We start from the raw sequence: 57,671 nt of genomic DNA on the forward strand, positions 1-57,671 counted from the left end.
ATCGGGCCGCCCTGACTGCCCACCGGCAGACGTGCTTTCCACACTTCTTTACCGGTTGAAGAATCAAAGGCGCGCAGGTAGTAATCCTGTGTACCGGCGATGAACACCAGGCCACCCTGCGTTGCCAGCGTACCGCCCAATGTTGGCATACCAATTGGCATTTTCATGCGCATCTTGATGCCGAACGGACCGGTATCCTGCACCGTACCAACCGGCACCTGCCAGACGATTTTCTGGGTTTTCATGTCAATCGCCGACAGCGTACCAAACGGCGGCTTCTGACAAGGGATGCCCAGCGGTGACATAAAGCGGTTTTTGTTCACTGCATATGGCGTGCCTTTCAGCGGAACGGCACCCATACCGGTGTTGATCGCTTCGCCGCCATTACTGCCACGCGCCGTTTTATCGGTATCCGCCGGGATCATCTGAACCCACAGACCCAGACGCATGTCATTGACGAACAACAGGTGATTGTTCGGATCGGTCGACATACTGCCCCAGTTCATACCGCCCAGTGAACCCGGGAAGCTCAGAGACTTATCAGTGTCCGGCACGGTGAACAGGCCGTCATAGCGCATGGATTTAAAACCAATGCGGCAGGCCAGCTGATCAAACGGCGTTGCACCCCACATGTCAGACTCTTTCAGCGTCTGGTTGCCAATCTGCGGCATACCGGTCGAGTGAGGCTGCGTTTTGGTGTACTGCTCGTTCGGGATATGACCCTGCGGCATTGGCAGTTCTTCGACTTTGGTCAGCGGCTTGCCGGTCATACGGTCAAGCACGAAGATCATACCGGTTTTGCCGCCAATCACGACCGCTGGCGTGGTGCTGCCATCTTTTTGCGGGAAGTCGATCAGCCCTGGCTGCATCGGCAGGTCAAAGTCCCACAGATCGTTATGCACGGTCTGATAGACCCACTTCTCTTTACCGGTGGTGGCATCCAGTGCCAGCACTGAAGCACCGTATTTGTGATCCAGTTCGGTACGGTTCGCTCCCCACAGGTCCACTGACGAACTGCCCATCGGAATGAACACGGTGTTCATTGACGGGTCATAAGACATCGGTGCCCAGGAGTTCGGCGTACTGCGGGTGTAATCTTTACCCGGCATCAGAATCGCATTCGGGTCGACATTGCCCGGGTCAAACGCCCAGCGCATCTTACCGGTGATAACGTCAAAGCCACGCAACACGCCGCCAGGCATATCGGTCTGCACGTTATCCGCGACACGACCACCCACCACGACGGTGGTGCCGGCCAGCGTTGGCGCGGAAGTCAGCTGATATTGCGGATCCGGAGCCTTACCCATGCCTGCTTTAAGATCTACGATGCCGTGATCGCCAAAGTTTTCACAGAACTCACCGTTGTCAGCGTTGATCGCAATCAGACGCGCATCGATGGTGTTCATCAGAATACGGCGCTGACAGCTATCACCGGCTGGCAGCACAGCCGCCGTGACCGGAATAGAACCCGGCTTGTCCGGCTGTTGCACAGGTTTGGTTGCATCAAAGTAAGCCAGACCACGGCAGCGCGGCCAGACTTCAGCCTGAGCGTTAATTTCACGTTTCCAGATCTGCTTACCTGTATTAGCTTCAACGGCGATAACGTTGTTGTGCGGCGTACAGAGGTAAAGTGTGTTGCCAATCTGCAACGGCGTCTGCTGATCTTCTGCGCCGTTACCGGTCGGGCTGACAGGCGTATCACCGGTGCGGAAAGTCCAGGCGACCTGCAGATCTTTCACGTTGTCGCGGGTGATCTGATCCAGCGCCACAAAGCGGCTGCCCTGCGGAGTATTACCGTAGTTATCCCAGTCTTTCTGCTGTTTCGCTTTATCAACCGGGATCAGTGGCAGCTCTTCGCCAGTCGCTGCAACGGTAGGATGTGGCTGGAACATCTGCACCAGCGTCACCACCATGCCTGCCGCCAGCAGCGCAGAGAAGGCGTAGGAAGGTTTTGCCAGTGAGTGCTTACCTTCGTGCTTACGCAGCGAAGGCCAGATCAGGAAGGCCAGCATCGTCAGTCCGGCTGGCACCATCAGGCGCGATACCAGTGGCCAGAAATCCAGACCCGCGTCAAACAGCGACCAGATCAGGGTGCCGATAAAAACCAGCAGGAACAGAACCACTGCCGATGATTTGCGACGGAAGAACTGAATTGCAGAGAGGACAGTGACAATACCCGCAATTAAAAAGTACGCGCTGCCGCCCAGGGCAACCAGTTTACCGCCGCCAATTGCAAAAAACAGACCGGTGGCAAGCAGCACCAGTCCGAGTAGCACGGATGCTATTCCCAGCCCCTTTCCGGAACGGGAGGATGTTTCAGCCATAACACTTACTCTCCTGAATAAACAGAGCGCCCGGACAGGTGCGATCCGGACTCCGGCGCGATAAAAGGTGCGCGCAGAGCATCGCTCGGTTTCAAATCGAATATAAACAGACCCGCGTCCGTGAGAATCGTTGGGCCGGAAGAGCACAGATGTGGCAAACCCCTCCCACGACGCGGCAGGATTGTACCACCTGGTACGTTATAGAGTGAACATATCCAACCGGTTTGTTACGGCGCAATAGCATTTTTGCTACAAAAAGGGCCAGGCGTCGTTATGGATTCTCAGACAGATTAAGCGTAGCTGAAAGCGGCGTCAGTGACCTGGCGGCTGGAAAAGTACGCGCTTGCGGGAAATCAGGCCGTGTCCGTTACGGCAAAAATAGTCCACCGCGCCGCAGGCTTTGAGTACCTCAAGCGGCTGGTAACACTCGGGACAGCAGGGTTGCGCGGGATAATGCGCACCACAGGCATGGCAGATAAATTCACCGTCGCTGAGCGACAGCGGTTGCTGACATTTTTCACACATCACACTCATGTTCCTCTCCCTGCCCTGATGAATTCAGAGCAAAAAAAAGAGGGCCAGATGGCCCTCATTTTATTAACGCTTATTCTTTTTCATATGCGCCAGCAGACGCTTACGTTTACGCTGCTGCGTTGGCGTCAGCAGGTTACGTTTGCCTTCATAAGGGTTATCACCCTCTTTAAACTGAATACGGATTGGCGTTCCCATCACGTTGAGTGATTTGCGGAAATAGTTCATCAGGTAGCGTTTGTAAGAATCGGGCAGATCCTTAACCTGGTTACCGTGGATCACCACGATAGGTGGGTTATAACCACCGGCATGCGCGTATTTAAGCTTAACGCGACGACTGCGCACCAGCGGTGGCTGGTGATCGTCTGCGGCCATATTCATGATGCGGGTCAGCAGCGAGGTGTTTACGCGCTTCGTCGAACAGTCATAGGCTTCAGTGATCGATTCAAACAGGTTACCGACGCCGCTGCCGTGCAGCGCAGAGATAAAGTGGATGCGGGCGAAATCGATAAAGCCCAGACGGTAGTCCAGCGTCTCTTTCACTTCATCACGCACTTCCTGCGACAGGCCATCCCACTTGTTAACCACAATCACCAGCGAACGACCACTGTTGAGAATGAAGCCAAGCAGCGAGAGATCCTGATCGGAAATACCGGCGTGAGCATCAATCACCAGCATCACTACGTTGGCATCTTCAATCGCCTGCAGCGTCTTGATTACCGAGAATTTTTCGACGGTGTCAGAGATTTTGGCACGCTTACGCACACCGGCGGTGTCGATCAGAACGTATTCACGTCCATCACGTTCCATCGGAATGTAGATGCTGTCGCGGGTAGTGCCCGGCATATCGTAGACCACGACGCGGTCTTCACCGAGAATGCGGTTGGTCAGCGTTGACTTACCTACGTTAGGACGGCCAACGATCGCCAGTTTGATTGGCAGGCCCGTCGGGTCGAAGTTTTCTTCTTCCTCTGCGGCTTCCTGCTCAGCAATCTCGTCAGCTTCAAGCGCAGCCCAGTACGCCTGGTTTTCTTCTTCTTCAGTGAGCTCGACCGACTCAACTTTTTCCATCCACGGCAGCAGTGCCTCTTCGATCAGGCTGCTCACACCACGACCATGCGATGCCGCAATGGCGTGGATCTCGCCCAGACCCAGTGAATAGAAGTCGACCACCGCCTGATCCGGATCCATTCCGTCAGTTTTATTAGCCACCAGGAAGGTTGCTTTCTGACGGGAACGGAGATGCTTAGCGATTTGCAAATCGGCGGCCATCAGGCCCGCACGTGCATCGACCATAAACAGCACAACATCGGCTTCTTCAATCGCCAGCAGTGACTGCTCGGCCATCCGCGTTTCGACACCCTCTTCGGAGCCGTCGATACCACCGGTATCAATAACAATAAATTCGCGCCCTTCCACTTCGGCGCGACCATATTTGCGATCGCGAGTCAGTCCAGGAAAATCCGCTACCAGCGCATCACGTGTGCGTGTTAAACGGTTGAATAGCGTAGATTTTCCCACATTGGGACGCCCAACCAGCGCGACCACAGGTACCATAACAAAATGCCTCAATAAATAATTAATCGCCCGAATGGCGTGATTATAACGGCTCTGGCCGTTAAGTTCAGGCTTAAGGCGCAAAGAATACCATGCCTGACTAAAAACGAAACGGCCCCTGATTAAATCAGGAGCCGTCGGAACGGAGGATTTCACCTGCCAGACGTTTACCCGTTAACGGGTAATCGCATAAACCTCACCATCTTTCGACTGGATCAGCAGCTTATCGCTGGCGACCACCGGCTCGGTCTGGAAGCCTGAGCTATCCAGTTCCTGCTGCGCGACGAAACGACCATCAGTGGTGTTCAGCCAGTGCAGATAACCTTCGCTGTCGCCAACCACCAGATAGCCGTTGTAGAGCACCGGTGACGTCAGGTTGCGGTGCAGCAGATCGCTCTGACGCCAGATGGCAACACCACCGTCAACGTTCAGCGCAATCACACGGTCGTCCTGATCGACCAGATAGATATGGCCGGCATCAACAATCAGATCTTTCACACCGCCGATTTCGCGTTTCCACAAAATCTGACCAGAACGCAGGTCAAGTGCTGACAGATTACCGTTGTAGGCCAGTGCATAGACCACGCCGTTGACGATAACCGGTGTGGTATCGACGTCGTTAAGACGATCGATCTCAGTGGCACCGCTGACCTGAGAAATACGCTGCTGCCAGATCAGCTGTCCCTGGTTCATCACCACGGCACTGACACGGCCGTTGTCGCCACCGACAATGGCGCCGCCAAAGGCGACAGCCGGAGCAGATTCACCGCGCAGTGACAACGCTGGCATATCCAGGTTGACGCTCCACTTCACCGCACCGCTGCTCTGATCCAGGCCCTGCAACATGCCGTTGCTGGTATGAATCAGTACCAGACCATCGCTGACCACCGGACGTGACAGTGCTTCACCGGCGACTTTCGTCTGCCAGGCCAGGCTACCATCACTGCTGTTCAGGGCATAAACCTGGCCGCGTTCGCTGCCAACATAAATGCGATTGCTATCCGCCGTCAGGCCGCCAGATAACAGGGCTGAGATGTTTTTCGAGAAGAAGCCGGTTTTCTCAGAGAGATCGACTTTCCATTTTTCTTTACCGTCTGCGGCATCCAGCGCTTTGACAATGCCAAAGCGGTCGGCAGCATAAACCGTATTATCCTGCCAGGCAGGATGCAGATTTGAGTAGAAATCACCGACGCCATCACCCACCGAGGTGCTCCACACTTTCTGTGGCGTGAACTGATTTTCCACCTTCGGCAACGGGGCCATTTTTACTACATCTTCTTCGCCGCTAAACAGCGAACAACCGCTGAGCAAAGTGACTGAAATCAGTCCCGGCAGCAGGTATTTACGTAATTCCATGCGCTCTCTCTTGACTGGCTTAGCTTAAGTTATTCATCTTCATCTGCATCATTTGCTTCAATGCCGGAGAGGCGTCAGATTCAACCCCTTTACTCCAGGCATCGCGCGCGCCCTGCTTGTCGCCTTTGGTCAGCAGCGCTTCGCCGCGAATATCGGCCACAATGGCTGTCCAGCCATCACCCTTCACACCGTCAAGGGTTTTAAGCGCCGCATCCGCTTGATTCTGTTGCAGTTGAATGCGTGCCAGACGCAGGTTAATCACCGCCTGCAGATTGGCATCTTTGGTATCTTTCAGTCCGTTTTGCAGCAGCGTCGCCGCCTTATCGAGCTGGCCAGCATCAACATACTGCTTCGCCAGATCCATCGCAGCCAGCGCACCGTAGGTATTGCTGTTTTCACTGGCAAAACGGTTTACCGCTTCCAGCGTCTCCGGTTTACCCGCCTGCATGGCGCTGGTGAGCTGCTGATACTGCGCAGAAACTGACTTCGCCGTATCATCCTGATGACTGCTCCAGTAACGCCAGCCACCCAGCGCAGCAATGCCGATCACTACGCCAATAGCTAACGCTTTGCCATTGTTGGCAAAAAAGTTGCGCAGCGCGTCGGTCTGCTCGTTCTCATTGCTATACACTTCCACGCAATCCCTCTCCTTTCTATGGTTGGTGCTGTGTCACGCTTACTGTAACAGCGTGCGCAATACAGCAGCAGCCTCTGCCTGATCCAGCGTTTGCTGCTCGCCACGGCGCAGATCTTTAATCACGACCTGACCGGCTTTGACTTCATCCTCGCCTAACACCAGGGCAACGCGAGCGCCCCATTTGTCAGCACGGGCAAATTGCTTCTTGAAGTTGCCGCCGCCAAAGTTGGTCATCAGCCTCAGTTCTGGCGCTTCGTCACGCAATTTCTCAGCCAGCTGCATTGCAGCCGACTGCACGCCCTGACCTGAAGCGATAACATAGACATCCACATTGCTCGTCGGTTCAAATTCAGGATTAACCGCCTGAACCAGCAGCACCAGACGCTCCATGCCCATGGCAAAGCCTACGGCTGGTGTTGCACGACCACCGAGCTGCTCAACCAGGCCATCGTAGCGACCGCCGCCACATACCGTGCCCTGAGAACCCAGGCTATCGGTGACCCACTCAATCACGGTGCGATTGTAGTAATCCAGACCGCGCACCAGACGCTGATTGACGGTATAGCTAATTCCGGCGTCATCCAGCAGGGCACACAGGCCGCTGAAATGTTCGCGTGATTCGTCATCCAGATAGTCGCCAAGCTGTGGCGCATCATTCAGCAGCTGCTGAACATCGGGATTTTTACTGTCGAGAACGCGCATCGGGTTGCTGTACATGCGGCGTTTGCAATCCTCATCCAGCACCTCTTTGTGCTGCTCAAGAAAGGCAACCAGCGCGTCGCGGTAGTGAGCACGCGCTTCCAGCGAACCGATAGAGTTAAGTTCCAGGCGAACGTGCTCAGAGATACCCAGGGCTTTCCACCAACGGGCATTCAGCATGATCAGCTCAGCATCGATATCCGGTCCCTGCAGACCAAACACTTCCACGCCAATCTGATAGAACTGACGATAGCGGCCTTTCTGCGGACGCTCATAGCGGAACATCGGTCCCATGTACCACAGGCGCTGTTCCTGGTTGTAGAGTAAACCGTGTTCGATACCGGCGCGCACGCAGCCTGCCGTGCCTTCCGGACGCAGCGTCAGGCTTTCACCGTTGCGGTCTTCGAAGGTATACATCTCTTTTTCAACCACGTCGGTGACTTCACCGATGGCGCGTTTAAACAGTGGGGTTTGCTCTACCAGCGGTAAGCGAATTTCGCTGTAACCGTAGCTCGCCAGCGTCTGCTTGAGAACGCCTTCAATCCGTTGCCAGAGGGCAGTATCGGCAGGCAGGTAGTCGTTCATCCCGCGAATCGCCTGAATATTCTTCGCCACGTTAGAATCTCTTAATGCAAAAAAACCTGTCCGGCATCATACCTTATGAGGATGAAACCGCACAGGTTCAGTCAAAAAAGTCACGCGCGCAGACCGCGCACGCCATTATTTTTCCAGATGCTGCACATCAATACGACGGCTGGCATCCAGCATCGACGCTTTGGCACGAATGCGCGCTTCCAGCTGATCGATCATGTCGTTATTATCGAGACGATCGCGCTGACGCACACCATCTTCGTAGAAACCACTCTTCTTACTGCCGCCGGTTACGCCCAGCGTAGAGAGGGTCGCTTCACCCGGTCCGTTAACCACACAACCGATAATGGAGACATCCATCGGGGTGATCAGATCTTCCAGACGCTGCTCCAGCGCGTTGACCGTACCGATAACGTCAAACTCCTGACGTGAACAGGTAGGACAGGCGATGAAGTTAATTCCACGGGAGCGAATGCGCAGTGATTTCAGGATATCGAAACCGACTTTGACTTCTTCAACCGGATCGGCCGCCAGCGAGATACGCAGCGTATCGCCGATCCCTTCTGAAAGCAGCAGACCCAGCCCAATTGCAGATTTCACTGCGCCTGCACGCGCGCCGCCCGCTTCGGTGATGCCGAGGTGCAGAGGCTGTTCGATCTGTTTCGCCAGCAGGCGATAAGATTCAACGGCGAGGAAGACGTCAGAGGCTTTTACGCTGACTTTGAATTGATCGAAGTTAAGACGGTCGAGATGATCGACATGGCGCATGGCAGATTCCAGCAACGCCTGAGGCGTCGGCTCGCCATACTTTTCCTGCAGATCTTTTTCAAGCGAACCGGCGTTCACGCCAATTCGAATCGGAATATTGTTGTCGCGTGCGCAGTCAACCACCATGCGGATGCGCTCATTGTTCCCGATATTACCGGGATTGATGCGCAGGCAGTCGACGCCATACTCGGCGACTTTAAGGGCGATGCGGTAGTCAAAATGAATATCTGCAACCAGCGGCACGTTCACCTGCTGTTTGATCAGTCTGAATGCTTCTGCGGCATCCATGGTAGGCACTGAGATACGCACGATGTCGACACCGACGCGCTCAAGAGCTCTGATCTGATTTACCGTCGCTTCCACGTCAGTGGTGCGGGTGTTGGTCATCGACTGAACAGCGATTGGCGCGCCGTCACCGACCGGCACCTTGCCGACGTAAATACGTTTGGATTTACGGCGGATAATGGGTGCTTCGTTATGCATATTATTTCTTCTCCACAATTGCCCGGTACACGATACGCTGTTATTGCGCACCCAATGTCAGGCGAGCAACCTGGTTATTACGGATAAAACGACTTAAATCAACGGGCTGATTCTGATATTGCACCTGAACAGCGGAAGGCGCGCCAATTTTCAGACGATAAGGAGGCGTTCCTGCGAGGCTGAGTTTACCACCACTGCGCTGAATGCCGCTGAACAGTTTTTTGCCGGTCGCGTCACTCACTTCCAGCCAGCAGTCGGCGTTGAAGGTCATCACTACCGCGTTAGGGTCAGCCGCAGGTTCACTGACCGCGGCGGCTCCCACTGGCATCTGAGGTGCTGTGCTGGTAGCAGAATTCGTGGCTGCAGGTGCAGCCGCGGAGTTGTCCACTGGCGCCTGGCTTGGCGAAACCACGGCATTGCTGGTGTTATCCGGCTGCGTGGTAGTCGCGTTATTGCTGGCGCTGGCGGCCGGAGCCGCACTCGCTGGTGTGCTGGCCGCGTTGTTACCGCTGGCCGGGGTATTGCTTTCGTCAGGCGCGGCAGGTGCCGCGCTGTCACCGCTGGATTCACCCAGCGGAATCGACTGTCCGTTATCACCGCCGCTGTTGCTGCTCTGATCGGTCATCGGCACCAGATCATCCTGCGACGCTTTATGATTCTGCCACCACCAGGCACCGGTCAGACCCACCACCACAAACACCACCAGCCAGGTGAAAATCATCAGCCAGCCGTCGCGTTTCTTGCGGCGTTTGCCCAGAGAGAAACTTTGCATCGGTTCGATCTTTGAAGAACGAATCGGTGTCTGTTTCGCCATCATCGGCAGCAGTTCCTCTTCAGGAATGTGCACCAGACGCGCGTAAGAGCGAATATATCCGCGCAGGAACGTGGTCGCTAAATCGGCGGGCGATTTGTCTTCCTCGATATCACGCACGGTAGAGAGTTTCAAACACAGGCGCTCAGCGACGTTCTGCTGCGTCAGCCCCATCTGCTCACGGGCCAGACGCAGGCGTTCACCTGTTGATTGTAATGCAGAGTTTTCTTGAGTGGCTTCAGTATTCATTAGCTAAATAACGCTGGTACTGTATCGATTGCGGAAAACGTCGCGCTAACCGGTCGCCATAACGTGAAACGTCAGCGGCATTTCCCTGTAGCGCGGCGAAACGTAAGTGTAACGCCAGACTTCGTGCCGTTTCGGGCAGCTGTTGCTGGTAAACGTCGAGCAAAACCTGCGCCTTCGCCAGATGGTTATCTGCCATCTGCTTTTCAGCTTCCGACAGCAGCGAGTCAGCTTTGCGACTGTCGGCCTCAATGGCCTGACGTAACGTCCTGCCAGCAGAAGCCACATCGCCAGCCTGCAGATAACAAAATCCTGCCAGTTCAAGCGCGTCATTGCGTGCATCAAACTGCTGTGCTGCGCCTGCCCGACTAAACTGTTGATGCGCTTCGTCATACTGCCTTAAAGCGCAGAGAAACGCACCGTAATTGTTAGCAACAAAACCATTATCCGGGGCCTGCTGCTGTGCCAGTATAAACCGTGCCTGCGCCGCTGTCTGATTACCCTGCTTCTGCGCCAGTCGTGCCAGCGCAAGCGAGACCCGGTAATCCTCTGGCGCGGCGGCCTGTGCCCGCAGAAAGTTTCGCTCAGCCGCGGCATAGTCGCCACCTGCCAGATAGTGCATCCCTAACTGCAGACGCACCTCTTCAGCGCCAGGTTCATGTGCCTGGCTGACACACCCGCTTACAACAAACAGCGCCAGTAAAATTGCAGGTAATCCGTTACGCATAATCGTTTCCATCCGGTTGACGTTGACAGGTTGCAGCCTGCCACGCGTCATCACGTCAGGAAACGATCTGTGTCAGCCTTCTAGAGAGGCTTCACAGATATGGTTTCACCTGCCATTTTAAGGCGCATCGTCCGCTTGGTACGGTCAATGACTTCTCCGGCTAACTGACCACAGGCGGCATCAATGTCATCGCCACGGGTTTTACGCACGATGGTGGTAAAACCATAGTCCATCAGGACTTTGGAGAAACGATCGATGCGGCTGTTGGAGCTGCGGCCATACGGCGCGCCCGGGAAGGGGTTCCACGGAATCAGGTTGATTTTACACGGAGTTTCTTTCAGCAATGCGGCAAGTTCATGCGCATCATCGGTGCTGTCATTAACGTGATCCAGCAAGACGTACTCAATCGTCACACGTCCCTGGTTGGCGTTGGATTTCGCAATATAACGTTTTACCGCCGCCAGGAAGGTTTCGATATTGTACTTTTTGTTGATCGGCACGATGTCATCACGCAGCTTGTCGTTTGCTGCATGCAGGGAGATCGCCAGCGCGACATCGATCATATCGCCCAGTTTATCCAGCGCAGGCACGACACCTGAAGTGGACAGGGTCACGCGACGTTTCGACAGACCAAAACCGAAATCATCCAGCATGATTTCCATCGCCGGGACCACGTTATTGAGGTTGAGCAGTGGCTCGCCCATGCCCATCATCACCACGTTGGTGATCGGACGCTGGCCGGTGATTTTCGCTGCGCCGACAATTTTCGCCGCACGCCACACCTGACCAATAATTTCTGACACCCGCAGGTTACGGTTAAAGCCCTGCTGTGCGGTCGAACAGAATTTACACTCCAGCGCACAACCCACCTGTGAAGAAACACAGAGCGTGGCGCGGTCCCCTTCCGGGATATAGACCGTTTCCACCAGCTGGTCGCCCACGCGAATAGCCCATTTAATGGTGCCGTCGGTGGAGCGCATCTCTTCTGCCACTTCTGGCGCGCGGATCTCCGTCAGCTCCATCAGCCGGTTACGCAGCTTTTTGTTGATGTCGGTCATCTGCTCGAAGTCATCGCAGCAGTAGTGATAAATCCACTTCATGACCTGATCGGCGCGGAACGGCTTTTCGCCCAGCGACAGGAAAAATTCGCGCATCTGCTGACGGTTGAGATCCAGCAGGTTGATTTTCTGGCTTTTAGGGGAAACGACAATGGGGGATGCGGACGCGGACGTCTCAATCTGTTCGGACATAATATTCTCTGGCCTCGTTGTTACACGTTATGGCGCTGTTCAGGGATAGGTGAAAAAATTGCGCCTTCATTAAGCGATGTCAATGAAGGCGCAATATTGTACAACATCTGCGGCCTGATAACAGGCGGGAGTGACCTCCCCTACGCAGATTTTTGTAAAGCCGCTGTAACGTTTATCGCCGGGCGATTAACGGGTACGAGGGCAGATTTCGTTTTCGCCGAAGAAATAAGCGATTTCGCGGGCAGCGGATTCAGCAGAATCTGAACCGTGGGTCGCGTTTTCAGTGAAGCTGTCAGCGTAGTCAGCACGCAGTGTGCCAGCCAGGGCGTTTGCCGGGTTAGTGGCACCCATCAGGTCACGGTGACGCTGAACGGCATTTTCACCTTCCAGCACGGAAACAACAACCGGGCCAGAGGTCATGAATTCAACCAGACCATCGAAGAATGGCTTGCCCTGGTGCTCAGCGTAAAAACCTTCAGCCTGCTCTTTGCTCAGCTGCAGCATTTTTGCGCCAACGATTTTGAAGCCAGCGCTTTCAAAACGGTTGTAGATAGCACCAATCACATTTTTAGCGACGGCGTTTGGCTTGATGATAGAAAAAGTACGTTCGATTGCCATGATGACCTCTGTCTTGACGTTCTGAAGAAACCGGTGGCGTCCGCCCCGGTTAAGAAACGGCGCCGATTATAGGGGCTGAGTCCGGCATTGCCTACCAGAGATCCCTGATTTGTTGAAAATTCTTGATCTGAGTCGAAGCAGACGCGCCACGGTTATGATTTAGCGCGGAAAAGCATCAACCCCGACTGAAAGTGACCGAGACAAGCTGCCCCTCTTCATCCATCACCACCAGCTGATACTCGCCTGGATGATCAAGGCGGAGCGACAGGCTGTCCGCTGCATTTTGCGTCATCAGCGGCTCACCATTAAGGAACCACCAGCGCTGCGCGCCCTGCCCTCCCTGCACCGCGACCGGAATCGTCAGCGTGCTATTGCCCGGCAGCGGCTTAACGATTTGCCCTTCAATGACGCCGGTGACGATTAGCGGTGCGCTACTGCCCTGCTGTAATGGCGGACAACGGGCATCAATGGGTGGTAAGCGCTGTGCCCGCCGCTCCTGAGGCGGCAGCCAGGCCTCCAGCGGCAGCGGCCAGACCAGCCGTTCGTGACGGGTAGCGCCGGGGCAATCTGCTGCAACGCGAAGTCCCTGCGCATTCTGCCAGTATCCCAGGCGTAATCCGCTGAGGCTCTCCTGACCCGGCGCCAGCAGGGTTGGCGGCAGCGTGTCCGAGGCGACCCAGCTTTGCCGACGCTGGCGACAGTTTTCATCTCCGGCGGGCAGCGGCTGACCACCAGGCCAGCAGATAGTTGCTACCGTCACCGAGGCGGGACGCGGATCGACCGGCACGTCACGCCTGCCGAGGCGGCTCATCAGCACGCTGTTAATCTGATTCATAATCGGCACGGCAGAGGCGAAACCAAACTGCCCGGCAACCGGCGTCGCATCGGGTCGTCCGACCCACACGCCAATCAGGTAACGGGGATTGATGCCCACCGACCAGGCGTCGCGATAGCCGTAACTGGTGCCGGTCTTCCAGGCCAGCGGCACTACGTCGGGCACGCTGCCATTACCGGCAGGCTGCGCTTCGCCAGCCAGGATACGCCGGATGATCCACGCCGATTCCTTTGATAGCAGCGGCCGCTGCTGCAACGGTTGATCGGGCGTCCAGCGCAGCTGAGCGGCATTGCCGTGACGGGCAAAGGCACTATAAGCCGCCACGATCTCATCCATGCGCGCGCCCGTGCCGCCAAGAATCAGTGAAAGATTAGGCTCCGCGCCGGGCGGGAATCGTAAGTTCAGACCCACATTGCGCAGACGCGCCGCAACGTTTTTTGGTCCCAGCGCCTCCAGCACCTGCACGGCAGGGAGATTCAGGGATCGCACCAGCGCGTCGCTGGCGCTGACCGGCCCGTGAAAGCCGGTGTCAAAGTTGCCTGGCCGGTAATCGCCAAAGCGACGCGGCACATCCTGCAGCAGCGATTCGGCATGAATCAGCCCCTCGTCCAGCGCCATGCCGTAAATAAAGGGTTTTAACACCGAGCCGGGCGAGCGCACGCTGGCGATCATATCCACATGCCCAAAACGGCTGTCATCGGTAAAATCAGCCGAGCCGACGTAGCCGCGAACCGCCATAGTGGTGTGATCCACCACCAGCATCGCCAGTGAAGTGCGCGGCGGAAGCTGGCTTTTAACGTTCAGCGCCAGGCTTTCCAGGTCGCGCTGCAGCGAAGGATCGAGCGTGGAGACAATCTTGTCGCTGGCGCTGATCGACAGCAGACGCCGGGCCAGCAGCGGTGCCATCTGCGGCATCTGTCGTGGTGGCAGCCACACCGGCTCCTGACGGATCTCCGCCACCTGTCCAGCGGACCAGATGCGGTACTCAGCCAGCCGATCCAGCACTTTATTGCGTGCGGCTTCTGCCCGCTCCGGCCAGCGATCGGGCCGCAGTCTGCTGGGTGCCTGCGGCAAAACGGCCAGCAGCGCGGCCTCGCCCGGCGTCAGCTGCGACGGGGCTTTTCCCAGCCAGCTCCAGCTTGCCGCGCCCACTCCTTCCAGCGTGCCGCCGAAGGGCGCACGGTTAAGGTAGAGCGTCAGGATGTCACGTTTGGAAAGATGCCACTCCAGCTGCAACGCGCGCCACGCCTGAATCAGCTTGCCGCGCAGCGTGCGGGGTTGCGGGTCGATAAGGCGAGCCACCTGCATGGTCAGCGTGCTGCCGCCGGAAATGACGCTCTGATGGCGCAAATCCTGCCAGGCAGCCCGGACCAGCGCCAGTGGGTTGATGCCGGGGTGATACCAGAACCAGCGATCTTCGTAGGTCAGCAGCGCCTGCAGATAAGCCGGAGCCACCTCCTCTGGCGTGACGGGATAGCGCCAGATGCCCTTGCTGTCAGCAAAGCGCCACAGCGGCGTTCCATCGATGGCCACAATCACCCGCGCAGGCTGTACCTGTTTAAGCGGCAGCGGGAACAGACGATCCAGACCCCACGTCGCCAGCCATAAAGCCAGAAAAAAAAGCGGCAGCGCGAGCCACCGCTTTTTAATGGTGCTGATCTTTGCCACGCCCTGCGTCACTTACTGGATATGCAGCTGCGGCGGCGTACTGCCGGTAGCGCGCCACTCCGGCACATACATCGACTCCACCTGCGGCGGCGGCATCAGATAGCGACCCGGCGTCACCGCCCGCGCCAGGTAGACCAGCGTGGCGGGACGATAAGTATCTATCGCCAGCGCTGCGACAAAGCGATCGTCACGGAACTCAATGTGCTTAATGTCAGCCTGCTGCATGTCACTCATGCTCTCCTTCAGCGCATCCGCACTGTCGCCGAGGCTGGCGCTGCTGTCAGCCAGATTCTGGTTTTCCAGCTCCAGACCGGCAGGCAGCAGATCCACCACCAGCGCATCGCTGATACTGCGTTTAGACGAAACGGTCAGACGCACAACCAGCAACTCACCGCTGCGCAGATTATTGAGATCGGCAGCTTTGCCATCCAGGGTGAAGTATTCACGTTTAATCCCCAGTACATTGCTCTCCGGCTGAGGTGCGGTAAGCGGATAACCCGTGACATCCAGACGACCATACAGCGGCGCACTGCCCGGATTACTGATGGTTAAGCCCTGCAACAGTCGCTCAGCCCCCAGCCCTTTATTCAGCGGTGCATCGCTCTGCAGAGGCTGGGAATTGCCCGACAGCAGCGCCTGCCAGCTTCCGCCCTGCGCACGCTGCAGGGTATGAGCCGCCAGATAAAGCGCGTTATTTTCCTGGGTCGAGAACCAGCGTTTGCCATTGACCTCTTTGGACAGCGACAGCAGCAGACTATTCTGCAGATCAGGCTGCAGCTTATTCTCTGCTAACAGGGCAATCATCATTCCCTCATCGCGCACCGTGCTGCCATAGTCGCCGTACCACTCTTTGTCCGAACGCGTCAGCGTGGCACCCTGCATGATCGCAAGCGATGCGCGCTGCCCGTCACCCATCAGCTTCAGCGCAACACCCAGCTGCATCAGCGCCAGGCCAGAGTGAGCTTTCTCTCGTTTTTCATACAATGCACGCAGCGCACCCAGCGGCGCGCGTTGCTGACGCGCCAGCACCAGTCCGGCGTAAGCCTGCACGCTGAACTGCAGCGCGGCATTGTCGTCACTGCCGCCGCCGCTGATCTGCGAGGGATCCTGCAGGTAGCGCAGCAGTCGTGCATTAGCGCGATCAACCACATTATCCGGCAGCGCATAGCCCGCCTCGCTGGCGCGCAGCAGGAAGTCCGTCACGTACGGCGTCAGCCAGAACTCCTCTTCGCTCTGTTTATCCCACAGTCCAAAGCTGCCGTTGGCCCGTTGCATGCCTGCCAGACGGGCAATGCCGGTATCGACGGCTGCCCGACGCGCTTCATCGCTGCTGGTTTTAATGCCCATCGCGGTCAGCTCGGCATGGCTGGTGTAGAGCGAAGGCCAGAGCCCGCTGGTAGTCTGTTCCAGACAGCCGTAAGGATAGGCATAAAGCGCACTGATATAGCTGGCGATGTTCAGCGGCGGACGATTGCTGAGTGTCAGCTGTCCACTCAGCGTCTGCGCATCCAGGCCCGTCAGCGCGGCGGCCGCGACCTGCCAGGGCTGATCGGGATTGATGACAGCATCAAAGTTCAGCGTCAGGGCCGGATAAGGTGGCCGGACGCCGATTTTCCACCGCTGTTTGCTGGGCTTCACCTGCTCACCCGGCAGGTTGAGACCGGAAATCTGCACCGCGATCTCGCCATCACCAAAACCGGTTTTCGCCGTGACCGGAATCTGCAGTGTGGTGCGAGCGCCTTTGGCCAGCGTCACGCTCTGGCTGGCCGCACCTGCCAGATCCACTAAACCACTGCGGGTCACATCCACTTTCAGGGTTTGCGTCAGGTCGGTGAGGTTAGTGAGATCCAGCGCCAGGGAAGCCGAGTCACCGCTGGCGAGGAAGCGCGGGGTAGCCAGTTCGCTGATGAGCGGCGCCGCGACCACCAGTTTGCGTTCGGCCGCGCCGAAGCTATCGTCGCTCCAGGCCTGCGTCATCAGCCGCAGTTCGCCGTTAAACGCCGGGATCGGCAGCGTAATCGTTCCGTTGCCCTCTTTATCCAGCGTCACCGCCTGTAACTGCTGCGCCACGATATTAACGTGCGTTACCGGCTTTTTACCGCCGCGCGTCGTCGATTCATCCTCGCCGTCACCACCAAAACGCAGTGCCGCCAGCCGGCCTCCGCCTTCGATCAGCTGACCAAAGACATCATACTGATCGACGTTGTAGCGTTTACGGCCAAAGAAAGCCTGCCACGGATCGGGCGTTTTAAAATCTGTTACGCTCAGTACGCCGCTATCTACGGCTGACAACAGCACATTCACTTTTTCAGGCAACGGACCGCCGTCACGACTGGCGTGAACCTTGACCGTCAGGAGTTGCTCAGGACGGATTTTATCGGGTACATCCAGCGTCAGGTTTAAGCGGCGCGCCTCTGTCGCCATCGGCAGATGCAACAGCCCCACCGCGCGTTTTGGCGTTGCGCCACTGACCTTATCACCGTCACGTACCACGATAGCGCTGAAGTAGAGATCGTGACGCCGCCAGCTCTCAGCCACAGGGACATCCACCGTTGTGCCGCCCTTTGGTACGGTCAGCGGTTGCCACCAGAGCGTGCCGCTGCTCGACTCCACCATCAGGTAGCCTTTACCGGCAGCCGGTGACTCAACCTGCAGATGCACGGTATCGCCCGGCTGGTAAGCCGCTTTGTCCAGCTTCAGCCTGACCTGATCCGGACGCAATGCGCCCGTGCCATTGGTATTGTCCTGCCAGTCATAACCGGCCTGGAACCTCACGCTGCTGACGATTTTTTCGCCGTCCTGCACTTCAAGCCGGTAGTGGCCCCACTCGACCGGGAAGCTGACTTTGGTGCTGCCATCTGCCGGGACAGAGATGGCGCGTTCATCCTCCTGCAGATCCTTGTCGCCATACTGTGACTGCCAGCCTTCGCTGTCCGAGAAGCTCCAGTAATAATCACGGCGTTCACGGATCAGGCGCACATCCAGCTTGTCTGCCGCCAGTTTTTTGCCCTGACTGTTGGCATAGACAATGTCGAATTCGGCCAGGCTCTCTTCCGGCACGGTAAGCTCATCGTGATAGCTGTCACTGCGGTAGTCATAAACGGCTTTATTACCGAACAGCGGCCGGATACCCGGCAGGGCTTCAGCGGGCCAGATGGCCTGGGTAGCGCGACGGGTGACCGGACGTCCGCCGGTCTCCAGCAGGCTGGCCTGCAGAATCAGGTTGAGCGGGGAGTGCAGCTGATCCCACTGACTCTCTACCGACAGCTGCGCTTTACCGCTGGCATCAAGCTTAAGATCCACCTCATCCAGCGTGCGCTTCAATCCCTCTTCGGTGATGTCACCAAACTGGTAGCCCGGCAGTGCAGCCACGGCTTCGCGTGCCGGTCGCAGATAGAGTTGCCCCTGAAGCGTGTTACCCGCCGCGGGTGCACCATAGAGGTAGCGCCCCTCAATGCCGAACTCAACGCTGGCATCAGCAGGCTGCGGCTGAGAGCCATTTTTCAGGGTTAACGCCATGCGTTCCGGCAGAAAATCCTCGACGTGAAACTTCCATTCGCGCTTGAGGTTATCGCCGGTATTGAGTCGCAGCATCCAGTCGCCGGTCATGGCGGACTCGGGCAGCGCCAGTCGCTGCTGGTAGAGTCCCGCGTCAGGCTGCCAGACAAAGGTCCGCATCACCTGACCATCGGGCTGCACCAGCTCCGCTTTTATTGGCTGGGCGGGCAACGGATGTCCATCGGCATCGCGAAGCAGCGCATTCACGATGACGATTTCGCCCGGACGGTAGATATCGCGCGGCCCAAAGACAAACAGCTGTTTGTCATAACCCTGCGGTCCGGCAACCGGAAACTCAGCGAGATCCAGCGCCGGACGCGTCAGGTCGATCATCGAGGTCTGTTCACCCTGCAAGGCCAGCAGGATCCTGCCTTTTTCATCCGCTTTAAGGCGCAGATGACCGGTGTTGTCACTGGTCCCGCTCTGCAGCACCTGCCCTTTCGCATCCAGCAACCTGACGCTGACGCCGGAAAGCGGCTGGCCGTTTGCCAGGCTCTGGGCGAACAGTTCAAACTGGGTCGGGAAGCGATGCAGAGAGAGGCCAATGTCGCTCAGAGTGAAAAGCGTGGCGGGCTGGCTGTAGCGATAAGTTCCGGCCTGTTTCATTACCGCCAGATAGACGCCTGGTTCCTGAAGCGCAGTTATTTCACTCATCGGCAGCTGCAGTTTTTCGCGGGTGTTACGCGCCGGGTTAAGCTCAAAGCGCCCGGAATAGACCAGCTGGCTGCTTTTCAGCAGATCCTGCGACTGCCAGCTGGAGAGGTTATTGCCGTAATTCCACTGGGATAGAAACTCTGCCAGGCCTGCATTCTTAATGCGGAAGAAATCGACATCGACCTGGTTAACATTCAGCGCCAGCACCGGCAGTCCCTGCGTGATACGCAGCGGCAGCAGCGATCCGCGACTGGCAAAACCAACCATCGGCTGGATATCACTGGTGGCAATTTTCTGGCTGTAATTGTCGGCGAGCGTCTCACCGCTGGCCGCGCGCAGTCCTGCATCGACTGTGACGGTGAAGTGACGCGAGGGTTCAGGATGGCGGAAGCGCAACGTTTTGCGATTAGCGGATAGCTCCCAGCCGCCATCCACCCGGCCCTGTTTATCGTCGGTCAGCCTGACTTTTTGCGCGATATCCTGTTTATCATCCAGCGGCTGACTGAAGGTTAAGACCAGCGCAGCGGCACCGTCGATCTGCAGTTCCGAGAGATCGATAATCGTCAGCGGTTTGCTGACCTGTGAGTTTGCGGGTGCCTCTGCCGCCTGGAGAGGCAAAACAGGTAACAGGGTCGCTGAGAGCAGCGAGCCACCGATCAGCATACTGAGCAGCAGCCGGGTAGTGCGTTTCTTCATGGTAGTTCCTTCACCGGGACGCAGGGAGTGTCGTTTGATTACGCTGCGCAATTTCATATCAATGCTCGCATTTAATCAACGCTTCTCTTGAGATGGTGCGCACATTCCCTGACACTGGTATGACAGATTGCTGAGATGAGGTTGTTATGACGACGCCACTGTTTGTGTCCGCCGACTGGTTACAAGAGCACTACAACGATGAGCGGCTTCAGGTGCTGGATGCACGTTTGTTGCCACCCGGGATGGAAGCGGTTCGCGATGTCCAGGCTGAATATCTGGCGGGTCATTTACCCGACGCCCCTTACTTTGATATTGAAGCGCTTTCCGATCACACCAGTCCCTATCCGCATATGCTGCCGCGTGCCGAGACTTTTGCAGTCGCGATGCGCGAGCTGGGCGTCAGCAGTGATAAGCATCTGGTGGTGTATGACGAGGGCAATCTTTTTTCCGCGCCGCGCGCCTGGTGGATGCTGAAGACCTTTGGTGTGGCTCAGGTGTCGATTCTGGCGGGCGGTTTGCAGGGCTGGAAAGAGGCCGGTTTTGCGCTGGCAACCGGCGAAGTCAGTCTGCCGGAAGGTGAGTTTGAGGCCCACGCGGATGAGAGCCGGGTGAAACGCCTGACGGACGTGCTGCTGATCAGCCATGAAGGCGGCGCACAGATTGTCGATGCACGTGCCGCTAATCGCTTTAACGGCGAAGTAGACGAGCCGCGTCCCGGATTACATCGCGGACATATTCCCAACAGTCTTAACGTGCCGTGGAATACGCTGGTTGAGCAGGGAAAACTCAAGCCGGAAGCAGAACTGCGCAGGCTGTTTGCCGATGCGGGCGTCGATATTACCCAGCCGGTGGTCGCCAGCTGTGGCTCAGGCGTGACGGCGGTGGTGTTGATTCTGGCGCTGACCGCGCTGGGCGCACGGGATGCCACGCTGTATGACGGGTCCTGGGGTGAATGGGGCAGTCGCGACGACTTACCGATTGCGAAATAAAAAACAGGCGGCCTAAGAGCCGCCTGTTTTTTTAAGTGCGTCAGATAATCCGCTCACTGCCCTTGAAGTCGCGCAGGAAACTGCCCCAGCGACGTTCGTAGAATGGCGTGATGTGGGCGGTAAAGAAGTGGCTGATGCCGCGATCGTTCAGCGTCACTTCACAGATATCCACCGGCGCATCGTCCGGCAGCGTATCCGTTGCCACACTGCCCGCCGCCTGAATAATTGCCTCGATGTTGCTGTCCGCTTCAATGCCAATCAGTAGATTGGGCGCTTCGTCGGCCCGCTCACGAATGCTGGCGATAAAGGCGCGACGCACCTGCTTATGCTTAGCGAACAGCTGAGTCAGCGAGTCGATCATCTGCGCAGGCGGTTCAGCTATCTCTGAAAGTAGTAGTGAGTGTCCGCCTTCGAGCACGGTTTGCTGACTGAGCGCACTGCCCTCTTCGGCCAGCAGATGGGTGATCTCAGCCGCAGTAAACTCTTTGCCGGAAGGCAGTTTGGGATTGAGAAACAGCGTCTCGCCGCGCGTAATCTCAAACAGCGTCCGTACCGGCAGACGCAGCCAGGATTGCTCACCGCTCACCGCTTCACTCATCGCCTCTTCCGAGGTGAAAAAAGGAATGATGCTGCTGCCATCCTCTTTTTCCCAGTGCTGCAGATCAACGGGCGTGCTGGCATCAAGCTGTTGCGAGGTGCTTTCGCCTGGAACAAAGACGTCAGATTCCAGCAGCAGTTGGAAAAACTCGGGCCGATGGGCAGGCTCAGTGGCCGCCAGCTTCAGCACCTCTTCAAGACGGTTCATAGTTTCCCTCTGAACGGTTTCCCTCTGAACAGCGGCAGCATCAGCCACCGCTGAGATCGGCTTATTTCAGTAACAGATTGGCGAGGGTACGTACGCCAAGACCCGTTGCACCCGCCGCCCACTGATCAACGGCACCTTTGCGATAGGTCGCGGAGCAGTCGATGTGCAGCCAGCCCTGCTGATAGTTGCTGACGAAGTGTGACAGGAACGCTGCTGCGCTGCTGGCACCTGCCACATGAGACGGACTGGCAATGTTGTTGAGATCGGCAAAGTTAGACGGCAGATGGCTGCGATGGAATTCGGCCAGCGGCAGACGCCAGAAAGGTTCGTTCTCACTCACCGCGCTGCCCATCAGCGACTGCGCCATCACATCATCAAAGGTGAACAGCGCATGATAATCATTGCCCAGCGCCGTCTTAGCCGCGCCGGTCAGCGTTGCGGCGTCGATGATCATCGTCGGATTCTGCTCGCTGGCGTCGATTAAACCATCAGCCAGGACCAGACGACCTTCCGCATCGGTGTTCATCACTTCCACCGATTTGCCGTTGCGATAGCGAATGATGTCGCCCAGCTTGAAGGCGTTGCTGCTGACCATGTTATCAGCACAGCAGAGGTAGAGTTTGACGCGCTTGTTAAGACCGCGCGAAATCGCCATGGCCAGTGCGCCAGTAACGGTCGCCGCGCCGCCCATGTCAGACTTCATCGAGTCCATGAAGCTGCTCTGCTTCAGGCTGTAGCCGCCGGTATCAAAGGTGATGCCTTTACCGACCAGGCAGGCGTAGACCGGCGCATTCTCGTCGCCAGTCGGGTTGTAGTCGAGCGCCAGATAGACCGGCGGGCGATTTGAACCGCGTCCTACGGTGTGCAGGCCCATATAACCCTGCACCCGCAGTTCATCGCCTTTGGTAATGCGATAGCTGACGGCGTCACCGCCTACTTCACTGATCAGATCGACGGCAGTGTGCGCCAGTTGCTCCGGCCCCAGATCTTCTGCGGGCAGGTTAATGACATTGCGAACCCAGTCGATAATTTTCAGACGGCGATCAAACTCCGCCTGCTCATGTTCGCCCAGCTCTGGCCATTCAACCTGACGCTGGCCTTTCGGGCCACGGAAGCCCTGCCAGAATGCCCAGCACTGCTCAAGGTGCCAGCCTTCGCCGGTCAGCGCCACATGGCGGATACCCTGGCCGTCGATTTTGTGCGCCGCACGCTGAATGGTATTTAGCGCATCCGCGCCGGTCAGATGCAGTGTCATGCCGCTGTCGTTGCTGCTGAGAATCGCTTTCTCGCCCCAGCGCGCATCGGCGGGCTGGCTGCTAAGCGTAATATTCATGGGTTGTGTGGTCATCGAAAAGCTCCGTAATCGTTATCTGTTTCATCCAGCCTGATTGTTATAACGGCTTTAATAAGATGTTAAATGTAATTTGCAGAGAGACCTGATAACAGATTCCGCCGGGCGTTGCCAGCGAAGTGCCCATATTGGCGCAGTTTCCGGACTATCGCCGGGTATCAGGATTTCATTAAGGCCCGCAGACGGGTCACCGATTTCTTCACCAGCGCAATGGCGTAGTCGATCTCTTCTTCGGTCGTGAAGCGTCCCAGTGAGAAGCGCAGCGAACTGTGCGCCAGCTCTTCACTCAGGCCTAGCGCGCGCAGCACATAGGAAGGCTCCAGGCTGGCAGACGTACAGGCCGAGCCGGAAGAGAGCGCCAGATCTTTCAGCGCCATAATCAGTGATTCACCCTCAACGTCAGCGAAACTGAGGTTAAGAATGTTTGGCGCGCGCAGGTTGTGATCGCCATTAAGGGTGACGCCCGGCAGTGTGCTGATGCCCTGCCACAGACGATCGCTCAATGTCTGGATGCGCGCCATCTCGGTTTCGCGCTCTTCAGCTGCGATGCGATAGGCTTCGCCCATGCCGACAATCTGATGCACCGGCAAGGTGCCTGATCGCATCCCGCGTTCATGTCCGCCGCCATGTATCTGCGCAGCGATCTGCACGCGCGGCTTACGCCGGACATAAAGCGCGCCGATCCCTTTCGGGCCATAGAGTTTGTGGGCTGAAAAGGACATCAGATCGACCGGCAACTGACTGAGATCGATAGGCAACTTGCCAACGCTTTGGGTGGCATCCACATGGAACAGGGTCTCCCGTTCGCGGCAAATTTCACCAAAGGCGGCGATATCCTGAATCACCCCGGTTTCATTATTCACGTGCATCAGGGTGACTAAAATCGTGTCATCGCGCAGCGCCGCACGCAGCTGGTCAGGCGAGATAATGCCGTTAGCCGCTGGCTTCAGATACGTGACCTCAAAGCCTTCGCGCTCCAGCTGCTGGCAGCTGTCGAGCACCGCTTTGTGTTCTGTCTGGCTGGTGATGATATGTTTGCCACGCGTCTGATGGGCGTGGGCTGCACCTTTGATCGCGAGGTTATCGGATTCGGTGGCGCCAGAGGTGAAGACGATTTCGCGCGGATCGGCATTGACCAGTTCGGCGATCTGATTGCGGGCAACATCAACCGCTTCTTCAGACTGCCAGCCAAAACGGTGCGATCGCGAGGCCGGATTACCGAACGTGCCATCCAGCGTCAGAAACTGCATCATTTTGCTGGCCACACGCGGATCGGCCGGCGTGGTGGCGGCGTAATCCAGGTAAATCGGTAATTTCATTGCGCTACAGCTCCGTATAAAAAATCATACGTCTTTATAGCAGATTCGGCCCTGACCGCGTTAGCAGTAAGGGCCGGAACAGCGGGGATTACGAGGCGCGTTGGTTGACGTTAATTTCCTGCGAACGCGGGCTCTGGAAGCGACGATTGTCGATCGCATTCTGACGATCGGCCACATCCAGGATCTCCTGATTATTCACCAGCTCAGCCAGCGTAATATTGTTCAGGAAGTCACTGATGCGCACGCTCAGATCGCGCCACAGCACGTGAGTCAGGCAACGTTCGCCGCCCTGGCAGCCTTCTTTACCCTGGCATTTGGTCGCATCAACAGACTCATCCACGGCGGTGATCACTTCACCGACAGAGATGGTGTTGGACTCTTTACCCAACAGATAACCGCCGCCCGGGCCACGTACGCTGGAAACCAGACCATTTTTACGCAGTCGGGAGAATAACTGCTCCAGATAGGAGAGCGAAATGCCCTGACGCTCTGAAATATCAGCCAGCGGGACCGGACCTTCATGGGAATGAAGGGCAACGTCCAGCATTGCAGTAACGGCATAACGTCCTTTGGATGTCAGTCTCATAGCGTACGACCTCAATAGCGTCCGGTTATCGGAGGATTAGCAACAGATGCTGTGAAGTCTGCCATTCCCTAGTAAATTGGTCAACTATTTAACCTGGTAAATTAGTCAGGTATTTAACCTGGTAATTCACTCAACTATTATCTGCTTCTTTTTTCTCGTTTTTACGCTTTTCAAACGATGAAAGCATGCCGCGCAGGATGTTGAGTTCATCACGTTCCGGGCGCGCGCGGGTGTAAAGACGACGCAGTTTGCTCATCACCTGACCTGGAGTGGCTTCGCGGATGAAGCCGCTGTTCAGCATCATCTGTTCCATATGCTGATAGAAGCGCTCAAGGTCATCCACCAGCGGATAAGGTGACTCTTCGTACTTCGGTGCCGGGCTGGCCTGTTCCTGCGACTGTAACCACGCCATGCGCACTTCATAGGCGATAATCTGCACCGCCATCGCCAGGTTCAGCGAGCTGTATTCCGGGTTAGCCTGAATCGCGACGTGATAGTGACACTTCTGCAACTCTTCATTGGTCAGGCCGACGCGTTCACGACCAAAGACCAGCGCAACCGGAGCCTGCTGGCCCTCTTCCACGCTTTTCACGCCGCATTCACGCGCATCCAGCATCGGCCAGGGCAGCGAACGGGAACGTGCGCTGGTGCCGACCACCAGGCTGCATCCGGCAATCGCCTCATCCAGCGAGTCGACGATTTTTGCATCGCCGATAACGTCGCTGGCTCCGGCGGCCAGAGAGATAGCCTGTGAGTCAGGTTTGACCAGCGGATTCACCAGATAGAGGTTGGTTAAGCCCATGGTTTTCATGGCGCGCGCAACGGAGCCCATGTTACCGGTATGAGAAGTCTCGACCAGCACGATACGAATATTTTGCAACATGATTAGGGATACTCAGAAACGGGTCAGTAAAATCAGTAGAGAGAATCTTAACATAAAGCAGGACATTTACCGAACACGCTGCTATACTCCGCGCCGTTTTCCCCGTTCTTTAACATCCAGCGAGAGATACCGATGCATCCAATGCTCAACATTGCCGTGCGCGCAGCGCGCAAGGCCGGAAATTTAATTGCCAAATATTATGAAACCCCGGACGCCGTCGAAGCCAGCCAGAAAGGCAGCAACGACTTCGTAACCAATGTTGACCGCGAAGCAGAACGCCTGATTATCGAAATCATTCATAAATCTTACCCAAAACATACCATCATCACTGAAGAAAGCGGTGAACTGGTGGGGGAAGATCAGGACGTTCAATGGGTTATCGATCCGCTGGATGGCACCACCAACTTCATCAAACGTTTACCTCACTTTGCTGTTTCGATCGCTGTGCGCATTAAAGGCCGCACTGAAGTCGCTGTCGTTTACGATCCCATGCGCAATGAACTGTTCACCTCTTCACGTGGTCAGGGCGCTCAGCTGAATGGCTATCGTCTGCGTGGCAGCACGGCGCGCGATCTGGATGGCACCATTCTGGCGACCGGCTTCCCGTTCAAAAAGAAGCAGCACGCACCTGCCTACATGAATATCATGACCAAACTCTTTACCCAGTGTGCTGATTTCCGTCGCACCGGTTCTGCTGCGCTGGACCTGGCCTATGTGGCTGCCGGTCGCGTAGATGGCTACTTTGAGATTGGTCTGAAGCCGTGGGATTTTGCGGCGGGTGAACTGCTGGTGCGCGAAGCGGGCGGTCTGGTCACTGACTTCACCGGTAACCACGGCTATCTGCTGTCAGGTAACCTGGTTGCGGGTAACCCACGCGTAGTGAAATCGATGCTGTCGAACATGCGTGATGAGCTGAGCGAAGCGTTAAAACGTTAAGTTTCAGTACAGAAAAAGGCGGCTTATAAGCCGCCTTTTTTAATGCCTGTTATTCAGTGATGATTAACGACGTTCGTGTGCCAGCACCTGACGGGGCTGAGTACGACGACCTACCCTACCCATCACGCCAGCCAGTACGGCTTCGATAATCAGCAGAATCAGGGCATACCAGCTCGCTTTAGCGGTTGCAGCAGCGGCTTTCTCACCGGCTTCACGCGCTTTCTGTTCAGCCTGCTGTTTCAGTTCCTGATACTTCTGAACGGCCTGCTGATAGCTCTGCTCGGTTTTCGCAACGATCTGATCCACTTCCTCATCGCTCTTACCGGTGCGCGCTTTGATGATATTTTTCAGCGCATCACGATCGGCTGCCTGCAGGGTGTCTGAATGACGATCCATCACCCCTTTTACCCAGTTAGTCAGATCGGTATCGGCTGTCTGCGGATGGTTCGCCGTGTTGTTAGCCTGGTTTTCTGCATTCTGCGCTTCTTTATTTGCGTCCTGCTTCAGATTCTCTGGCTGTAATTCCGGCTTACCGGTCTGACGTAATGTCGTTTCCAGTTCGTTCTGCAGGTTATCTAAATTAATATTATTCTCCTGCAGTTTTTGTTTTGCCATTTGAGTAACCGAAGGCGCAGCAGCGGAAATACCACTACCCAGTGCCTGAAAACCTGAACCCACAATATTCATCGCGCCACCTAATACACTGGTTGCCAGCGTAATAGCCAGGTAAATAGTGAAAATTGTGCTAAGGCCAAACATCAGCAAACCGTGCAGTGCGCCTTCGCGCTGCGCCAGTCGACCGGCAACATAACTACCTGCCGCCATCGCGACCAGCATTTCAATGGCTGTCCAGACCAGTGCGCCAGTGCCAAGGCCATCAAGAGGATTCTGTTCTTTCATCGGATCAATGGTGGTAGCACCAATGGCGGTTCCCAGCAGCGTCAGAATGATGTGAACGATTAACGCACAAATGACACCGGCAAACACGGCGCTCCAGGAAATACGCTTCAGCGGTAATCCAGCGGGCCCGGTCGCCAGCGTTTCGGTGTAGCCATTATTAATACGGGTATCAGCCATGAAATATACTCCTCGCAATAAACAGAAAGCTGTCTTGATCTTTTATCATCCCGACGGCGGAATGCCGTTTTGGTATTAACAGCGTAGACAGTGAATTCTTATTTCACCACTAAAGCAGGCAGAGAAATAATTAACGAGGTGAATTTAAAGATAATTAACGAGAAGAAAAGCGCAGCGCAAACTTTATTTCCGCTGCGCTTTTAGTCAGAAAGGTCGAATGCCGCCGCCCAGCGTCAGCTGCGCTGACTGCCATAATGCGATACCCGCCACGATTAAAACCAGGCTGCCGGTTAAAGCCAGCACGGGGATCAGCAGTCGCGTCATACCTGGAGCAGCACCAGGCTGTGCCAGCCGTTGGGCCACCGACCGCGCCTGCTGAACCAGCAGGCCAATCGCCGAAATGGTCAGAGCCGTGCCGACCGCCATCACGGCAGCGGAGAGAATGCCCCAGCCATAAACACCGATCACTTTGGCAAACAGCAACATCATAATCGCGCCGGAACAGGGACGTAATCCCATCGACACCACCACCAGCAACTGGGTTTTCCAGCTGACGTTGCCGTTCATCTGCTGCGGCGTCGGCAGATGCGCATGCCCACAGCCGCATTGCTCATCATGCTGATGATGAGGATGAGGCTGGAAAGCACGAAATACCGGAGCGGGCCGTGGACGTAATGCCCGCCATAGCGAACGCAGCGCCCGATAACCGATCATCACGCCCAGCCCAATCACCAGCAGATAACTGCCCTTCTCCAGCCAGAAACTGCTGAGATGCAGCTGGCGCGACGAGGTTTTCAGCACCACCAGCATCACCGTTACCAGCACAATCGCGACCGATCCCTGCAGCAGTGAGGCAAGCAGCGTCAGCCTGATACTGGTTCTGACGCGGCTCGGATGGGTCGCCAGAAAGGTCGCGATCACCACTTTGCCGTGGCCCGGCCCCAGCGCGTGCAGTACGCCATACAGTAGGCTGAATATCACCAGCGAGAGGCCAGCCTTGTGGGGCTGCTCCGCCACCTGCTGCAATAGCTGAGTCATCTGCCGGTGCAGATCTTTCTGCCACAGCACGCTCTGCAGCAGAATCTGCGACCAGTAAAGCCAGACCAGCAGCGCGCCGCCGAGGAACAGTGCTGCCATCAGCCAGAGTGGCCAGAGTCGGATAGTCCGTAAAGGTGCGGAGATCACTGACATGTCAGTACCACCGTCTGCGCGAACTGGCGACCCAAATCCATCTCTTCGGCCGGAGCATCTGCTTTATCCAGCGACAGGGCATATTGCTTCAGGGAGTCGTTGGGTTTTGGCGTATTCAGGGCAAACCGGCAGCGCGTCTGCAGCGCCGGTGGCAGCGTCAATGCGCCGGGATTGTCGTAGAACATATCGACGAAGTAGGTGGGATCAAAGGTCAGGATCTCAAAACGCTGGCCGGTCAGCTTCGGGGGTTCCGCCAGTGGCAGAATAAATTCCAGCACCGCTTTGTGGCCGTTACGCGACAGATTGTATTCCGTTGGCAGATTCAAAAACTTTACCCGCTGTTGGTTGTGCCAGATTTCAGAAAAGTAGTGCTGGCCCAGCACGTTCGCCATCACGCCTGCCGCCAGCTTTTTCCACACCACGCTGCCTGGTTTTGCGTCGCCCGCGTCATACAGCAGATCGGCGGAGGTGATTTCATCCATGGTCCAGGTCATCTTTAATCCGGTAAAGGTATCGCCCTGCACCACCAGTTCCGTTTTCATATCGATGAAGCTATGAGGATGTGCCAGCACAGCCGGACTTAATACCATTAGCAGAGCAAAGAGTGCGCGTTTCATAATGTTATAAAGTAACGTTTCCGATGAAAAGGATCTATAAGTAACAAAATTATGTGACCCGCCTTAAACCTCCGGCAAATAAACCGCGTAAAGCGCGCAGGCACTGACCGGGTTGACTATTCTTAGCTCAAAATAGCCTGCTGGAAATCTGATTGATGAGTTCTGCTACCCCTTTGGCACCACTCTTCTCCCGTTCACAGCGTCAGTGCCATCTTTTATTGCTGCTGTTTCTGCCGACACCTTTGCTTACGCTTGAAAAAGTCTGCCAGCTGAATGGCGTCGATCCTGCCGTTGCCCGACAGGATATCGCGGATGTGGGCCTTGAGATACAGCGATATCACCAGCTGGAATTGCACCAGATGGTGGATGGCAGCTTTCGTCTTCATGGAACCGAGTTGGATCGGCGCCTCTGTCTGCTGCACAACCTGCGACGCAGTCTGCGTTTATCGCAGGAGTTCGTCTGCGAGCATTTTGCGGCTCCTCTGCGTCAGCGCCTGAAAGTCATGAAGATTGAAAAAGCGCTGTGGGATGAGACCAATTTACAGGCACTGATCCAGCACTGCAGCCTGCGTCTGAAGCGTGACTTCAGCGAACGCGACCGGCTCTTTCTGCAGATATTCATGAAGTATGGGTTGTGCCAGCGCCAGCCGGTGCTGTTCAGCGAGGCGCAGTGTCTCTGGCTGCAGCAAAAGCCAGAACGCCAGGCCGCCGAGGATGTGATTTACCACTGGCGCAAACGCTGCCACATTGCCCCGCCCGTCAGCGAAGCCGACTTCTGGACACTGTTATTTAGCCAGATTCATACGCCGGTCGTAGACGCGATTGCGCATCCTGCTGAGCAGCAGTTAATGAACGCGACCCAGCAGCTGATTAATGATTTTGAAGCCTGCGCCGGGATCACCTTTGCTGACCGCAACGAACTTCTGCACCAGCTCTATCCTCATCTGGCCCAGGCGCTGGATCGTACCCACTTCAATATCGGTATCGACAATAGCGTGGCGCTGGATGTCAGCCGCCTCTATCCTCGCCTGCTGCGTACGACGCATGAGGCACTGCAGGCTTTTGAGCAGCACTACAACATCACTTTTACGCCGGAAGAGGTGAGCTTAGTCACCATTATTTTTGGTGCCTGGCTGATGCAGGAGAGTGCGCTGCAGGAAAAGCAGGTGCTGATCCTGACCGGCGATGACGCCGATCTGGAACAGGATGTGGAGCAGCAGATCAGGGAGATTACTCTTCTGCCTGTCAATATTACCTATCAGGACGTAAAGCAGTTTCAGCGGGATGGCGCGCCACGGGATGTCGACATTATCATCTCACCCTACCCTACCTCGCTGCCCTTGTTCTCTCCGCCGCTGGTCCATGCCGAACTGCCACTGACGTTACACCATCAGCAGCGCATTCGTTATTTACTGGAGTCGTAGCCGGGACGCAGGAACAGCGCGGGCAGTGCCACCAGCGCCATCACCCAGAACAGATGTCCCTGCAGATGGGTAAACAGCACGCCGCAAATCATCGTCATCACCGCAATACCCCCACCCATCGCCAGCGCGGAATAGAGCGACTGAAGCCGAATCACTTCTGCGCCCTGACGCGCCGCGATAAAGCGCATTGCCGCCAGATGACAGACGGTGAAGCTGCCACAGTGGAGAATCTGCGCTACGATCAGCAGCGGCAGCGCGGTCGTGGCACCCATCAGGCTCCAGCGAATCAGCGCACAGATGCCAGAAAGCAGTAGCAGATCGCGCGCGCTCCAGCGCCGGAACAGCCGGTTGCTCAGGGCAAACACCACAATCTCCGCGACCACGCCCAGCGACCAGAGATAGCCCACCGTCGAGGCGGAATAGCCGCTCTCCTGCCACCAGATAGCGCTGAAGCCATAATAGGCGGCATGCGCGCCCTGCAGCAGCGTCACGCACAGCATGAATCGCCATACCGCATTCTCACGCAGCAACGCCCGCCACACCTGCCAGCCGCCGCCCGCCGCGCCCTGCCGCTCATTGCCCTGCGGCTGAGTGACCGGTGTCAGCATCATGCCCGCCAGCATAGAAATGACTCCGACGGAAAGCAGCAGCAGAATGGCGTTTGAGGAGTAAGCACTGACCAGGACACCGGTTAACGCCGAGCTGATCACAAAAGCCAGCGATCCCCACAGCCTGACCGGCCCGTACGCCAGCCCAATCTGCTGTGTCCAGGTAGCGGCCAGCGCATCACTGAGCGGAACCAGCGGCGAGAAAAAGAGGTTAAAGCCGATCATGACCGTCAGCAGCCACATCCACTGCTCACCCACCCAGAAACCGGCGGCGAACAGGCAGGTCATGAGCGCCAGCAGACGCAGCGCCGTAATCAACCGTGAAGGATTTTTGACCTGAGAAGCGATAAGCAGACTGCCGACAAAGCGTGCCACCATGCCACAGCCGAGCAGGAGACCAATCTTTTCTGCATCCAGGCCGGTGCCTTTCAGCCACACACCCCAGAATGGCAGATAGATGCCGTAACAGAAGAAGTAAGTGAAGTAGCCCAATCCGAGCCATCTGGCGGAGCCGATTGCCATATTCCCTCCAGCAGGTTTGCTGCCTGGCAGCATGAGTGGCCGCTACTCTGGCAGAGCACCGAGGGACAGGCAATAAAAAAGGATGGCAGATGCCATCCTTTTTATGCTGCCTCACAACGGGTTAACGATTAAGCGTAGACCGGCAGACGGCTGCAGATATCCAGCACTTTCTTCTTGGTGCGCTCAATGGTCGCTTCGTCATTGACGTTATCCAGTACATCGGCGATCCAGCCAGCCAGTTCACGCACGTCCGCTTCGTTGAAGCCACGACGGGTAACGGATGGGGTACCGATACGGATACCGGAGGTCACAAACGGGCTTTTCGGATCGTTTGGTACGCTGTTCTTGTTAACCGTGATGTTGGCACGGCCCAGCGCAGCATCCGCTTCTTTACCGGTCAGGTTTTTGCTCACCAGATCGATCAGGAACAGATGGTTATGGGTACCGCCAGAAACGATGTCATAGCCACGCTCAATCAGCACCTCAACCATCGCTTTGGCGTTTTTTGCCACCTGCTGCTGGTAGGTTTTGAATTCCGGCTCCATCGCCTCTTTGAAGGCAACCGCTTTACCGGCGATAACGTGCATCAGAGGACCACCCTGACCGCCAGGGAAGACAGCAGAGTTCAGTTTCTTATAGAAATCTTCGTCGCCGTTTTTCGCCAGAATAATACCACCACGCGGACCCGCCAGCGTTTTGTGGGTGGTCGAGGTCACGATGTGCGCATGCGGGATCGGACTTGGATAGACGTCTGCGGCAACCAGGCCAGCAACGTGCGCCATATCCACAAACAGCCATGCACCGACGCTATCTGCGATTTCGCGCATTTTCGCCCAGTCGCAGACGCCAGAATAAGCTGAGAAACCGCCAACGATCATTTTTGGCTTGTGGGTTTTCGCCAGTTCAGCCAGTTCGTCATAGTCAATTTTGCCGGTCTCATCGATACCGTAAGCAACGACGTTATAGAGTTTGCCGGACAGGTTAACCGGTGAGCCGTGAGTCAAGTGTCCACCGTGCGCCAGGTTCATCCCGAGGATGGTATCGCCCGGCTGCAGCAGCGCTGTGTAAACCGCGAAGTTAGCCTGTGAACCTGAGTGTGGCTGCACGTTAGCGTAATCGGCACCAAACAGCGCTTTTGCACGGTCGATGGCCAGTTGCTCAACGATATCAACGTACTCACAGCCGCCGTAGTAGCGTTTGCCCGGATACCCTTCAGCGTATTTATTGGTGAGCTGAGAACCCTGTGCCTGCATAACACGCGGGCTGGTGTAGTTTTCAGAAGCAATCAGTTCAATGTGCTCTTCCTGACGCACTGTCTCCTGCTCCATCGCCTGCCACAACTCGGCATCGTAATCGGCAATGTTCATATCACGCTTTAACATCCGGATCTCCTGACTCAGCTAACTTTCTGACGGTATTTACCCCCCTTCAGGGGCGAAGGCCCACAGTGTAAACCGTTTTAACAGGTGAAGGTAGGGTGAACCGCCTATTTTTACGCAAACGATTGGCTGGCGACTCGCAGCGCTTTTTTACACCTTTTTGCCCTGTTCAGGTGCCCCTTTTTTTCTCCAGGATGTGACAGCGGCTTCTGATGATGCACCTAAAACTTGCCACCTGAACAACCAGAAAGTTTCCCGGGTTATTTACACCACAGGCGAGGCGGCTATAAGATGCATTTAAAATACATGTTTATAAAGAGGCCACCAAAATGCTTGATGCACACACTATCGCCACCGTTAAATCAACCCTGCCTGCCATCGCCGCCTGCGGTCCAAAGCTGACCGCCCACTTCTATGACCGCATGCTGTCGCAGCATCCGGAACTCAAAAACGTCTTCAACATGAACAACCAGCGCAACGGCGATCAGCGCGAAGCGCTGTTCAACGCCATCTGCGCTTACGGCGCGAATCTGGAGAATCTGGCTGTACTGCTGCCTGCGGTGGAGAAGATCGCACAAAAACATACCAGCCTGAATATTCAGCCTGCACAGTACGCCATCGTTGGTGAAAATCTGCTGGCAACCATTAAAGAGTTGCTGAATCCGGGCGAAGAGGCGCTGGCTGCCTGGGGCCGGGCCTATGGTGTCCTGGCAGATGTCTTCATCAATCGCGAAGAGGAAATTTATCAGGCGACCGAGCAACAGACCGGCGGCTGGCGCGGCACCCGTGCGTTTCGCATCAGCGCGATTGAGCAGCAGAGCGAGGTGATTAAAAGCTTTACCTTCAGTCCGGTGGATGGTGGCCCGGTCGCAGCCTTTAAGCCGGGTCAGTATCTGACAGTGCACCTGCAGCCCGCCAGCTTCGAACATCACCAGATTCGTCAGTACTCACTGACGCATCTCAGCAACGGCAAAGCGTACCGGATTGCAGTCAAACGCGAAGCGCAGGGCACCGTCTCCGGCTGGCTGCATCAGAATGGCAAAGTGGGTGATGAGCTGATGCTTGCCGCGCCGCACGGCGACTTCTTCCTGGAAGTCGAATCTGCCACACCGGTGGCGCTCATCTCCGCAGGCGTAGGTCTGACGCCGATGCTGGCGATGCTTCATGCACTGGCGGCCCGCCAGCACCGCGCGCCGGTTAGCTGGATGCATGCCGCAGAGAACGGCAAACAGCACGCGTTTGGCGAGGAAGTTCGTGCCACTGGCGCGCAGCTCGCCGATTTTGTCAGTCATGTCTGGTATCGCGAACCCGCCGCTGAAGATGCCGGTCGCTATGACGCGCAAGGTCTGATGGATATCACCGCGCTTTCAGCCCGTCTCACCTCACCAGACACCCACTTCTACCTCTGCGGCCCGCTGCCCTTTATGCAGCATGCGGTGGCGCAACTGCGTGATGCCGGTGTGGCAGATTCATACATCCATTACGAACTGTTTGGTCCGCACAAAGGGATGTAAATCTGCTATTAAGTTCAGGCAGCAACAAACAGCCTCAAAGCGAAGGGAACACGGCCAGAAAAGGAAAGCGTCCCGCGACATGGACAAAAACGCCGGGAGCGTTTTTGAACAACGCAACGCGTTGGCCCGTTTACGGGCGCACCTCAGGGATGAGGTGCGTAATCGCGCGGGCCGAGCGTGCCATGGACGGCGGGTTTTGCGTCTTTCCGATCTGACCGTGTTTCCTGAGCTGGCTCGATCTCACAGCCAACCTCACCAGGTTTTTCCAGCATAAAAAAAGCCCGCAGCGCGGGCTTCTTTATGCTCATAGAGAGCGGATAAAAAGACGATCAGATCGCCTCTTCATCCTCTTCGCCAGTACGGATACGCACTACGCGCGCCACGTCGAAGACGAAGATCTTACCGTCACCGATTTTGCCGGTCTGCGCGGTGCGCATAATGGTCTCGACGCAGGTATCAACGATATCGTCGCCCACCACCATCTCGATCTTCACCTTAGGTAAAAAATCGACCATATACTCTGCGCCGCGGTACAGCTCGGTGTGCCCTTTCTGGCGACCAAAGCCCTTCACTTCACTCACGGTCATCCCGGTGATGCCGACTTCCGCTAAGGCTTCACGGACATCATCGAGTTTGAATGGTTTGATAATCGCATCAATCTTTTTCATGTCAGACCCTTTTTCACTCCCTCCATGGTCAGAGGGTTTATCAAGTATAAATGTTGCTGGCGCTGTCGGGCGGTAATATCCGGGATTCTTCAGGTTGCCGCAAGCGCTGTCAGATTATGCTGACCGCACCCATTCTGATTCGGGCCTGAGCAGGCAACCTACCGGTATCACTTCGCAGCTTCCGCTACTCTTTGAAATCACTGGCATCCAGTTCATGACGAGACAGTAGCTTATAGAACTCCGTGCGGTTGCGTCCAGCCAGACGTGCGGCGTTGGTCACATTGCCTTTGGTCATCTGCAACAGCTTACGCAGATAGTTCAGCTCAAACTGATTACGCGCCTCCGCAAAGGTCGGCAACGCGCTGTTTTCGCCGCTCAGCGCCTGCTCCACGAGCGCATCGCTGATCACCGGCGATGAACTCAGCGCTACACACTGCTCAATCACGTTAACCAGTTGACGCACGTTGCCCGGCCAGCTGGCCGCCATCAGACGCTTCATCGCATCGACGGAAAAACTGCGAATCTGCGGCTTATGCCGTTCCGCCGCCTGACGTAACAGATGATTGGCCAGCAGCGGGATATCTTCCGTACGCTGATGCAGCGCCGGAATCTTCAGATTCACCACATTCAGACGATAGAACAGATCTTCGCGAAACTCCTTTTTCTCCATCGCTTTGGGCAGATCGCGATGGGTCGCGGAGATAATCCGCACGTCGATCTCAATATCATGATCGCTGCCCAGCGGCCTGACCTTACGCTCCTGCAACACCCGCAACAATTTAACCTGCAAAGGTTGCGGCATATCGCCAATCTCATCCAGAAACAACGTGCCGCCGCCAGCGGTCTTAAACAGACCTTCGCGGGCACTGACCGCCCCGGTAAACGCGCCTTTGGCATGGCCGAACAGCTCTGACTCCAGCAGTTGTTCCGGCAGTGCGCCACAGTTAATGGCGACAAAAGGCTTACCGTTACGCGGGCTGGCGGCGTGAATCGCCTGCGCCAGCATCTCCTTACCGGTTCCACTCTGACCATTAATCAGCACGCTGACGTCCGACTGCGCCACCATATGCGCCTGCTCCAGCAGCTTGAGCATCAGCGGGCTGCGGGTAACAATCGCCTCACGCCAGCGATCATCGCTGACCGGCGCCTGCTGTGCCAGCGCCTCATCAATGGCTTTGTAGAGCGCATCTTTATCCACCGGCTTGGTCAGGAAGCTGAAGACGCCCTGCTGCGTGGCGGAAACGGCGTCCGGGATCGAGCCATGCGCCGTCAGGATAATCACCGGCAAGTTGGTATGGCGTTTCTGAATCTCGCCAAACAGCGCCAGACCATCCATCTCATCCATCCGCAGATCGCTGATCACCAGCTCGATCTTCTCTTTCTGCAACAGACGCAATGCTTCAGGTCCGCTGCCTGCGGTGGTGACCAGATACCCTTCGCTGCGAAGACGCATGCCCAACAGCTTCAGCAAACTGGGATCGTCATCCACCAGCAGCAATTTTGCCGCTTGTCTCACCATTATTGCTCCTCATCCTGCGGCAGTGCCGTGCCATGACTGCTGTCAGAGACATCCGGGGCTTTACGTGATGAAAGCTGGCGCTCAATATCAGTCAGCCGCTCCAGCTTATGCTGCGTGTCGCTGAGCTGCTGCTGCTGTTTCACCATCTGCTGGCGTATCGCCTCCAGCTGCGTATCGCTGCTCTGCTGCAGATGGGCATAACGGGTGCGCGCTTCACTGAGGTCGAGCTGCGCGGTCTGATTGCTGCGCCACAGCTGAATCAGCGGGCGCACAGACTGCGGGAAATCGCTGCTGTAGCGATCCAGGGTTTCAACATAGCGACGACGCTCCACGGGCGTCACGTTACCGTTCGACATCAGCACGCCCTGTTTAAAGGCGCGCGACCAGTTCTCTGCTGGCCAGCGATGGGCTTCGGCACGGGCCTCGGCAGGAGAAAGACGTTCAGCACAGTCGATCGCCCGCATCCAGTAAAGGGTATTCCCCAGCGCCGCACTATTCTCTATCGACCACAGATCACTGCAGGGTGTCGCCAGATAATCAGCAATTCTGACCCCGGGTTCCGCCACCTGATGGCCTGATGGCAAAGAAGAGGTGGCCGGGGAGGTCGTACATCCGCTGAGGAGCAGCGTAGTCAGCGTGCTCATCAGCAAAGTGGGTAAATATTTCATCAGTCAGACTTTCCCGGCTGTGGTGTTCAGTTCAATTCGAAAACAGACGTCAGCCTGCTCGCAGGAGACCAGCGTCAGGTCGCCGTGCATCCGTCGCAGGCAATCTTTGGCAATACTTAATCCCAGCCCGCTGCCTTTTACCGGCCCTTTGCGCTGCTGGCTGCCCTGGAAGAAGGGTTCGAAAATCATCGCCTGCTCTTCCAGCGGAATCGGCGTGCCGCTATTCGCGACCTCAATCCAGATCCGATCGCCCTGCTGCTGACTGCGAAGCCAGATGGTACCGGATTCGCTGCCGTAGTTCACGGCGTTCGAATAGAGGTTATCGATGACCCGCATCAGTAACGTCGGTTCGGCAAGACAGTGACTGGCCTCAAGATTGACCACCGTCTGCATCAGTTTGGCACGCGCCGAGAGCGCATGTGCATTCACCACGCCCTCCACGATCTCCGGCACGCTGACCGGCTTCAGCTCAATCGGGCCATCCGCCAGTTTACGGTTGTAATCGAGCAGCTGTTCAATCAGACGCTGCAGATGGCGGCTGCTGCCGTCGAGGATAGTCACCACCTCTTTCTGCTCGGCGTTCAGCGACCCGGCGACTTCGTCCGCCAGCAGTTCGGTGCCTTCACGCAGGCTGGCCAGCGGCGTTTTCAGTTCGTGAGAGAGATGGCGCAGAAATTCATGACGCTGCGATTCCAGCCAGGCAAGCCGTTCGCTGAGCCAGACGATGCGCTGTCCCAGCGAGCGTAACTCGCGCGGGCCGCGAAAGGTCACGCTGTTGCCCAGCTCCCGCCCTTCACCAAGCCGGTTGATCATCCGCTCGATGCGCTTGACCGGACCGATGATCATGCCGGTAAACAGCGTCATCAGCGCCAGACTGATGATAAACAGAATCAGCGCCTGCCAGCCAAAAAACTGGCCGCGATCGGCGATTTCACGCTGCAGCTGTAAGCCGCGCGAAAATACCACCTCGCGCGTGTCCTGCACCATCTGTGCGTTAGTGGCAGAAAAACGATCCAGCGCCTCTGCGGCAGCCGGAACCGGGTTGCCGTTATCGCATTTCAGGGGTGTCAGCAGCGGCAGCGTCGCTTGCAGGGTCTGGAAGGCGGGCAGTTCGGGCAGGCTGGCGCTGTGCGAGCTCAGCATCTGACTGTAGCGGGTGTGCTGGGTCTGATAAAGACGCGCCAGCGAGGCATCATCCAGCACGCAGTACTGGCGATAGCTGCGCTCCAGCTCAACCGCCGTTCGCGCCATCGCCTCACTTCTGCGCACATCGGTGAAGGTATTGCGGTTAGTGTCCGCAGCCTGTTCGCTTAACGCTGAGAGACTTTCCCACGCCTGCCAGGCCAGCACCAGCAAGGGCAGCAGCACCAGTACAAACGCCATCAGCACCAGCTGACGCAGAGAACGGGGAAATAGACGCCATTTTTTCACGCAGCCGCTTCCTTAAGATTTGCTGTCTGGATGCTAGCGGACTCTGTCACTGGAAGAAAGGAGTCAGTGGAAGAAAGGTGTCGGTAGCAGAAAGGGAACAAAAGAAAACGGCAGGCTCAATGGCCTGCCGCTGGCACGACGCGTAGTGCATCGCGTAAGAATGGGTGGAGCCTTACTCAACGTTACGTCCGGTGTTTGATAACGCAAGCGATTATCGGTCAGGTGGACGGCAGGCTCCGTTTGGTGCGTCATTCGGGCTTTATGAGCTCTTATCCGCTAAGCGGGGCAATCATAAACAGGTGAATGAGCAGCTGCAGGAGTATAGCAAGTTCCATGCCAGAAAATAAATCATTATATTTTTCAGCATATTGAATCAGCCTGCCCGATCACTCTTGCGAAAATTCCGATATCAGCAGTGGTGATCTGTCTCCACAAGACGACAGTAAATCACGCCAGATGTGCGCTCATTTAAAATCAACGGGATAGATGTCGCCATATAGAGACAGTGTGGCATCCTCATTGTCGCCATTTCCCAACAGTGGCACAAAAAAAGAACAGGAGGCACACTGGCCTCCTGTTCATCTCAGCGGATTAAATTAACCCAGCTGTCTGCGCGCATTGCGGAAAATACGCATCCACGGGCTGTCTTCGCCCCACTCTGCCGGGTGCCAGGAGTTGCTGACGGTGCGGAACACACGCTCCGGATGCGGCATCATGATGGTGACGCGACCACTTTCGTTGGTTACGGCGGTAATGCCGTTCGGAGAACCATTCGGATTAGCCGGATAGGTTTCTGTCACCTTGCCGAAGTTATCGACGAAGCGCAGTGCCACCAGACCTTTCGACTCCAGCGCCGCCAGATGCGTCGCATCACGTACTTCAACAAAGCCTTCACCGTGCGAAACCGCGATAGGCATATGCGAACCGGCCATACCGTCCAGCAGCAATGATGGACTGGCGGCCACTTCGACCAGGCTAAAGCGGGCTTCAAAGCGCTCAGACTGGTTGCGCACAAAGCGCGGCCAGAGATCGCTGCCTGGGATCAGTTCACGCAGATTCGACATCATCTGGCAACCGTTGCAGACGCCCAGCGCCAGGGTCTGCGGACGATGGAAGAAGGTTTCGAACTCGTCACGCACGCGTGGGTTGAACAGAATCGATTTCGCCCAGCCCTCACCGGCACCCAGCACATCGCCGTAAGAGAAGCCGCCACAGGCGACCAGCGCCTGGAACTCTTCCAGACCGCGACGACCGGCCAGCAGATCGCTCATATGGACGTCAATGGCGGTGAAACCAGCCCGATCAAAGGCGGCGGCCATCTCCACATGGGAGTTGACGCCCTGCTCACGCAGCACAGCGACGCGTGGACGTGCGCCAGTTGCGATCATCGGCGCAGCCACATCTTCCTGCGGGTTAAAGGTCAGATTAACGTTCAGGCCAGGATCGCTGTCGTTCTTCTTCGCTTCATGTTCCTGATCGGCACACGCCGGGTTGTCGCGCAGGCGCTGCATCTGCCAGGTCGTTTCTGCCCACCAGGTGCGCAGCGTATTGCGACTTTCACTGTAGACCGCGCTGTCACCGGAACGGATCACAAAGCGATCGCCCGGCTGCGCACTGCCCAGCAGATGCGTGGCGGCGGCAAGGCCGTGATCCGCCAGAATCTGCTCAACCGCACTGCGATCGGCGGCGTTGATCTGAATCACCGCGCCCAGCTCTTCGGTAAACAGGGCGGCCAGCGCATCGTTACCCAGCGAGGCTATATCAACGTCGATGCCGCAGTGACCGGCAAAGGCCATCTCGGCCAGCGTCACCAGCAGACCGCCGTCGGAGCGATCGTGGTAAGCCAGCAGTTTCTGCTCAGCCACCAGCGCCTGAATCGCATTGAAGAAGCCAGCCAGCTGTGTGGCATCACGCACGTCGGCAGGTTTGTCGCCGAGCTGACGATAGACCTGCGACAGCGCGGTTGCGCCCAGCGTATTCGCGCCGTTGCCCAGGTCGATCAGCAGCAGCAGGTTGTCCTGATCGGCCTGCAGCTGGGGCGTCACGGTGCGACGCACATCTTCGACGCGGGCAAAGGCGGTAATCACCAGCGACAGCGGCGAGGTCATCTCACGCTGCTCTGTGCCTTCCTGCCAGCGGGTTTTCATCGACATCGAATCTTTACCGACCGGGATGGTGATCCCCAGCGCCGGACACAGCTCTTCGCCGACGGCTTTCACGGCCGCATATAAACCGGCATCTTCACCCGGATGACCGGCTGCGGACATCCAGTTAGCCGAGAGTTTCACGCGTTTCAGCGAGCCAATCTGCGTTGCCGCCAGGTTAGTCAGTGCTTCACCTACTGCCAGACGGCCCGACGCCGCGAAGTCCAGCAGCGCAACCGGTGAACGTTCGCCTAAAGCAAAGGCTTCACCATGGTAGCTGTCGAGGCTGGCGGTGGTCACTGCACAGTTGGCAACCGGGATCTGCCACGGTCCGACCATCTGGTCACGCGCCACCATGCCGGTCACGCTGCGGTCACCGATGGTGATCAGGAAGGTTTTTTCCGCCACGGCAGGCAGATGCAGTACGCGATTCACCGCATCGACCAGCGTGATGCCGTCGCGCTGCAGGGCGGTGCCCTGCGCCTGCTGCGTCACCACATCCCGCGTCATCTTCGGCGTTTTGCCCAGCAGCACATCAAGCGGCATGTCGATCGGCTTGTTATCGAAATGGCTGTCTTCCAGGCTCAGGTGCAGTTCTTCAGTTGCTTCACCAATCACCGCAAACGGTGCGCGTTCGCGCTGGCAAATTGCCTCGAACTGCGCCAGTTGGTCAGGTGCCACGGCCATCACATAACGTTCCTGTGATTCGTTACACCAGACTTCCAGCGGGCTCATGCCTGGCTCATCACTCAGGATGTCACGCAGGTTAAACCGGCCACCACGGCCGCCGTCGCTGACCAGCTCCGGCATAGCATTGGAGAGGCCTCCTGCACCCACGTCGTGGATAAACAGAATCGGATTCTCATCGCCAAGTTGCCAGCAGCGGTCAATCACTTCCTGGCAACGGCGTTCCATCTCCGGGTTATCACGCTGTACCGAGGCGAAGTCGAGGTCAGCATCCGACTGACCCGACGCCATGGATGAGGCCGCGCCGCCGCCCAGGCCAATGTTCATGGCTGGACCGCCCAGCACCACCAGCTTCGCGCCAACGGTGATTTCGCCTTTCTGCACGTGGTCGGCACGGATGTTACCGATGCCGCCCGCCAGCATGATCGGCTTGTGGTAGCCGCGCAGTTCGGTGCCGTTGTGGCTGGTGACCTGCTCTTCATAGGTACGGAAGTAGCCATTCAGGGCCGGACGACCAAATTCATTGTTAAACGCAGCGCCGCCCAGCGGTCCGTCGGTCATGATCTCCAGCGCGCTGACGATGCGGGCCGGTTTGCCAAAGTCCTCTTCCCACGGCTGCTCAAAGCCCGGGATACGCAGGTTAGAGACCGAGAATCCGACCAGGCCCGCTTTGGGCTTAGAGCCACGTCCGGTTGCGCCTTCATCACGGATTTCACCACCGGAACCGGTCGCGGCACCTGGCCACGGTGAAATCGCCGTTGGGTGGTTGTGAGTTTCCACCTTCATCAGGATGTGCGCCGCTTCCTGATGCCAGCGGTATTCGCTCTCTCCGGCATCCGCAAAGAAGCGACCCACCTCTGAGCCTTCCATCACGGCGGCGTTATCTTTATAAGCAGAGAGCACGTAGTCCGGCGTCTGCTCCATGGTGTTTTTGATCATCTTGAACAGCGATTTCGGCTGTTTCTCGCCGTCGATAATCCAGTCGGCATTGAAGATCTTGTGACGACAGTGCTCAGAGTTCGCCTGCGCAAACATATAGAGTTCAATGTCGTTGGGATTACGACCCAGTGCGGTAAACGCCGCCACCAGATAGTCAATTTCATCGTCAGCCAGCGCCAGACCCAGGGAGATATTAGCCTGAACCAGCGCCTGACGGCCCTCACCCAGCAGATCGACACTTTTCACCGGCTGCGGCGTGTGTTGCGCGAACAGTTGCTCAGCCTGCGCCAGATCGCTACAGACCGTTTCCATCATCCGATCGTGCAGCAGAGTGCCCAGCGTTTGCCACTGCGCTTCAGTCAGTTGGGGAGCTTGGACATAGAAGGCCAGACCACGTTCCAGACGACGCACCTGCGGCAGGCCACAGTTGTGGGCGATGTCGGTCGCTTTGGATGACCAGGGTGAAATCGTGCCGGGACGTGGCGTCACCAGCAGCAAACGACCCTGTGGGGCATGTTCAGCCAGAGAGGGACCATATTTCAGCAGGCGTTGCAGACGGCTCTGTTCGTCAGCGCTTAAGGGCGTACTGACATCAGCAAAATGGATGTACTCAGCGTAAATATCACTCACCGGCAGATGAGCGTCCTGAAAGCGGGTCAGCAGTTTGTTTACACGAAATGCCGACAGGGCGGGCGAACCACGCAGAATTTCCATTAATAAGTCTCTCGTCAGGGCGCCGGGCGACGCCTCATTGGGCGCAACAGGGAAAACGGGGCGTATTATAGAGAAAGCGACCTCTCGACGAAACCGTTTGCGCACAATTTTTGGCAACCCGGATTTGCCTGAAATTTGCGCAAAAGCTGCTATAAAAGTTGCTCAGCGTGATTTAGTTGCGCAAAATGCCCCTCGCTCTGGGAGTTCAAAGAAGATAAATACTGCCTTTAAAAGACAGAGGCCTTAGAGCCAGCGAGAGATAACTATTTGAAACGCCTGAAATTTAATTATCTGTTTATCGGTCTGGTTGCCGTGCTGTTAGCGTTAGCGCTGTGGCCATCCATTCCCTGGTACGGGGGTGGGCAGGACCAGATTTCACAGATCAAATCGCGGGGAGTGCTGCGTGTCAGTACCATCAACTCCCCATTGACTTACTACACAGTGAATCAATCTCCGGCCGGTATGGATTATGAGCTGGCAAAACGCTTCGCCGATTATCTGGGCGTCAAACTTAAGGTGACGGTTCGTCCTAACCTGAGCGATCTGTTTGATGACCTGGACGATGGCAAAGCTGATTTGCTGGCCGCTGGCCTGAACTACAACAATGAACGCCTGACGCGCTATCAGACCGGGCCAGGTTACTACAACGTTTCGCAGCAGCTGGTCTATCGCGTGGATAAGCCACGCCCTAAAAACCTCGGTGACTTAAAGGGGCGGCTGACAGTTGCGTCCGGATCGGCTTATCTGTCCACGCTCAAGAGCGCACGTTCCAATCAGTTCCCCGATCTGGACTGGGCGATCTCCACCGATCAGAGTCCTAAAGCCCTGCTGGAAGCGGTGGCCGACGGCAAGCTCGACTACACGATTGGCGATTCCGTCACCATCGCCCTGTTGCAGCGCATCTATCCGCAGCTGGCGGTGGCGTTCGACGTTACCGATGAAGAGCCGGTGACCTGGTATGTGCGGCACAGCGATGATGACAGCCTGAATGCGGCGATGCTCGACTTCTTTAACGGGATGGGTGAAGAAGGCGCGATGGCGCGGCTGGAGGAGAAATATCTCGGCCACGTCGGCACCTTTGATTATGTCGATACCCGCACTTTCCTGCGCGCCATCGACAATACGCTGCCCGACATCAAGCCGCTGTTTGAGAAGTACGCCACCAGCATTGACTGGCGACTGCTGGCTGCCATCTCCTATCAGGAGTCACACTGGAACCCGCAGGCCACCTCCCCGACCGGCGTGCGCGGCATGATGATGCTGACGCGTAACACCGCTGAGAGCCTGGATGTGGGCGATCGGACTGATCCCGAACAGAGCATTCGCGGCGGCAGTCAGTATCTGCAGGATATGATGGCGAAAGTGCCGCAGACTATCCCGGAAGATGAGCGCATCTGGTTCGCGCTGGCGGCGTATAACATGGGTTATGCCCATATGCTCGACGTCCGAAAGCTGACGGCGCGCCAGGGCGGTGATCCGGACAGCTGGGCGGATGTGAAGCTGCGTCTGCCGATGCTGAGTCAGAAGCGTTACTACACCCAGACGACGTATGGCTACGCCCGTGGGCATGAAGCCTATAACTACGTGGAGAATATCCGCAAGTATCAGATCAGCCTGGTGGGCTATCTGCAGGAGCAGGAGAAGCGTCTGACGCAGCAGGCGGAAGCCCAGGCCGAACTGGCGAAAGGCTATCCGGCGGTTGAACCGAAGATTGCGATGAACTAACCCTGGCGCTGCGCCTGACGCAGCGCTTTTTTCTGCTGGCGACGCATACGGAAGAAGTCGCTCAGCATGGCGGCGCACTCTTCTGCCAGCACACCGCTGTGCAGTTCAACCTGATGATTCATGCCGGGATGGCCCAGCACATCCAGCAGCGATCCCGCCGCCCCACTTTTAATATCGTGCGCACCATAGACCAGTCGCGTAATACGGCTGTGAACCATAGCACCGGCGCACATCACGCACGGCTCCAGCGTCACGTAAAGCGTGGTATCCAGCAGACGGTAATTTTCCAGCACTTTACCGCCCTGGCGCAGAGCCATGATCTCGGCATGCGCCGTCGGATCGTGCTGGCCGATGGGCCGGTTCCAGCCTTCGCCAATCACCCGGTCGTTCTGAACCAGCACCGCACCCACCGGCACTTCGCCCTGCTCCCAGGCCCGGCGCGCCAGGCCAAGCGCATGGCGCATCCAGTATTCATCTTGTTGTTTCACGCTGACCACTCCGGGCGACTGAAAAGCGGCGCATTATAGCGGTCTCACCGATCCTTTAGAAACTTATTCCAGCTGTTGCAGCTCACCCGCCGGAGTCACACGCCAGCGATGCTGACAGAAGAACAGCAGCGGGTTGTCCTGTTTGCTGTCGCTGTAGCCGCTGTAGAGCTGTAATGGCGTGCCGATTTTCTCTTCCAGCTGCGCCACTTTCTCATGGCCCAGGCAGCGCATCGCCAGCACCCGTCCGCCCCAGCCGCGCTGCATCTGGCTGGCAATCAGCTTCACGCGAGGCAGGAACGCGGAGTCGTGATAGACCTGCTCCACCAGCGACTGTGGCGATCCGGTGATCAGCCAGACGTCAGCGTCATCACTGCCGAGGTAATCGGTCAGGCGCTGCTGCACCACCGGAAACGCTTTGACGCGCAGGCGGAACCACTGCGCAAACTCCGCTTCGAGGCGCAGCAATGTCCGCTCAGAGCGGCCAAAGGTAATGGACCAGAGCAGCAGGCTCATGGGCCAGCGTGCCGCCCGGCCTTTAAACAGCAGGCCAATACCCACCACCGGCAACAGTGGCACCACCAGCAGCAGATTTAGCGGCCGGCGACGCAGCAGATAGCGCATAAAGGTGCCAAACATGTCCTGCTGATGCAAAGTGCCATCCAGGTCAAAAAATACGATGCGACGTTGTGTTCCCCTGGTCAAACAACTCTCCTTTACGGCTGATTCTGGGATGATAAAGAGTAGTGTAGCCATCATCAGGCGGTACGGCGATGACTGTCATTTTTAATTCCGATGACTACAATGCCTGATGAATAGTTTATTCTTCACTGATTATCCCTGAATTACGAGGATTGGGCATGAGTTCATTGCTGCGCATTCGCCAGCTTTATCCACGTCTGGCATTGAACGAGCGTCGGCTGGCGGATTTTTTACTGTCGCAACCCGATCGGGCGCGTCACCTGAGTTCACAGAAACTGGCGGAAGAGTCCGGCGTCAGTCAGTCCAGCGTGGTGAAGTTTGCTCAGAAGCTGGGATATAAAGGATTTCCGGCACTTAAGCTGGCCCTGAGTGAGTCACTGGCGGACAAAGATGCCATTACCGTGCATAACCATATTCTCAGCGACGACCCGCTTAAGATGGTGGGTGAAAAGCTGCTGACAGAAAAGCTCTCGGCGATCCGCGCCACGCTGGATATTAATAGCGAAGAGAAGCTCAACGACGTGTTACAGCTGCTGAAAAATGCCCGGCGCATTTTACTGGTGGGCATCGGCGCATCGGGTCTGGTGGCGAAGGACTTCTCATGGAAGCTGATGAAGATCGGCATTAATGCGGTGGCAGAACAGGATATGCACGCCCTGCTGGCCAGCGTGCAGGCGATGGGGCCAGGCGATGTGCTGCTCGCCATCTCTTACACCGGGGAGCGGCGGGAGATCAATCTGGCGGCGCAGGAAGCGGTTCAGGTGGGCGCGGATGTGGTGGCGTTTACCGGCTTTACGCCGAATACCCTGCAGCAGAGCGCCAGTTACTGTCTCTATACGGTAGCGGAAGAGCAGAGTACCCGCAGCGCGGCGATCTCCTCCACTACGGCACAGCTGGCACTGACCGATCTGCTGTTTATGGCGCTGGTGCAAAACGATCCGGAGCGCGCATCGAGCCATATTCGTCACAGCGAAGCGCTGGTGAAAAAGCTGGTCTGATCAGCGGCAGCGCGTATAATACCCGCGCTTTTTCTGTTGTTATCAGGTGGGTAAAATGGCGCTGTTGATTACGTCCAGATGCATTAACTGCGATATGTGTGAACCGGAGTGCCCGAACCAGGCGATTTCACTGGGCGATGCGATCTATGAGATTGATGTCAGCCGCTGCACGGAATGCGTCGGGCATTATGAGGTGCCAACCTGTCAGCGGGTCTGCCCCATCGACAACACCATCATCATTGACCCACAGCACACCGAATCACGCGATGCGCTGTGGGAGAAGTTCGTGCTGCTGCACGGCTAGCTTTCAATAATCACCGTGGCGCAGGCGTAGTGACGCTCATCGGCCAGCGTCACGTGAACGTGCTTAACGCCCAGCCTCTCCGCCACGTCAGCGGCATGCTGAAAAAAGCGTAACCCCGGTTTTCCCAGCGCATCGTTATAAACTTCAAACTGATTAAACGCCAGGCCACCGCGAATGCCGGTGCCAAAGGCTTTTGCTGCCGCCTCTTTCACCGCAAAGCGTTTAGAGAGAAAGCGCACCGGCTGCTTGTGCGCCTGGTACTGCTGCCATTCGGCTTCGCTCAGTACCCGACGCGCCAGCCGGTCGCCGGAGCGCTCTATCACCCCGGCGATGCGTTCAATCTCAACGATGTCCGTACCCAGTCCGAGAATAGCCATCAGCGGCGGGCTTCACGCAGCAGCTGTTTCATCTCTCTGACCGCATCCGGCAGGCCACTCATCACCGCACGGCCGATAATCGCATGGCCGATATTCAGCTCATGCATTTCCGGCAGCGCCGCAATCGGCAGCACGTTGTGGTAGGTCAGACCGTGACCGGCGTTGACCTTCAGCCCCAGGCTGGCGGCAAAGGTCGCGGCATGGCGAATGCGCGCCAGCTCAGCGTCACGTGCCAGACCCTCGGGTGCCTCGGCATACGCGCCGGTGTGGATTTCGATATAAGGCGCACCGGTGGCAACGGCCGCTTCAATCTGGCGGTGGTCGGCATCGATAAACAGCGAAACCAGAATGCCGGCATCTTTCAGCAGTCGGACGGCCGCGTTCATCTTCTCCTGCTGTCCCGCCACATCCAGTCCACCTTCCGTTGTCACTTCCTGACGCTTTTCCGGCACCAGGCAGCAGAAATGGGGCTGGATATCACAGGCGATGCCGATCATCTCATCGGTGACCGCCATCTCCAGATTCATGCGCGTCTGGATCGTGTCACGCAGAATACGCACGTCGCGATCGGTAATGTGACGGCGATCTTCGCGCAGGTGAACGGTGATGCCGTCTGCGCCCGCCTGCTCGGCGATAAACGCCGCCTGAACCGGATCGGGATAGTTTGTCCCACGCGCGTTACGCACCGTGGCAATGTGATCGATATTGACGCCTAACAGCAACTCAGCCATGACCATCCTCACTTCTTTTCCATCGTGATGTTGAGTGTACCGCGCAAATATCAACAGGCGGTACGACCCGCGCTATTCTTCTGCCTGTTCGGGCTTTTTCTTCGGGATAAACTGGCGGAACAGCTCATGACTTTTCAGCGGCTTGCCACCAAGATACGGCTTCAGAGCGATACGGGTAAAGCGCTTCGCGGCACGCAGGGTGTCGGCATCGGGAAATTCTCGCTCGCACAGGGCCTGCAACTCGCGGCCGGTAAAGCTGCGATTATTCACCACCAGACTGGCGATAAAACCCCGCTCTTCACGATAGCTGTAAGTCATGTCGTCGCTGACCGGCTCACCGCTGCCAGCGCAGTGCAGGAAGTCGACGCCGTAACCCAGGTGACCGAGCAGCGCCAGTTCAAAGCGTCGCAGTGCAGGTTCGGGCTTGCCGTGTGTTGAGGCTAATGCCTGAAGACAGTTGAGATAGTCGAAGAAGAGTTCCGGGAAGGGAGATTCCTGCTGCAGTACGCGTGAGACCAGCTCATTGACGTAGAGACCGCAGTAAAGCGTGATGCCGCTGAGCGGTAAGGCCAGCGACACTGCTTCGGCATTGCGCAGGGTTTTAACCTCCCCGCGCCCGCTCCAGCGAACCAGCAGCGGGGTAAAAGGTTGTAACGCGCCTTTCAGGTGCGAGCGCCGCGAACGTGCGCCCTTAGCCAGTACCCGCACCCGCCCTTCACTTTCGCTGAACAGGTCGAGCAGCAGGCTGGTTTCGCTGAAGGGACGACTATGCAGCACAAAGGCGCGTTGCCAGCCTTCCATTGAATCAGAGATCGTCTGTATAACCCAGGCTGCGCAGTGCACGTTCGTCATCTGCCCAGCCGGATTTCACTTTCACCCACAGTTCGAGATGCACTTTCGCTTCGAACATCTCTTCCATGTCCCTGCGCGCTTCTGTTCCTATGACTTTGATTTTGGCGCCTTTGTTGCCAATCACCATCTTCTTCTGCCCTTCACGCTCAACCAGGATCAGACCATGGATGTCGTAACCGCCGCGTTCGTTGGTGACGAAGCGCTCAATCTCAACCGTGACCGAGTAAGGCAGTTCAGCACCCAGGAAGCGCATCAGTTTTTCACGGATCATCTCTGACGCCATGAAACGCTGTGAGCGGTCGGTGATGTAGTCTTCCGGGAAGTGATGATCGGCCTGCGGCAGATGCTTGCGGGTAATTGCCGCGATGGTATCAACATTTTTGCCATGCTCGGCAGAAATAGGCACGATATCGAGGAAGTTCATCTGCTGGCTCAGGAACTGCAGATGCGGCAGCAGAATGCTTTTATCCTGAATGTTGTCGACCTTGTTGATCGCCAGTACAACCGGCACTTTGTTGTCGCGCAGTTTGCCCAACACCATCTCATCATCTGGCGTCCAGCGAGTGCCTTCAACCACAAAGATCACCAGCTCTACGTCGCCAATCGAACTGCTGGCGGCGCGGTTCATCAGACGGTTAATCGCGCGCTTCTCTTCCATGTGCAGACCCGGGGTATCGACGTAGATCGCCTGATATTCGCCCTCGGTGTGAATGCCCATGATGCGGTGGCGCGTGGTTTGCGGCTTACGCGAGGTGATCGACACCTTCTGCCCCAGCAACTGGTTCAGTAAGGTGGATTTACCGACGTTTGGTCGGCCAACAATCGCGACAAAGCCGCAATAAGTAACGTTTTCGCTCATTCGAGTCCTGAATTGTTCAGCGCCTGAAGCGACGCTGAAAGAGTGCTATTTGAGTCATATGTCATTCAGCGTCTTCTGACGCCGTGATAGAACTGTCAGAGGGTGATTGATTCAGCGCCGGTTGCGGCACCTGTCACCCCGACAGACCTATTCGAGACCTAATTTTATCAGTGCCTGCTCAGCCGCTGCCTGCTCAGCTTTACGACGGCTGGAGCCGACGCCGACGACCGGCTCGGCCATACCACTCACCTGACAGTGAATGGTGAATTCCTGATCGTGGGCTTCGCCACGCACCTGCACTACCAGATAACTTGGCAGCGGCAGATGTCGTCCCTGCAGATACTCCTGCAGGCGCGTTTTCGGATCTTTTTGTTTGTCGCCCGGACTGATTTCGTCCAGACGGCTCTGATACCAGTCGAGGATCAGCTGCTCTACCCGCTCAATACCGCTATCGAGGAAGATACCGCCAATCAGCGCTTCCACCGTATCTGCAAGGATCGATTCACGACGGAAACCGCCGCTTTTCAGCTCGCCTGGCCCTAAGCGCAGACACTCGCCAATATCAAATTCGCGGGCCATTTCAGCCAGCGTATTGCCGCGCACCAGCGTGGCGCGCATGCGGCTCATGTCACCTTCATCCACCCGCGGGAAGCGGTGATAAAGGGCATTCGCAATCACATAGCTAAGAATTGAATCGCCAAGAAATTCCAGGCGTTCGTTGTGCTTACTGCTGGCGCTGCGGTGAGTCAGTGCCTGCTGTAACAGTTCCGAATGAATAAAAGTGTAGCCCAGTTTGCGCTGAAGCTTGTTAATCAGGATGGGGTTCATGCGATTCCAGTTCTTTGTTGCGTCTGTGACTCTGCATACCAAACGGGGCTGGCAATCCAACACGTTCCGTTTGGTGTGCAGTGGCCTCCCTGAGGAGGCCACCCGATTTGCCTGTTAATCAGACAATATTATTAGTGGATACCGCCGATGCGACTGAATCGCACGCCGGTTGGCCACTGGCCTTCTTGTTTCTCAAAGCTCATCCAGATAGCGACCGCTTTACCGACCAGATTACGCTCCGGGACAAAGCCCCAGTAGCGGCTGTCGGCGCTGTTATCACGGTTATCGCCCATCATGAAGTATTGCCCTTTCGGCACGACCCAGCTCGACTGCGGCTGACCCGGCTGCTGATAATACATGCCTGCCTGACTCTGCGCTTCGTTTACCAGCAGAATGTCATGCGTCACGTTACCAATCGTCTCTTTGCGGGTGGCCAGGCGCAGACCACCGCGCAGGGTATCGCCCTGCGGCACCTGATAGAAACCGTTGCCGGTTTCGTTGCCATCAAAGCCGCTAAAGGTCTGAATAAAGTTACTTGGCTCAACGTCGGTGTAGGTCACCGCTAACGCAGTGTCACAGGCTTTATCGTCGCTACAGGTCGGCTTCACCGTCAGCGTTTTGCTGTAAGGATCATAGATGACTTTGTCGCCCGGCAGACCGATAACGCGCTTGATGTAATCCAGGCTCGGATCTTTCGGGTATTTAAATACCGCGATATCGCCGCGCTTCGGCTGACCGGTCGGGATCAGCGTCGTCTGAGTAATCGGATCCTTGATCCCGTAAGCGAATTTCTCCACCAGGATAAAGTCACCAATCAGCAGCGTTGGCATCATCGAACCAGAGGGAATCTGGAACGGTTCGTAGATAAACGAACGCACGATGAAAACCACAGCCAGCACCGGGAATACAGACGCGGTGGTCTCAACCCAGCCTGGCTTAGCAGCAACCTTCGCCAGCGTTTTGCTGTCGAGCGAGTTCCCGGTCTGAGCCTGTACTTCAGCCTGTTTCGCGCGACGCGCGGGTGCCCATTTAAAACGATCAATTACCCATACGATGCCAGTAATCAGCGTCGCTATCGCCAGAATCAGGGCGAACATATTAGCCATTGGAAATCCTTATTTGCTGTCCTTACCGACATGCAGAATGGCGAGGAACGCTTCCTGTGGCAGCTCAACGTTACCAACCTGCTTCATTCGCTTCTTACCATCTTTCTGTTTCTGCAACAGTTTCTTCTTACGGCTCACGTCACCGCCGTAACACTTGGCGAGAACGTTTTTACGCAGCTGTTTAACCGTTGAACGCGCGATAATGTGGTTACCGATGGCCGCCTGAATCGCAATATCGAACTGCTGACGCGGGATGAGCTCTTTCATCTTCTCAACCAAATCGCGTCCGCGGTAAGGCGCGTTATCGCGGTGGGTAATCAGCGCCAGCGCATCCACACGTTCAGAGTTGATCAGTACGTCGACGCGCACCATGTCTGAAGGCTGGAAACGTTTAAAGTTGTAATCCAGCGAGGCATAACCGCGCGAGGTTGATTTCAGACGGTCGAAGAAGTCGAGGACCACTTCTGCCATCGGAATTTCGTAAGTCAGTGCAACCTGATTGCCGTGGTAAACCATATTGGTCTGCACGCCACGCTTCTCAATACAAAGCGTGATGACGTTGCCCAGATACTCCTGCGGCAGCAGCATGTGACATTCCGCAATCGGTTCACGCAGCTCTTCGATATTGTTCAGGGCGGGCAGCTTGGATGGGCTGTCGACATGAACGATATCGCCACTGGTCGTCACGACTTCATACACTACCGTCGGTGCGGTGGTGATCAGGTCGAGATCGTATTCGCGCTCCAGACGTTCCTGGATGATCTCCATGTGCAGCAGACCGAGGAAGCCGCAGCGGAAACCAAAGCCCAGCGCCGTTGAGCTTTCTGGCTCATAGAACAGCGAGGCATCGTTCAGGCTCAGCTTGCCGAGCGCGTCACGGAAGGCTTCATAGTCGTCAGAGCTGATTGGGAACAGACCGGCGTAAACCTGTGGCTTCACTTTTTTGAAGCCTGGCAGCGCTTTGTCTGCCGGGTTACGCGCGGTTGTCAGGGTATCGCCTACTGGCGCGCCGAGAATATCTTTGATGGCGCAGACCAGCCAGCCGACTTCACCGCAGTTCAGTTCATTACGATCGACACGTTTCGGGGTGAAGATGCCCAGACGGTCAGCGTTATAAACCTGGCCGGTGCTCAGGACTTTGATCTTGTCGCCTTTGCGCATGGTGCCGTTTTTCACACGCACCAGTGAAACCACGCCCAGGTAGTTATCAAACCAGGAGTCGATAATCAGTGCCTGCAGCGGGCCTTCCGGATCGCCTTCCGGCGGCGGAATGTCGCGCACTAAGCGCTCCAGGACTTCCGGTACGCCGACGCCGGTTTTGGCTGAGCAGCGCACAGCATCCGTTGCATCAATGCCGACGATATCTTCAATTTCCTGCGCGGCACGATCGGGATCGGCAGCTGGCAGGTCAATTTTGTTCAGAACCGGCACCACTTCCAGATCCATCTCCATCGCGGTATAGCAGTTCGCCAGTGTCTGCGCTTCAACACCCTGACCGGCATCAACCACCAGCAGCGCGCCTTCACAGGCGGCCAGTGAGCGGGAAACTTCATATGAGAAGTCTACGTGGCCTGGGGTATCGATGAAATTGAGCTGGTAAGTTTGGCCGTCTTTCGCGTGGTAATCGAGTGTCACGCTCTGGGCTTTGATGGTGATGCCACGCTCGCGCTCCAGATCCATAGAGTCAAGAACCTGTGAAGCCATTTCACGAGCGGTGAGGCCGCCACAGATCTGAATCAGACGGTCAGAGAGCGTAGATTTACCATGGTCGATATGAGCGATGATGGAGAAATTTCTTATGTGCTTCATTTATTGGGATATCTTCGCTTAAAATTCAGTTGAAAACCTGAGCACAGACACATTCAGGAAGATCGCTCTTTACCCACAATCCTGTCAGCCTCATTAATGACGACGCATATTACACTGTTAACGCCGCGCATAAAAGAATGGAACGTGGTGGAAGCGAAACAGATATCTGCGCAAGGCAGAATAGACAAAGGCCGCGGGATGCGCGGCCTGGACGTACGTTACGCTTCGCTTTCAACACGCAGCGCATCAGGGGGCAAGGCAATGCTCAGAATGACCGGCTGAAAAGCTTCGCGATCGCCGAATTTCATTGAAACGCCTTTAGCGACAATAAACCCGCCGATGCCGCCCAGCAGCGCACCGCAGGCCGCAGCCAGATCGCTATTGAACAGCGACTGAAACAGGCCGGCAACCACGAACAGGCCAAACAGGGGCGTCATGTAAACCAGCAGCGCCGAACCGAGCAGGCTGCTCTCTTTGATGCCTAATTCGATGCGCTGACCCGGCTGCAGTGGCTTGCTGCTGGCGATCTGCATCACGTGGGCATTCTTCGGACCGAGCTTATTCAGCATATGGCTGCCACAGCCTTTACGCGCCTGGCAGCTATTGCAGGAGGTTTTTGCTTCGGTGTGCAGCGTGGCGATGCCATCCTGCCATGCCACCACGGTGGCCCATTCTCTCATCATTTTTGTGACCCCAGGTCGATGCTGTCCGCAATACGTTTTGCGGTTGAAGGCGGTAACTCGCCGATCACCGCAATTTCGTTATTATTGCGCACAACGGTCTGAACCGTACGACGTCCAGTGCGCAATGTCTGCGTGGTGCTGGTTTTATCGGCCGGTGTCACGTTGATTGCGAAACTAAACAGACCATCGCTGTAGAGCTTCGACTCCATATTTTTGTTCAGCCCCGGCAGCGTGCGGCGGTTCTGCGACACCAGCGACATCCCGGCGGGGATCCAGCCTGGTTGCCAGGTGAGCGTAACCGGATCGCCTTTCGGCACGGAGAGCGACGGCGGCAGATTCGCTTTCTCCAGTCCCTGCATCAGGTTACGCACCCCTTCATCCACCGCAAAGCTGATCACACGGAACTGCTCCAGCGTTTCGCCATCACGATCGAGCAGGTCGATGCGCAGCGGCAGTTTGGTGTCCACATCCAGCCAGACCACATAGCTGTAACGCGTGCCATCGCGTGAAACGATGCGCAAGACATCGCACATCTGATCGGCAATGCGCGAGCGGCCCACGGTAATAAAATCGTAGGCTGTGGCGAGCTTGGTGAAGTCAGCAAAAATCACCGATGGCAAGGCATCGATAATGTGATTGCCGGGGAGCGAGAAAGGATCAAGTCCGGGTTCGAAGTAGCTGATATCGTTGCCGCGCTGGATCACTTCCCGGCGTGGCCCGTCCATCTGCAACAGCTGCGCGAATATCCGGTTATCAATCACAGCATGACGATAACGCAGCGATTCAATGCCGATGCGGGAGACGTTGATATAGGCGTATTCGTAGTTCAGGTTCTGACTTGCCTGCTCCATCTGCTGCAATAGCGCCCCGGACGCAGAAGTTTGCGCCGGGGCGGCAGATGACCACAACAGGCTGCCTGTCAGCAGGCTAACAGCATACCAAAGCGGCTTCATTACTGCTGTTGCTGTCCTAATGACTGGTTACCGGGAACATCAACCTGCGCCTGTTTTGGCGCGTCGGTTTCGAACTGCAGCTGGTCAGCGTGCAGGCGACGTTGCAGTTCATAGTCCTGCAGCATGGCATTCACGCGACGACGCTGGTCCTGAACCTGCTGATTGGAGCTGTTAGTGTCGAAGGCATCAGACGGGACGCCCAGGCTCACTGGTGAGGCTTTGCCCATCATCGGCATGGTGTTGAACACCGGCGAATCAGAAGTCTGCGTGGCACTGCCCGCAGGCTGATTGTAGTGCTGAACGCCCACGATCACTGCCAGTGAAACACAGGCCGCTACACCCACCTGAGTCAGTTGCGCAGCCCATGGGCGCGCTTTTTTCCAGAATGGCATTTTTTCCCAGCGGGAAGGTTCTGGCTGAGCTTCAGGAATCAGCGTGGTGACCGTACGCAGCGGTTCTTTTTCGATGGCGGCAGCGACGCGCGCAGAGATATCGAAATGCAGGACATCGCCCACATCACCACGGATGGTGTCGCGGATGAGATGATAGTTCGCCCAGCTTTTCTGCAATTCTGTGTCCTTAGACAAGGCGGAAAACAGCTCGTTATCTAAGGTCTCACCATCCATTAAAGCGGAAAGTTTTTCTTTCTGCATGCCTATGTACCCTTCCAGTAGCCGTTATCACTAACGTTGGATAAGCGGTTGAACTTTGTTATCAATGGCCTCTCGCGCACGAAAGATACGTGATCGAACAGTGCCTACCGGGCAATCCATAATGACGGCGATCTCTTCATAACTCAGACCGTCCAGTTCCCTGAGGGTGATTGCCATACGCAAGTCCTCGGGTAGCGCCTCGATGGTACGAAAGACAATTTGTTTCAATTCGTCAGACAACATTAAGTTCTCAGGGTTCGAAATTTCTTTTAATGCACCCGCACTTTCGAAATTTTCTGCGTCAATCGCATCCACATCGCTGGATGGCGGACGGCGCCCCTGAGCAACCAGGTAATTTTTCGCTGTGTTTACCGCAATTCGGTACAGCCAGGTATAAAACGCGCTATCGCCCCGGAAAGAGTCCAGTGCGCGATACGCTTTAATAAACGATTCCTGTACTACATCAGGCACGTCTCCCGAGGGAACATAGCGTGAAACCAAACTCGCCACTTTATGCTGGTAACGAATTACCAGTAAGTTGAACGCTTTTTGATCTCCCTTCTGTACCCGCTCGACAAGGACCTGATCCGTTAACTGCTCGCTCATCCGAGGTAATGTCTCCCCAA

48 protein-coding genes (1 of these 48 cut by a window edge) are annotated in these 57,671 nt (G+C 56.5%); 7 read left to right on the forward strand and 41 right to left on the reverse strand.

Annotated elements, in window-relative coordinates; genetic code table 11:
• From ACN1CO_RS10445 to ACN1CO_RS10505, 13 genes are all read right to left on the reverse strand, one after another.
• On the reverse strand, positions 1-2,324 hold the 5' portion of the coding sequence (locus ACN1CO_RS10445) for a glucose/quinate/shikimate family membrane-bound PQQ-dependent dehydrogenase (protein ID WP_419138871.1). Its footprint begins 118 nt before the window's first position; the window shows 2,324 of its 2,442 coding nt (coding positions 1-2,324); the start codon lies at positions 2,322-2,324; the stop codon falls past the left edge of the window.
• Positions 2,325-2,636: 312 nt separating this feature from the next.
• Positions 2,637-2,858 (reverse strand): zinc ribbon domain-containing protein, encoded by a 222-nt coding sequence (locus ACN1CO_RS10450; RefSeq protein WP_419138872.1) that lies wholly within the window; start codon positions 2,856-2,858, stop codon positions 2,637-2,639.
• Between the two features lie 63 nt (positions 2,859-2,921).
• On the reverse strand, positions 2,922-4,412 hold the full coding sequence (gene der, locus ACN1CO_RS10455) for a ribosome biogenesis GTPase Der (RefSeq protein ID WP_419138873.1): 1,491 nt from the start codon (positions 4,410-4,412) through the stop codon (positions 2,922-2,924).
• 174 nt (positions 4,413-4,586) lie between these two features.
• Complete coding sequence (gene bamB / locus ACN1CO_RS10460; protein ID WP_419138874.1) at positions 4,587-5,768, reverse strand: outer membrane protein assembly factor BamB; 1,182 nt, start codon at positions 5,766-5,768, stop codon at positions 4,587-4,589.
• Positions 5,769-5,787: 19 nt separating this feature from the next.
• Positions 5,788-6,405: a YfgM family protein gene (locus tag ACN1CO_RS10465; RefSeq protein ID WP_136196758.1), complete on the reverse strand. Its 618-nt coding sequence runs from the start codon at positions 6,403-6,405 to the stop codon at positions 5,788-5,790.
• A 39-nt stretch (positions 6,406-6,444) separates the two neighbouring features.
• The gene (gene hisS, locus ACN1CO_RS10470; protein WP_090958670.1) at positions 6,445-7,719 is read right to left on the reverse strand and encodes a histidine--tRNA ligase; all 1,275 of its coding nucleotides are present in this window, start codon (positions 7,717-7,719) and stop codon (positions 6,445-6,447) included.
• Positions 7,720-7,824: 105 nt separating this feature from the next.
• On the reverse strand, positions 7,825-8,946 hold the full coding sequence (ispG, locus tag ACN1CO_RS10475) for a flavodoxin-dependent (E)-4-hydroxy-3-methylbut-2-enyl-diphosphate synthase (RefSeq protein ID WP_090958667.1): 1,122 nt from the start codon (positions 8,944-8,946) through the stop codon (positions 7,825-7,827).
• Between the two features lie 40 nt (positions 8,947-8,986).
• Positions 8,987-10,006, reverse strand: a complete 1,020-nt coding sequence (gene rodZ, locus ACN1CO_RS10480) for a cytoskeleton protein RodZ (protein ID WP_419138875.1) — start codon at positions 10,004-10,006, stop codon at positions 8,987-8,989.
• Positions 9,996-10,730, reverse strand: a complete 735-nt coding sequence (gene pilW / locus ACN1CO_RS10485; RefSeq protein WP_419138876.1) for a type IV pilus biogenesis/stability protein PilW — start codon at positions 10,728-10,730, stop codon at positions 9,996-9,998. The genes rodZ and pilW overlap by 11 nt, the downstream gene beginning before the upstream one ends.
• An 80-nt stretch (positions 10,731-10,810) precedes the next feature.
• Entirely contained in the window at positions 10,811-11,980 is a 1,170-nt protein-coding gene (locus ACN1CO_RS10490; RefSeq protein WP_419138877.1) for a bifunctional tRNA (adenosine(37)-C2)-methyltransferase TrmG/ribosomal RNA large subunit methyltransferase RlmN, read from the reverse strand.
• A 186-nt stretch (positions 11,981-12,166) separates the two neighbouring features.
• Positions 12,167-12,598 (reverse strand): nucleoside-diphosphate kinase, encoded by a 432-nt coding sequence (gene ndk / locus ACN1CO_RS10495; RefSeq protein ID WP_003848684.1) that lies wholly within the window; start codon positions 12,596-12,598, stop codon positions 12,167-12,169.
• A gap of 175 nt (positions 12,599-12,773) precedes the next feature.
• Positions 12,774-15,101 carry a peptidoglycan glycosyltransferase PbpC gene (pbpC, locus tag ACN1CO_RS10500; protein ID WP_419138878.1) on the reverse strand — a complete coding sequence of 776 codons (2,328 nt, stop codon included), beginning with the start codon at positions 15,099-15,101 and terminating at the stop codon, positions 12,774-12,776.
• Positions 15,102-15,113: 12 nt separating this feature from the next.
• Positions 15,114-20,009 carry an alpha-2-macroglobulin family protein gene (locus tag ACN1CO_RS10505; RefSeq protein ID WP_419138879.1) on the reverse strand — a complete coding sequence of 1,632 codons (4,896 nt, stop codon included), beginning with the start codon at positions 20,007-20,009 and terminating at the stop codon, positions 15,114-15,116.
• A gap of 146 nt (positions 20,010-20,155) precedes the next feature.
• On the opposite strand from ACN1CO_RS10505, the gene sseA reads away from it, so the two are divergent.
• Positions 20,156-20,998, forward strand: a complete 843-nt coding sequence (gene sseA / locus ACN1CO_RS10510; protein ID WP_419138880.1) for a 3-mercaptopyruvate sulfurtransferase — start codon at positions 20,156-20,158, stop codon at positions 20,996-20,998.
• A gap of 40 nt (positions 20,999-21,038) precedes the next feature.
• On the opposite strand, the gene sseB is transcribed toward sseA, so the two are convergent.
• From sseB to trmJ, 5 genes are all read right to left on the reverse strand, one after another.
• Positions 21,039-21,803, reverse strand: a complete 765-nt coding sequence (gene sseB, locus ACN1CO_RS10515; protein ID WP_419138881.1) for an enhanced serine sensitivity protein SseB — start codon at positions 21,801-21,803, stop codon at positions 21,039-21,041.
• Between the two features lie 61 nt (positions 21,804-21,864).
• Entirely contained in the window at positions 21,865-23,151 is a 1,287-nt protein-coding gene (pepB, locus tag ACN1CO_RS10520; RefSeq protein ID WP_419138882.1) for an aminopeptidase PepB, read from the reverse strand.
• A gap of 161 nt (positions 23,152-23,312) precedes the next feature.
• Positions 23,313-24,473: an IscS subfamily cysteine desulfurase gene (locus tag ACN1CO_RS10525; RefSeq protein ID WP_419138883.1), complete on the reverse strand. Its 1,161-nt coding sequence runs from the start codon at positions 24,471-24,473 to the stop codon at positions 23,313-23,315.
• 88 nt (positions 24,474-24,561) lie between these two features.
• Positions 24,562-25,059, reverse strand: coding sequence for a Fe-S cluster assembly transcriptional regulator IscR (gene iscR, locus ACN1CO_RS10530; protein ID WP_090958642.1), 498 nt, complete (start codon positions 25,057-25,059; stop codon positions 24,562-24,564).
• A gap of 130 nt (positions 25,060-25,189) precedes the next feature.
• Positions 25,190-25,942, reverse strand: a complete 753-nt coding sequence (trmJ, locus tag ACN1CO_RS10535) for a tRNA (cytosine(32)/uridine(32)-2'-O)-methyltransferase TrmJ (protein WP_419138884.1) — start codon at positions 25,940-25,942, stop codon at positions 25,190-25,192.
• A gap of 132 nt (positions 25,943-26,074) precedes the next feature.
• On the opposite strand from trmJ, the gene suhB reads away from it, so the two are divergent.
• Complete coding sequence (suhB, locus tag ACN1CO_RS10540; RefSeq protein ID WP_419138885.1) at positions 26,075-26,878, forward strand: inositol-1-monophosphatase; 804 nt, start codon at positions 26,075-26,077, stop codon at positions 26,876-26,878.
• Between the two features lie 63 nt (positions 26,879-26,941).
• Here suhB and ACN1CO_RS10545 read toward each other — a convergent pair whose 3' ends face one another.
• From ACN1CO_RS10545 to ACN1CO_RS10555, 3 genes are all read right to left on the reverse strand, one after another.
• On the reverse strand, positions 26,942-27,955 hold the full coding sequence (locus tag ACN1CO_RS10545) for a TIGR04086 family membrane protein (RefSeq protein WP_419138886.1): 1,014 nt from the start codon (positions 27,953-27,955) through the stop codon (positions 26,942-26,944).
• A gap of 204 nt (positions 27,956-28,159) precedes the next feature.
• On the reverse strand, positions 28,160-29,146 hold the full coding sequence (locus ACN1CO_RS10550; RefSeq protein WP_419138887.1) for a nickel/cobalt transporter: 987 nt from the start codon (positions 29,144-29,146) through the stop codon (positions 28,160-28,162).
• Positions 29,137-29,763: a DUF1007 family protein gene (locus tag ACN1CO_RS10555; protein ID WP_419138888.1), complete on the reverse strand. Its 627-nt coding sequence runs from the start codon at positions 29,761-29,763 to the stop codon at positions 29,137-29,139. Before ACN1CO_RS10555 ends, ACN1CO_RS10550 begins: the two co-directional genes overlap by 10 nt.
• Before the next feature lie 155 nt (positions 29,764-29,918).
• On the opposite strand from ACN1CO_RS10555, the gene csiE reads away from it, so the two are divergent.
• Complete coding sequence (gene csiE / locus ACN1CO_RS10560; RefSeq protein WP_419138889.1) at positions 29,919-31,187, forward strand: stationary phase inducible protein CsiE; 1,269 nt, start codon at positions 29,919-29,921, stop codon at positions 31,185-31,187.
• On the opposite strand, the gene ACN1CO_RS10565 is transcribed toward csiE, so the two are convergent.
• Together ACN1CO_RS10565 and glyA are read right to left on the reverse strand one after the other, a co-directional pair.
• On the reverse strand, positions 31,169-32,317 hold the full coding sequence (locus ACN1CO_RS10565; RefSeq protein ID WP_419138890.1) for a 3-phenylpropionate MFS transporter: 1,149 nt from the start codon (positions 32,315-32,317) through the stop codon (positions 31,169-31,171). The genes csiE and ACN1CO_RS10565 overlap by 19 nt on opposite strands.
• Before the next feature lie 128 nt (positions 32,318-32,445).
• A complete protein-coding gene (gene glyA, locus ACN1CO_RS10570; protein WP_283547299.1) occupies positions 32,446-33,699 on the reverse strand; it encodes a serine hydroxymethyltransferase in 1,254 nt (417 codons plus the stop codon).
• A gap of 326 nt (positions 33,700-34,025) precedes the next feature.
• Here glyA and hmpA point away from each other — a divergent pair, with 326 nt between their 5' ends.
• Entirely contained in the window at positions 34,026-35,210 is a 1,185-nt protein-coding gene (gene hmpA, locus ACN1CO_RS10575; RefSeq protein WP_419138891.1) for an NO-inducible flavohemoprotein, read from the forward strand.
• A 329-nt stretch (positions 35,211-35,539) separates the two neighbouring features.
• On the opposite strand, the gene glnB is transcribed toward hmpA, so the two are convergent.
• From glnB to purL, 5 genes are all read right to left on the reverse strand, one after another.
• Positions 35,540-35,878 (reverse strand): nitrogen regulatory protein P-II, encoded by a 339-nt coding sequence (gene glnB / locus ACN1CO_RS10580; protein ID WP_003848647.1) that lies wholly within the window; start codon positions 35,876-35,878, stop codon positions 35,540-35,542.
• A gap of 184 nt (positions 35,879-36,062) precedes the next feature.
• Entirely contained in the window at positions 36,063-37,397 is a 1,335-nt protein-coding gene (gene glrR, locus ACN1CO_RS10585) for a two-component system response regulator GlrR (protein ID WP_419138892.1), read from the reverse strand.
• A complete protein-coding gene (gene qseG / locus ACN1CO_RS10590) occupies positions 37,397-38,065 on the reverse strand; it encodes a two-component system QseEF-associated lipoprotein QseG (RefSeq protein WP_419138893.1) in 669 nt (222 codons plus the stop codon). Before qseG ends, glrR begins: the two co-directional genes overlap by 1 nt.
• Positions 38,066-38,068: 3 nt before the next feature.
• Complete coding sequence (locus tag ACN1CO_RS10595; RefSeq protein WP_419138894.1) at positions 38,069-39,496, reverse strand: HAMP domain-containing sensor histidine kinase; 1,428 nt, start codon at positions 39,494-39,496, stop codon at positions 38,069-38,071.
• Positions 39,497-40,092: 596 nt separating this feature from the next.
• The gene (gene purL / locus ACN1CO_RS10600) at positions 40,093-43,980 is read right to left on the reverse strand and encodes a phosphoribosylformylglycinamidine synthase (RefSeq protein WP_419138895.1); all 3,888 of its coding nucleotides are present in this window, start codon (positions 43,978-43,980) and stop codon (positions 40,093-40,095) included.
• 267 nt (positions 43,981-44,247) lie between these two features.
• On the opposite strand from purL, the gene mltF reads away from it, so the two are divergent.
• Positions 44,248-45,705 carry a membrane-bound lytic murein transglycosylase MltF gene (gene mltF / locus ACN1CO_RS10605; protein WP_090958598.1) on the forward strand — a complete coding sequence of 486 codons (1,458 nt, stop codon included), beginning with the start codon at positions 44,248-44,250 and terminating at the stop codon, positions 45,703-45,705.
• Here mltF and tadA read toward each other — a convergent pair.
• Positions 45,702-46,193 (reverse strand): tRNA adenosine(34) deaminase TadA, encoded by a 492-nt coding sequence (tadA, locus tag ACN1CO_RS10610; RefSeq protein WP_419138896.1) that lies wholly within the window; start codon positions 46,191-46,193, stop codon positions 45,702-45,704. The genes mltF and tadA overlap by 4 nt on opposite strands.
• A 63-nt stretch (positions 46,194-46,256) precedes the next feature.
• Entirely contained in the window at positions 46,257-46,895 is a 639-nt protein-coding gene (gene yfhb / locus ACN1CO_RS10615; protein WP_419138897.1) for a phosphatidylglycerophosphatase C, read from the reverse strand.
• 155 nt (positions 46,896-47,050) lie between these two features.
• Here yfhb and ACN1CO_RS10620 point away from each other — a divergent pair, with 155 nt between their 5' ends.
• Both ACN1CO_RS10620 and ACN1CO_RS10625 read left to right on the forward strand, forming a co-directional pair.
• Positions 47,051-47,890, forward strand: coding sequence for a MurR/RpiR family transcriptional regulator (locus tag ACN1CO_RS10620; RefSeq protein ID WP_010257643.1), 840 nt, complete (start codon positions 47,051-47,053; stop codon positions 47,888-47,890).
• Between the two features lie 55 nt (positions 47,891-47,945).
• Complete coding sequence (locus ACN1CO_RS10625; RefSeq protein WP_090958589.1) at positions 47,946-48,194, forward strand: YfhL family 4Fe-4S dicluster ferredoxin; 249 nt, start codon at positions 47,946-47,948, stop codon at positions 48,192-48,194.
• On the opposite strand, the gene acpS is transcribed toward ACN1CO_RS10625, so the two are convergent.
• The 11 genes from acpS to rpoE all read right to left on the reverse strand — a co-directional run bounded on the left by acpS (position 48,191) and on the right by rpoE (position 57,651).
• The gene (gene acpS, locus ACN1CO_RS10630; RefSeq protein ID WP_110411084.1) at positions 48,191-48,571 is read right to left on the reverse strand and encodes a holo-ACP synthase; all 381 of its coding nucleotides are present in this window, start codon (positions 48,569-48,571) and stop codon (positions 48,191-48,193) included. The genes ACN1CO_RS10625 and acpS overlap by 4 nt on opposite strands.
• Positions 48,571-49,302 (reverse strand): pyridoxine 5'-phosphate synthase, encoded by a 732-nt coding sequence (pdxJ, locus tag ACN1CO_RS10635; protein ID WP_419138898.1) that lies wholly within the window; start codon positions 49,300-49,302, stop codon positions 48,571-48,573. The genes acpS and pdxJ overlap by 1 nt, the downstream gene beginning before the upstream one ends.
• Positions 49,303-49,374: 72 nt before the next feature.
• Positions 49,375-50,103 (reverse strand): DNA repair protein RecO, encoded by a 729-nt coding sequence (recO, locus tag ACN1CO_RS10640; protein WP_419138899.1) that lies wholly within the window; start codon positions 50,101-50,103, stop codon positions 49,375-49,377.
• Positions 50,104-50,107: 4 nt separating this feature from the next.
• Positions 50,108-51,013 (reverse strand): GTPase Era, encoded by a 906-nt coding sequence (gene era / locus ACN1CO_RS10645; RefSeq protein WP_419138900.1) that lies wholly within the window; start codon positions 51,011-51,013, stop codon positions 50,108-50,110.
• Between the two features lie 147 nt (positions 51,014-51,160).
• Positions 51,161-51,841, reverse strand: a complete 681-nt coding sequence (gene rnc, locus ACN1CO_RS10650; protein WP_419138901.1) for a ribonuclease III — start codon at positions 51,839-51,841, stop codon at positions 51,161-51,163.
• A 131-nt stretch (positions 51,842-51,972) separates the two neighbouring features.
• The gene (lepB, locus tag ACN1CO_RS10655) at positions 51,973-52,947 is read right to left on the reverse strand and encodes a signal peptidase I (RefSeq protein ID WP_090958577.1); all 975 of its coding nucleotides are present in this window, start codon (positions 52,945-52,947) and stop codon (positions 51,973-51,975) included.
• 9 nt (positions 52,948-52,956) lie between these two features.
• Positions 52,957-54,756 carry a translation elongation factor 4 gene (lepA, locus tag ACN1CO_RS10660; protein WP_419138902.1) on the reverse strand — a complete coding sequence of 600 codons (1,800 nt, stop codon included), beginning with the start codon at positions 54,754-54,756 and terminating at the stop codon, positions 52,957-52,959.
• A 218-nt stretch (positions 54,757-54,974) separates the two neighbouring features.
• Positions 54,975-55,439: a SoxR-reducing system protein RseC gene (gene rseC / locus ACN1CO_RS10665; protein WP_090958571.1), complete on the reverse strand. Its 465-nt coding sequence runs from the start codon at positions 55,437-55,439 to the stop codon at positions 54,975-54,977.
• A complete protein-coding gene (rseB, locus tag ACN1CO_RS10670) occupies positions 55,436-56,392 on the reverse strand; it encodes a sigma-E factor regulatory protein RseB (RefSeq protein ID WP_419138903.1) in 957 nt (318 codons plus the stop codon). The genes rseC and rseB overlap by 4 nt, the downstream gene beginning before the upstream one ends.
• A complete protein-coding gene (gene rseA, locus ACN1CO_RS10675) occupies positions 56,392-57,045 on the reverse strand; it encodes an anti-sigma-E factor RseA (RefSeq protein ID WP_419138904.1) in 654 nt (217 codons plus the stop codon). Before rseA ends, rseB begins: the two co-directional genes overlap by 1 nt.
• A 30-nt stretch (positions 57,046-57,075) precedes the next feature.
• Positions 57,076-57,651, reverse strand: coding sequence for an RNA polymerase sigma factor RpoE (gene rpoE / locus ACN1CO_RS10680; protein ID WP_013358764.1), 576 nt, complete (start codon positions 57,649-57,651; stop codon positions 57,076-57,078).
• Positions 57,652-57,671: the final 20 nt, after the last annotated feature.

The sequence above is a fragment of the Pantoea sp. R13S299 genome (assembly GCF_048515925.1).
In the GTDB taxonomy this organism is placed as follows: domain Bacteria; phylum Pseudomonadota; class Gammaproteobacteria; order Enterobacterales; family Enterobacteriaceae; genus Pantoea.

Coding starts and splice junctions, on each gene's coding strand:
- rseC (WP_090958571.1), bottom strand. CDS start 55,439: ATGATGAGAGAATGGGCCACCGTGGTGGCATGGCAGGATGGCATCGCC.
- ACN1CO_RS10505 (WP_419138879.1), bottom strand. CDS start 20,009: ATGAAGAAACGCACTACCCGGCTGCTGCTCAGTATGCTGATCGGTGGC.
- ACN1CO_RS10450 (WP_419138872.1), bottom strand. CDS start 2,858: ATGAGTGTGATGTGTGAAAAATGTCAGCAACCGCTGTCGCTCAGCGAC.
- recO (WP_419138899.1), bottom strand. CDS start 50,103: ATGGAAGGCTGGCAACGCGCCTTTGTGCTGCATAGTCGTCCCTTCAGC.
- acpS (WP_110411084.1), bottom strand. CDS start 48,571: ATGGCTATTCTCGGACTGGGTACGGACATCGTTGAGATTGAACGCATC.
- sseA (WP_419138880.1), top strand. CDS start 20,156: ATGACGACGCCACTGTTTGTGTCCGCCGACTGGTTACAAGAGCACTAC.
- pilW (WP_419138876.1), bottom strand. CDS start 10,730: ATGCGTAACGGATTACCTGCAATTTTACTGGCGCTGTTTGTTGTAAGC.
- glyA (WP_283547299.1), bottom strand. CDS start 33,699: ATGTTAAAGCGTGATATGAACATTGCCGATTACGATGCCGAGTTGTGG.
- glnB (WP_003848647.1), bottom strand. CDS start 35,878: ATGAAAAAGATTGATGCGATTATCAAACCATTCAAACTCGATGATGTC.
- ACN1CO_RS10565 (WP_419138890.1), bottom strand. CDS start 32,317: ATGGCAATCGGCTCCGCCAGATGGCTCGGATTGGGCTACTTCACTTAC.
- rpoE (WP_013358764.1), bottom strand. CDS start 57,651: ATGAGCGAGCAGTTAACGGATCAGGTCCTTGTCGAGCGGGTACAGAAG.
- rodZ (WP_419138875.1), bottom strand. CDS start 10,006: ATGAATACTGAAGCCACTCAAGAAAACTCTGCATTACAATCAACAGGT.
- pepB (WP_419138882.1), bottom strand. CDS start 23,151: ATGACCACACAACCCATGAATATTACGCTTAGCAGCCAGCCCGCCGAT.
- suhB (WP_419138885.1), top strand. CDS start 26,075: ATGCATCCAATGCTCAACATTGCCGTGCGCGCAGCGCGCAAGGCCGGA.
- glrR (WP_419138892.1), bottom strand. CDS start 37,397: ATGGTGAGACAAGCGGCAAAATTGCTGCTGGTGGATGACGATCCCAGT.
- der (WP_419138873.1), bottom strand. CDS start 4,412: ATGGTACCTGTGGTCGCGCTGGTTGGGCGTCCCAATGTGGGAAAATCT.
- lepA (WP_419138902.1), bottom strand. CDS start 54,756: ATGAAGCACATAAGAAATTTCTCCATCATCGCTCATATCGACCATGGT.
- ACN1CO_RS10620 (WP_010257643.1), top strand. CDS start 47,051: ATGAGTTCATTGCTGCGCATTCGCCAGCTTTATCCACGTCTGGCATTG.
- ACN1CO_RS10555 (WP_419138888.1), bottom strand. CDS start 29,763: ATGAAACGCGCACTCTTTGCTCTGCTAATGGTATTAAGTCCGGCTGTG.
- rseA (WP_419138904.1), bottom strand. CDS start 57,045: ATGCAGAAAGAAAAACTTTCCGCTTTAATGGATGGTGAGACCTTAGAT.
- iscR (WP_090958642.1), bottom strand. CDS start 25,059: ATGAGACTGACATCCAAAGGACGTTATGCCGTTACTGCAATGCTGGAC.
- ACN1CO_RS10550 (WP_419138887.1), bottom strand. CDS start 29,146: ATGTCAGTGATCTCCGCACCTTTACGGACTATCCGACTCTGGCCACTC.
- lepB (WP_090958577.1), bottom strand. CDS start 52,947: ATGGCTAATATGTTCGCCCTGATTCTGGCGATAGCGACGCTGATTACT.
- rseB (WP_419138903.1), bottom strand. CDS start 56,392: ATGAAGCCGCTTTGGTATGCTGTTAGCCTGCTGACAGGCAGCCTGTTG.
- ACN1CO_RS10545 (WP_419138886.1), bottom strand. CDS start 27,955: ATGGCTGATACCCGTATTAATAATGGCTACACCGAAACGCTGGCGACC.
- ispG (WP_090958667.1), bottom strand. CDS start 8,946: ATGCATAACGAAGCACCCATTATCCGCCGTAAATCCAAACGTATTTAC.
- rnc (WP_419138901.1), bottom strand. CDS start 51,841: ATGAACCCCATCCTGATTAACAAGCTTCAGCGCAAACTGGGCTACACT.
- ndk (WP_003848684.1), bottom strand. CDS start 12,598: ATGGCAATCGAACGTACTTTTTCTATCATCAAGCCAAACGCCGTCGCT.
- sseB (WP_419138881.1), bottom strand. CDS start 21,803: ATGAACCGTCTTGAAGAGGTGCTGAAGCTGGCGGCCACTGAGCCTGCC.
- csiE (WP_419138889.1), top strand. CDS start 29,919: ATGAGTTCTGCTACCCCTTTGGCACCACTCTTCTCCCGTTCACAGCGT.
- purL (WP_419138895.1), bottom strand. CDS start 43,980: ATGGAAATTCTGCGTGGTTCGCCCGCCCTGTCGGCATTTCGTGTAAAC.
- ACN1CO_RS10525 (WP_419138883.1), bottom strand. CDS start 24,473: ATGAAATTACCGATTTACCTGGATTACGCCGCCACCACGCCGGCCGAT.
- ACN1CO_RS10625 (WP_090958589.1), top strand. CDS start 47,946: ATGGCGCTGTTGATTACGTCCAGATGCATTAACTGCGATATGTGTGAA.
- trmJ (WP_419138884.1), bottom strand. CDS start 25,942: ATGTTGCAAAATATTCGTATCGTGCTGGTCGAGACTTCTCATACCGGT.
- era (WP_419138900.1), bottom strand. CDS start 51,013: ATGAGCGAAAACGTTACTTATTGCGGCTTTGTCGCGATTGTTGGCCGA.
- qseG (WP_419138893.1), bottom strand. CDS start 38,065: ATGAAATATTTACCCACTTTGCTGATGAGCACGCTGACTACGCTGCTC.
- bamB (WP_419138874.1), bottom strand. CDS start 5,768: ATGGAATTACGTAAATACCTGCTGCCGGGACTGATTTCAGTCACTTTG.
- hmpA (WP_419138891.1), top strand. CDS start 34,026: ATGCTTGATGCACACACTATCGCCACCGTTAAATCAACCCTGCCTGCC.
- ACN1CO_RS10490 (WP_419138877.1), bottom strand. CDS start 11,980: ATGTCCGAACAGATTGAGACGTCCGCGTCCGCATCCCCCATTGTCGTT.
- pdxJ (WP_419138898.1), bottom strand. CDS start 49,302: ATGGCTGAGTTGCTGTTAGGCGTCAATATCGATCACATTGCCACGGTG.